Origin of the sequence: Soonwooa buanensis, assembly GCF_900167905.1 — a bacterium.
In the GTDB taxonomy this organism is placed as follows: domain Bacteria; phylum Bacteroidota; class Bacteroidia; order Flavobacteriales; family Weeksellaceae; genus Soonwooa; species Soonwooa buanensis.
The window spans coordinates 1-57,671 of the sequence record NZ_FUYZ01000012.1; the positions used below are offsets into that span (position 1 = coordinate 1).

Here is a 57,671-nt window from a genome sequence, read left to right on the forward strand (position 1 = left end):
TTGCATTTAATCCTTATTTGTACTTTTGTAAAATCTGAATTTAGAATTTCTTTTGTGACTTTTGTGGCCAATTTATTTAAAAGCCAAGCTAAAAGTTAGTTTATTGACAACTTAAAAAAATTATGAAAATACTAAGCTCACCAGCCAAATTGATGAACATCGAAAATCACACCGATTTACTGCGTTCGACAACGCCAAAATTCATCAAAGAAGCCGAAGAAATACAATCTTACCTCAAACATAAAGACCCAAAATATTTGTCCGAACTCATGGAGATTTCTACCAAATTAGCGGACGAAAACTGGGAGCGTAACCAAAACTGGAAAGCCAATCCAAAACCTAAAGAATCTGCACCAGCAATGTTTGCCTTTGTGGGCGAAGTTTACAGAGGTTTGGATGCCAAAACTTTGGACAAATCAGCCATCGATTATTTACAAAAAAATTATAGAATGTTGTCGGGACTTTATGGTTTACTAAAGCCGTCTGACCGCATTATGTTGTATCGACTAGAAATGGGACGTCCTTTTGCGTTTGACAAAAACAAAAACCTTTACGATTTCTGGACAGAGCGTGTGACAGAGCAACTTAACTCCGAGTTGAAAGCCAAAGATTTAATTCTAAACTTAGCCAGCAATGAGTACGTAAAAGTTATCGATCGCAAAAAGATAAAAGCGACAATCATCGATTTCGAATTCCGACAAATACAACCCGACGGAAAACTAAAAACGATTGTTGTATACACCAAACATGCAAGAGGATTGATGATTCGTTTTTGTGCAGAAACCAATGCTAAAACACTTAACGATGTTAAAGCATTCAATTATGAAAATTACTTAATCGATGAGAAACTATCAACCGACACCAATCTAGTTTTCACAAGATAGTTTTAATTAAATCAAAAAATTCATAATTCATAATTCATAATTCGTAATTCGTAATTCGTAATTCGTAAATCAAAAATATCCAATTGACCATTTCAGATCTTAAAAAACGTTTTCAAAATGAACTTTCAGAGCAATATTCAACCTCCGAAAGCATCACGCTATTTTATATTTTTGCGGATAAAATCTTTGGATTTACAAGACATCAACTTCGAAAATTCGAAAACCAAGAAATCTTAAAAGATGATGAAGATACTTTTGAAAACATTCTTAATGATTTAAAATCAGGAAAACCTTACCAACAAATAACGGGCGAAGCGGAGTTCTATGGTAAATTATTTAAGGTTAACGAACATGTTTTAATACCACGACCAGAGACGGAAGAACTTTTGGAATTGGCTTCCCATTACATCAAAGAGTTTCAAAAAGAAAATAAAATTGAGAATTTAAAAATCCTTGACATCGGCACCGGAAGTGGCGTTATTCCTATAATTTTAAAACTAAATTTCCCAAATGCGGAAGTTCACGCATTAGACGTTTCCGAAGAAGCTTTAGAAATAGCTAAGCAAAACGCGGCTTTACATGAAGTTGACATTCAGTTTTATAAAAAAGATATTCTTAACGAAAGCCCAAGTGATATGTATGACATCACCATCAGTAATCCGCCTTACATCGGCATTGACGAGAATATCAATATCGAAGATTCGGTAAAGTCGTTTGAACCCAATTTGGCTTTATTTTCGCCAACAGAAGATGTGTTGATATTTTATAAAAGAATCGCGGAACTCGGGAAATCCCACCTCAAAGAAAAAGGATTAATCTTCCTAGAAATTAATCAAAAATACGGTCCCGAAACTTTGGAATTATACAGAGAATTTGAAGTTTCAAAATTGATAAAAGACCTCTCAGACAACGATAGAATGATCTACGTCAAAAAATAAAGTTCGTATTAAAACAAGTATTTTTGGTTTAATAGTCAAAAATAGTTGGTAGAATTCTTTCTATCGCCTATTATTATTGATGATACGAGAAGTTTATTGAACTTTGTTTCAATAAACTTTTTTTATGCCTGAAAAATCAAAAAAAATCGTTGTTGGAGCTGTAAAAGTCTGAATGTAATTTCGTGGGGAAAACAAAATAATAAGAGACGTTTTAAATGTAAAAATTGTGGTATTTATTTTACCTCCGAGAACAAGTCTGTTGGCTTAAAAAATAAGGAAGTTTGGTTCAAAAAATGGATTGTTGGAAAACAGACTTATGAAGAAATTTCACGAGACTCAGGATACTCAGTTAGTACTCTGCAACGATATTTCAATATAATGCTTGGGAATACACCCAAGCTTAGTTATAGTCAGAACAAAGAGGTTTATTTACTAATTGATGCTACTTATTTTTCTAATGAAATTTGCTTAGTAGTTTTTAGGGATGATGTATTTAAGCAAACTCAGCTTTATAGAATTACTGATGGAGAGCATTATGAAGAACTAAATGAAGACTTGGAAAATATCTTGAGCTTAGGAATACAAATTGGAGGAATAACTTGTGATGGTGATAAATCTTTGCTCAAAGCTATACGAAAAGTCTGCCCAAAAGTTCCTGTACAGAGGTGTCTAGTTCATATCCAGAGAATGTGTAAAATATGGCTTTCTGCTCATCCGAAATCAAATGCGGGATTTGAACTTCGCGAAATTGCTTGTAAACTTCATTTCATTGATAATGAATTGAAAAAGCAATACTGGATAAAAGAAGTACTTGACTGGTATACAAAACACGAAAATTTTGTAAATGAGAAATCATACAACCACGAAACAGGAAGATATTGGTATACGCATAAAATGGTACGACGATGTTTTTCCGTAATCAGAAAGGCTTTGCCTAATATGTTTGTATTTCTTCAGAATTCTAAAATACCAAAAACAACAAATGGTATAGAAATGCAAAGCATTCGTGAATACCATAAAAATAATAAATATTTAATGAACAATCTTTTTTTGGTCACTTAAAAGGCAATCTCAATATTCATAGAGGTCTTACCAAAAGTAGAAGAAAGCAATTTATCCAATGGTATCTTTTTTACAAAAATCAAAAACAATAATACATTAGGTAGTTAAGGTTTTTTTTAGCCATAAAGCTGTTCCAATAATTTACAAAGAAGGATGGCAAAAGCCACCCTTCTAAACTATTGTTTACAGCATTGATTGTATTGCTAATAAGTTGCTCCTCAGCAGAGCTCATTTCCTCTTCCAATCAATCTCAGTATATTACAAAATATTTTGTGAAAAAACACCAACTATTTTTGACCACATTACCAACAAACAAAATCCTGAGTCAATGCTCAGGATTTTTTATTTGTTTCAAAGTGTTTTAAACCTCGAAATTCTTCTTTGCAAGCTCTTTTCGCACACGGCTAAGACTTTCTGGTGTAATCCCGAGATACGAAGCCACCATCCATTGCGGAACACGTAGCATGATGTTCGGATACTTTTTAAGAAAATCTAAGTAACGTTCTTCAGCTGTGGTGCTTATCAAAGCATTAACTCTGTTTTGCAAGTTTTTGATGTGGTTAAACATCAACACTTGATTTCTTTCTGCAACTTGTGGATGCAATTCTGCTAACTTAAACAAAAAATCATCTGCCATAACAACAACTTCAGAATCTTCAATAGCTTCTATATAAAAACGAGATTTCTCACTTAACATTTGACTAGTTGAGTCCGAAATAATCCAACCTTCGGGCGCAAATTGGATCACATGCTCTTTCCCCAACTTATCGATAGAATACATTCTCAAAAGACCTTTCTCGACAAAATAACGATCATTATTCACCTCACCTTCTCGCACCAACACACTTCCTTTTTTAAAGAATTTGACATCATAATGCGTCGAACATTGCGTTATGCTATCCTCAGGAATTTCAAGAATCTGCGAAAGATGTTTATGAAAATTATTTACCATTTCTGTCAATCTGTTTTATTTTTTAAAAATACTAATTCTTATTTAAATTCAATGCATGATTTTAAAATCAAAAACATGACAATTTGTACCATAGGAATAATTGGTATAATTGATGTAATAAGCTTTACAACTAAATTTGTTTAGTGTAAATTTGTATTAAATATTATCTTATGAAAAAAGCCCTTATAGTTGTTGATGTACAAAATGATTTTTGCGAAGGAGGAAGTCTTGCGGTGCCAGGCGCTAGCGAAATTATTCCTTTCATTAATAGGTTGATGGAGAAAGGAAACTATGACGAAATTGTTTTTACCCAAGATTGGCATCCCGCAGAACACAAATCGTTTGCAAGTAACAACGACCGCCAAGTTGGTGAAACTATTATTTTAAATGGCATCCCGCAGTTTATGTGGCCAGATCACTGTGTACAAGGGACTTTTGGTGCAGAATTCCATAAAGATCTTGATGTCTCAAAAGCTACAAAAATTTTCCAGAAAGGTACACATCCTGACATTGACAGTTACAGTGGTTTCCAAGATAACAATCATTTTTTGAAAACAGGTCTAGAAGATTATCTTAAATATCACGATATACAAATTGTGGAAATCGTTGGTTTAGCATTAGATTATTGTGTTAAATATACTTGTCTAGATGCGATGGAAGCAGGATTTGTCCCAATGTTACACTTCCAAGGGACAAGAGCTGTTAACGTAAAGCCTGATAGTGCAAAAAATACAATCTATGACTTATTACAACATCACGTAACCATTGTTGGTTAAGAAGTTCTAGAACATAATAAATTATCAAAACTGCTTTATTCTAAGCAGTTTTTTTTTATTTTTGTAACGAAAACATTTAAAACTATAAAACCATGAAAAAATTAGTGTATATGGCTACATTGTGTAGCGTATCATTTTTTAATGCTCAAAAATTTGAAGTTTCTGCTGGATATGGAACAGGATCTTTATTCGGAGGTGCAGATTCTATTCTAAAAGCTGTTGGTACAACGATTTTCAACGGCGAACCCGAAATGCCAAACAGTAATGGCGTTCTAACAGTTGCGCTTACTACTTATAACGAAAACATGAAGTGGCGTTATGGTCTAGAAGCCAATCTTGAATCTTTTAACGAAACTAAATCAAGCTACAGAAAGCAATCTTATTTCTCTATTCTTCCAAAAGTTGATTATTTCTGGTCAGATGCCGATAATAAATGGCGTTTTTACTCAGGAGTTTCGGTTGGGGTTTTATTCCGAGATTTGGATTATGTGGATCCTTCGAAGAATGTTCAAAAGACAAATGATACTTTTTTAGCTTTTAACATTATGCCGATTGGCGTAAGATATGGCGGAAATTTCGGCGTTTTTATAGAGCCTAGTATTGGCACAAGAGGTTTTGTACAAGGCGGTCTTAATTATATTTTTTAAATTAAATTTTAACAAAATAAAAAGAGAGCTAAATTTTAGCTCTCTTTTGTTTTATAACATTTTCAAATTGTTAACTTCTAGTTCGGTAAGGATTCTCCAATGTCCACGTTTGATGTTTTTCTTGGTAAGTCCAGCAAACATAACACGGTCAAGTGATTCTACTTCATAACCTAACTTTTGGAAAATACGTCTCACAACACGATTCCATCCGATATGGATTTCGATACCGATTTCATTTTTAGGTTTTCCTTCGATGAAAGAAATACTGTCAACTTCCGCAACACCTTCTTCTAGACGAATTCCGTCAGCAATCGATCTTAGATCTTCAATTGACAATTTTCTATCCAAAGTCACATGATAGATTTTCTTCATGTTAAATGATGGATGCGTCAATTTTTTTGTCATGTGACCATCATTTGTCAACAAGATAACACCCGTCGTTTGACGATCTAGACGACCAACTGGGAATAATCTGTACGGTGAAGCGTTGGCTACAAGATCCATAACTGTTTTTCTAGCTTTGTCATCTTTAGTCGTTGAGATATAACCCTTTGGCTTGTTAAGCACAACATAGACAGGTTTTTCTGGCGTGATGCTTTGTCCGTCAAACACCACTCGATCTGTCTTCTGAACTTGGTACCCCATCTCTGTCACCACTTTTCCGTTAACTTCTACAAGTCCTTGTGTGATAAGATCATCCGCCTCTCTTCTACTACAAATCCCTGAATTTGCAATATATTTATTAAGTCGTATCGTTTCTTTTGGCGCTTTCGCTAACTTATCCAATTTTCTTCTTTGGATATAAGATTTTACACGTTCGCCTTCTTCTTCTGTTTTATTAAAAGGTCTTCTTGGTCCGAATTTTCTCTCGCCGCCTTCGTATTTATCTCTAGAATCGAAGTCACGACCACGTGTCGTTTTTGGCTTTCCAAATTTGCCACCTCTTTCGAAAGAACCTCCTTCTCTAGATGTATTTTTTGAATCCCCTCTTGAGCCACGCGAATTTTCAGAAGACTTTCTCCCTCCAAAATTTCCGGTCTTTTTATTTCTGTCTGAAGAATTTCTATCGTTTCTGCTCATGTTTTAAAATTTTTGCAAAGATAGACTTTTTTAAGTCAATATAGAAAAGGCTTTTCGCACTCCTATTATATTGCCCAACTAAATCTAGAATATATACCATCGAACAACATCGCTAAGATTCCAAAAAATATCCATAATTTAAGAACACTTAATGTTGTCACTTTGTCATTTTTATGATTTCTGAATAACCAAAAGATACTTAATATTAATACGAAAAGACCTATTGCAAAATACCAAGCCATGATACTTTGTAGTCCAATACCTTTAATAATGATAAGCGATACAACAAAAGCCATCAAACAAAATACGATAATAATTTGCCTTGCAATTTTAGAACTAAATTGATTTGCAATCGTTTTGTAACCAAAAACTTTATCAGCATTTTTCGTTAAAAGATCTTTAGTCATGTCGATAATCATCAACATTAAAAAAAGAAAAATTGCCATGAAAAAGACTTTCAAAGTGAAGGTTCTGTAATAGACTAACATCCCGAAAAACGGATACATCGTCAAGCCAACAAATGTGAGATTATTTAAAAATAAAACTTTACTAATCTTATGACTGTAAAACCACATCAAAAATTGATATACCAAAAAGAATACAAACACGCGCCAAGACTGTGTAAATGCAATTGTTAAACCTAAGGCATTGAGAAAAATATAGGCGTAAAGAAAATATTTTTGTTTTAAAAAAGATTGTATTCTGCTGCGAAAAGGTTTGGTTACTTGATCTTTTTCTCGATCATAAAACTGATTAATAATTCCACCAGCCAAAATACTTAAAACCGAACACAGAATAATTAAATGTGCGTGATAATCGAAGACAAAAGCACGAAAACTTTCTTCTCTGTTAAATAAGAAAAACGTCGAAACATACAGCGCAAACGTCAACAAAGCCACGAAAAAAAACCGTGCACCCAAAATAAAGCCCATCAATTGATTCAATCGATAGGCAAGATTTTTATGTCGTTTTTGTATGTTTTGACTCATACTTTATTAAAATCTGTAAATCACCTCTTTCTGAAATCCAGAAAGCATTTTTTCAGCTTTTTCGTAATCTTTTGTAAATCCTAAAATGTAGCCTCCGCCACCACTTCCACAAAGTTTAAGGTAATAAGCATTGCTATCAATTCCTTTTTTCCAAATGTTATAGATACTTTCCGGAATCATCGGTTTGAAGTGGTCATACGCCCAAACTGATAGTTTTTTCAAATTCTTGAAAAACGGATTCATATCTTTTTTAAGGAAAGCCTCAATACAAGCGTTGTTATAACGGATAAACTCTTCCTTCATCGTTTTTCTGAAACCTTCAGTTTTCATTTTTTCAAAGAAAATCTGAATCATCGGTCCAGTTTCGCCAGTTATCCCCGAGTCGATCAAAAATACAGCGCCTTTACCTTCTGATGCATGATCAGGAATGGCAACTTTGTCAAGATTTTCTTTATTTTCGATAAGAATCGGAAGATTCATGTAACAAATCAAAGGATCCATCCCAGAACTTTTACCATGGAAATAGCTTTCCATTTCACCAAAAATGGCTTTTAGCTTTTTAAGATTATCTTTAGAAATGGTATCTGGACTAAGTTTTTCTGACGAATATTTTTCAAAAATTGCAGCAACCAAAGCTCCAGAACTTCCAACGCCGTAACCTTGCGGAATGTTAGAATCGAAGAATAATCCTTCTTCAATATCTTTTTTGAAAGCGTCGATATTTAACTTAAAATTACCTGGTAAGTTAAGTGTTGCCAAAAAGTCGGCATACTTTTGTAAATGGTGATTCGATTTCTTTTCGAACTCCGAAGCCAATTCCGAGAACTTCAAAGTTCCTTTATAAAAGCTGTACGGAACGACAAGCCCTTGCGAGTTTTCGATCATTCCATATTCTCCGAAAAGAATAATTTTAGCATAAAATAAAGGGTTGGTCATTGTTTATTTTTTTGTGTTTTGTAATGCAAATTTACAAAATATTTTCTATTGCGTTATCTGCAAATTAAATGCCGAAATTTTAAATATTATTAATATTACAAATTAGCTTTATTATTGTTAGCATTTACTTTTAAAAAACGAATTAAAACTAAACCAATTGCAAAGAAAACCGTCATGGACAATGCCGCATAACGCATATTGTTAAAATGCTCGATCAAAGTTGCAAAAATGAAAGTTCCTAAAATAATCGCCAATTTTTCTAAAACATCATAAAAACTGAAATAGGTTGTATTTTCCATGCCGTCTTGTGGTAACAATTTAGAATATGTTGATCTCGACATTGCTTGTAGACCGCCCATTACTAGACCAACAATTGCAGCAACACCATAGAATTGATATTCTACATTTGGATTTTCTTTATTAAGATAATAGGCTGAAAGACAAGCTACAATCCACAAAACAATACAAATCGAAATGACATTCTTATTACCTATTTTTCTTGATAAACGTGAGAATGCAATCGCACCGATAATTGCTTCAATCTGAATAACCAAAAGCGTCATAATCAATTTGTCTTGAGCTAAATTAATTTCTGATTTACCAAACAAGGTTGCCATCAAGAAAATCGTCTGCATACCAACACTGAAGAAAAAGAAACTCGACAAGAAATACTTTAAGTTAGAATCTCTAAATAAATGATTACCAACCTTAAACAACTCTCTAAAGCTTTCTTTAACAATATCAATATAGAAAGTAATATTCTTTTTTAATACAAAGAAAAAACCGCCATTATTTTTATGACTTTTAAAAAAGTTTTTATGATTTAATAATACCAAATCTTTAGGAAGTTGATCTTTAACATTCCCAAATTGTGGTAAATGTTTAAAAGTATATTGCGAAAAACCAAACCACCAAGCTCCTGTTAATAAGAAACTTATACGTGTATAAAGCTTAGCTTGTTCGGCATCTTTTGCTAAAACTTGGATTAAAACTAAACAAATAATAACCAAGATTACAGACCCGATGTATCCGTAAACATAACCTTTTGCGGACAAAGCATCCTGCTTATCCGGCGTTGCGATATCTGGTAAAAACGAATTATAAAACACCAAACTTCCCCAGAACCCGACACTGGCTGTGACACTAAATAAAAGTCCTAACCAAACGGTATTCATCCCTGTAAACATCGCTAATCCCATGCAAGAAGTTGCGCCTAGATAACAGAAAAATTGCAAGAATGATTTCTTGTTACCGATTGTATCTGCCAACGATGACAAAATTGGTGACAACAAAACAACAATTACAAAAGACAAGGTTAAAGAATAACCATAAACTGCGTCTGGCTGATAATCTCTCCCGAAAATATTGATCATGTGTCTAACGGGCACTTGGATTGTTTTTCCAGTCTCTTCGACATACTCACTTCTTTCGCTAGCGGTTGTTAAAATCGAATAATAAATAGGAAAAATCGTGGATGTAATTACTAAAGAATATACAGAGTTGGCCCAGTCGTATAACGCCCAAGCCTTCATGATTTTTGGATTATTTTTGATACTCACGTTTTAAGATTTCAAATATTAGAACAAATATAAAATTAATGTTGAGAAATTAAACTTCGACGAGAATTAATTTTCTGTCATTTCTGGCGCAAGTGTTGGGTCCTTGCCTTCTTTTCTCTGTTTTTCATAATCTTTGAAAAGGAACATCGCCTTCTTCTGCATCAACAAAATCGCAATAATATTGAGCCAAGCCATTAATCCAACACCGATATCACCAAGCATCCATGCACTTTCTGCAGTTTTGATTGTACCGTAAAATGCAGAAAACATAATCACAACTTGGAAGATTCTGATATAGATTTTTTTGTTAGAATGTTTTTGAAGATAACTAATATTGGTTTCTGCGATATAGTAATACGCCATTATAGTCGTGAATGCAAAGAAGAACAACGAAATAGCGACAAAAGCTTTCCCAATCGACGGAAAATGCTGCGCTACTGCAAACTGCGTAAAATCCGCTCCCATTTTAACATTCGGGATATTTTCAACAACAAAACCACCTGCAGGATTTTCGACATTATACATCCCAGTGAACAAAATCATCAAAGCAGTTGCCGTACAAACAAAAATCGTATCAACATAAACCGAAAAACCTTGTACTAAACCTTGCTTCATCGGGTGCGATACTTCTGCTGCTGCCGCTGCATGTGGTGCAGTCCCCTGTCCTGCTTCGTTACTGTAGATTCCACGTTTTACACCCCAAGCAATTGCCATCCCGATAATACCTCCAAAGGCAGAATCTATACCCAAAGCGGATTCAAAAATTAACTTAAAAACAGCTGGGACTTGGTGAAAATTAAGACCAATTATCACCAAAGACATCAGAATGTAACCTCCTGCCATAAATGGAACAACAAATTCTGCAACCGTACTAATTCGTTTAACACCACCTATTATAATAATACCTAAAATAATTGCAACAACAATACCTGTTATATACATGGGGATATCAAAAGCATTTTTGACCGCAACCGCAATACTATTACTTTGTACACCAGGCAAAAACAAACCACAGCTAAAGACCGTTACCACCGCAAAGGCAATCGCGTACCATTTTAGTTTTAGACCTTTTTCGATGTAGAAAGCTGGTCCACCACGATATTGTCCATCTTTAACAACTTTATAATATTGTCCAAGTGAGGCTTCAACAATCGCAGACGCACTCCCAAGAAACGCTATAACCCACATCCAAAATACTGCGCCAGGTCCGCCCATGCCGATTGCTGTTGCCACACCCGCAATATTTCCTGTGCCTACACGTCCAGAAATAGCTAAAGCAAAAGCTTGAAACGACGAAATCCCTTTCTCAGAAGCATTACCTTTAAATAATAATTTCCACATTTCGCGGATATAACGAATTTGTGGAAAACGCATTCGGATCGAAAAAAAGATGCCCGAAAACAAACATAAAAATATTAAAGTGTTACTCCATACAATTCCATTGATGACTTTTAAGAATTCGTCCATAGCTTTTATTAGATAGTTGAAGCTTCTAAGATAGGTTTTTTATTGATAAATGTTGGATAATTGACTTTCTTTATTGGAGAAAATTTCATTGAAAAGGAATTCAAAATAAGATAAAACAGAGATTTTTTGAAACATATTATCCAGAATTAAGTATTGAAATTAGACTTTCTATTGTTCCAAAAATTCATACATTAGAAATATGAAAAGTAAATTTTCGTTCTTTATTAAAAGAATTTTTAAAAATTAAAAAGCAAATGATTAATAAATTTTCAACAGTTTTGATGACCATCTTTAGCTTAATTTCGATCCAAATTACTGCTCAAAAAAACTACACTCATCTGAAAGAATATGGCTTAAATTCTAAGGTTAAAAAAGTTACAACTTATATTAAAAACATTGAAAATAATCTTATCCCAAAAGACACTTTAGGCCATGATCGGAAAACAATTATGACTTTCGATTCCAAGGGAAATATGCTACAAAACGCGCGTTATTTTATGCCAAATAAAAAAATTGATATTATAAAAGACATCATAACTTTTAATTATAATGACAATGATATAAGTTACACGCAGAAAAGTGTTTTTAGAACACAAAAAGACATCCTTCAAATCTTAAAATATGTTTGGAAAGACGATTATAACTACGATATTATAAATACTGATACTAATTCTGTTACTGATCAAGTTAGTCTAAACCAAAACTTAACACTTAAAAAAGAAATTTTTAAAAATGATGGAAAAGCAATTTATGAATCCGAATTTATCAATGAATATAAAGACGGAAAATTAGTAAAACGTACTCATAAAAATTTTGATTTTGTGGATGAAAAGCAAAGCGAATCTTTTCAAGTTGAAATTATAAAACAATACGACAAAAACGGAAATCCTAGTCTAATATATTTTTATGATGACAAAAACGCAACAAAATTATTAGCGGTCTCTTTTAAGTTTTATGACTATTATTAAATAAAAAACACAATGAAACTCCTGACTATTCCTCTTTTAATTTTTTTAATGAATTCTTGCAACAACAAGTCTTCTACAAAAACTGAAACAGAAACGATTACAAACCAAGCTTCTCAAAAAACCAATGACAGTATCGAAATTGGCTTTTATGACAACTTTGAAAAGCTTCAAAAATTCGAATTAAAAACGGCAACTAAAGATGGTTTTGATCAATTAAAATCAAATACAACTTTTCTACAAACGAAAATTGAAACCGACAAAAAGAATTTCTACTTAGAGATTGCGAACAAAAAAGTGAAATTCAAAAAATATGATGAAGATTCTACCGAAGATCACAATGGCAGTGAATATTTAGGTTATAGCCCGAATTTGGATTTGTTTGCAGTACAAAATAATTCGGTTGCAGATAATTTAGGATTTGCTGATATAGATTTAATCAACAAAACAAATGCTTTTAAATACAAAATCGTTTCGCTTGGCGATTGGAGCGGTTCGATTCCGTTAGCCTCCCCCAACAATCAATTTTTGGTTTATTTTCAAAATCCTGAATATGAATCTCCAACTTTAAGTATCGCGATTCTAACAATTAATAATCAAAATAATCCTAAATCATTTTTAAAAGAATATGCGAGTTGTTTTGTAGATAATGACTTTTCGATTGAAGAAATAAGATGGAAAGACGACCATAATTTTGTGATAAAAGCTTACAAATCAGAAAATGATGACGCTGGCAAAGAAATTAAAAATTATTCTTATTTCTCTGCAAAATTTAATTAAATCTAATTAAAACGCACGCCTTATTAACAATTAAACGAATATTTTTATTGATAAATTAATTTTAATATTGAAAATTTTTAGTATTTTAATCAATATTTAAATAAAACAAAAATGGCAGAAATAGAAAACCTCATTAACGACTATCTGCAACAAGCGCCAAAGACTTCGCAAGAAATCCTTTTTAGCAACTTAGATCAACATCCAGTTTGGGAGGATAATCGAGAAATTATGCAACTTGCGACGCAACAAATATTGCAACCAGTTGGCGTACTCACTAACGAACATGTTTTAGCCTACATCGGCGTACACGCAAAAACAGCAATTACAGGAAAACGTGACAGCATTGGTTTTTTAATCACAAATTTCAGGATTTTAACACAATATGATTTTTCGGTTTTATTAACGCCTCAGCCTGCAAAAGCCACTTATTTCACTTCAAAAACTACAGCCGAGGAAGTTTCTTCTAAAGTTTGGAACGAATTTTTAACACTCAATAAATTAAGCATCCCAAATGAACAACTAGCCGCAATGCACGATGCTTTGGTGGATCTTACAAAGATCATTTTGCCCGCACTACACCAATCTGGTCATCTTCCTGAAGACATAAAAAAATCAACAAGCGTCACGACGCGAATTCCAGAATTAGGTTTACAAAAAGAGCTGAAAACTTATGCTGAAAACGAGAAAAAATTGAAAGCTTTTGCTGAAAAATTTAAAATCGAAAATATAAAATACGGCATGGTAGACAAACCATTATTTGGTGGCGTTTATGGTTTAGCAATCACCGAAAAAGGTATTACCAGTCGCGATCTTATGGAAGATAGTCAAACAAGCACTTGGGACGAAATAAAAACTGATGCGGCTCGAAATGGGAATAAAAATTTTGAAATCTTGGCAGGAAATAAAATCCATATAGTGCCTTCACATAACAACGATCTAGTCCCAGCCTTGATAACCTTAATCAATGAAATTGCAACGAAGGAAATTTCTTTTTAAAACACAAAATAATGAGTTACGACATTGCATTATACCGCATCGAAACCAAATTACAAGAAGAAAAATCACAAGATGAGAACTTTTTTGAGAACGAAGCGAATTTGGTTTCCTTTACAGAAAAACAATTTCAAGATTTAAAAAATAGACTCGAAAATTATGAATATAATGTGGTCGACCAAACGAACAACCAAATAACATTCAGTCATCCAGATGAGGATTTCGGAACTGCACTTTTGACAAAAGAAGCTTTATTTTTCACAGCTAGTTGGAGTGACAATTCGATTTTTGAAGTAGGCATGACGGCCTCCGAATTTACAGATACAGGCGAGTTTGCGAAATATGATTTTCAAAATAGCGAATGGGAAAATTTTGATTAATTTCAGTATCATGAAGAGACTTATTTTCATTTTTTTAATACTTAGTTTTAAATCTTTAGCATTCGCACAAAAGGAACATAAAAGATATTACAGCAACGGAAAACTTGAAGAAAGTGGACAATTTGATGCCAATGAAAAAGCTGTTGGAGAATGGAAATATTATTATGAAGAAGGAAATATTGAACGTATTGAAACTTATGATGGAGACAAAGTTTTTGCGCAATCCTTTTGGAAAAATGGAAAAAAACATCAAATCTCAACTTCACAAAACGGATATTTTTTAGGAACCAGCCTCTCTTATTACGAGAATGGGCAACCTTGGAGTATTAAAAATTTTGTAAATGGAAGTTTTGATGGAATGCAGAAAAGCTTTTACAGTAACGGAAAACTAGAATATATTGGTTTTTACAAAAAGGGAATGCGTGTCGGAAAATGGGAATATTTTCATGAAAACGGAAAACGATCAATAGTTGCAACATACGATAACGATAAAAACTTGAGTACAGATTGGTATCGTGATGATGGCACACCTTGGAAGAAGGAAAAAAATGATTACAGCACAGACGGAAAACTAACTGTCTATTTTGAAGAATATCATCTTAACGGAAAATTGGAGCGGACAGGAAGCTTTTTTGAAGGTGTCGAAGTCGGCATTTGGGAATACTATGACGAGAAAGGGAAATTGATAGAGAGGAAGGAGAAATAATTTCATTTTAAAAGAAAATATTAGTAAAAATGCTAATTCAGGTTTTTTGTTTTGTTATTTGTCGAAAAAGAAATTATTGGTCTTATTGCATTTCATGAGACGTATACTGCCAAAAACTTGGATAGAAACTCAGTAAGTGCAAACTCGCAAAATAGAGCTTGATTTTTCATTTTTAAACCAAAAAAAATCGGACTCCAAAGAATCCGATTTAACATTATTAAAATAAATAATACTTAGATATTTTCGATAACAATAGCTGACGCTCCACCGCCTCCGTTACAGATTGCAGCAGCACCATATTTTGCACCATTTTGTTTTAATACGTTGATAAGTGTTACGATGATTCTAGAACCAGAACTTCCTAGTGGATGTCCAAGCGCTACTGCACCACCGTTAACATTAACTTTAGAAGCATCTAATCCTAAAATTTTGTTGTTTGCTAAACCTACAACTGAGAAGGCTTCGTTAAACTCGAAAAAGTCGATGTCTGAAACTTCTAAACCTGCTTTCTTAAGAGCGATTGGTAAAGCTTTAGCAGGCGCAGTTGTAAAGTTTTCTGGCTCGTGTGCAGCATCTGCGTAAGAAACGATTTTAGCCAAAGGTTTAAGACCAAGTTCTTCCATTTTCTCTTTTGAAACCAAGATTAACGCAGAAGCTCCGTCATTAAGTGTTGACGCATTAGCTGCTGTAACCGTTCCGTTTTCTTTTTTGAAAACTGTAGGAAGCGTCGGTAATCTATCGAAGTTTACAGACTTATATTCTTCATCTTGAGCAAAAATAACTGGCTCTCCTTTTCTTTGCGGAATTTCTACAGGAACAACTTCATCATTGAATTTTCCTGCTTCCCACGCTGCTGCCGATCTTTTGTAAGATTCAATTGCGAAAGCATCTTGTTCTTCCCTTGTGATGTTGTAATCTGTTGCACATTTTTCTGCGCAAACGCCCATGTGTACTTTGTTATAAACGTCTGTAAGACCGTCTAATACCATCCCATCAAGCATTTTAACATCACCAAGTTTAGTAGCAACTCTAGCATTGTAATAATGCGGAACCATCGACATATTTTCCATACCACCAGCAACAATAACATCCATATCGCCAGCTTTGATAGATTGTGCAGCCATCATAACCGCCTTCATCCCAGAAGCACAAACTTTATTAATAGTTGTAGAAGGTGTATGATTTGACAAACCAGCTCCCAAAGCTACTTGACGTGCAGGCGCTTGTCCTTCGCCAGCTTGCAAAACGTTACCCATATAGATTTCCTGAACCGCGTTAGGATCCATCCCGATTTTATCTAAAGCACCTTTAACCGCAGTTGCTCCCAATTTAGTTGCTGGTACTGTTGACAAACTTCCCATAAAACTTCCCATTGGTGTACGCACCGCTGAAACGATAAATACTTCTTTCATTATTTTTAATATTAATTATTTAAATTTTTATTTTTATTAATTCCGAAAAACATTAATGCTGCACCTACAAATTCGAAAAACCATCCCCAAGATAATTTTACGATCCCTGCAAAAGCGCTTTGCCAAGACTTAAACGGCAGAAAAGCAAAAAAATCAAGTGACTTTAGCTTAATGGCAACAATTGTAAAAATGAACAAAAAGATAAGACTTCCTGCAATTATTCTTGTCGCTTTTAGTTTTTCTTTTTGAATAAAATATAATCCTAAAGCCGACAGAGTCCAGATAATACCAGATAGATAAGGATCAATCTTCCAATAATTCCAGTTGCCAACTAACGGAATGCGTAATAATGGGAGAAAACTTCCCACAATAACTAAGATAACGCCTATTAATTGTATATTTCTCATTTTGTAAAATGCTTCGCCAAAATACGAAAAAAAACACATCTATAAAAGTGTGTTTTTAATATTGAATGTCTTTCAGTTTTATATATGGAAGTTATTTGGTTAAAAACATTTATATTTTTCGACAACCAATCAATAATAAATCGTAAGCAATAGTTAAAATATTTTGTAAAGGTTTAATGCTATAAATTTAATTTGTAACTTTGATATAAATGATTTTAAAATGGATATTCAAACTAGAAAATTAGAATTTATTCAAGAATTCTTGAAAATCCAAAGCGAAGAAGTAATTTCTCGTCTTGAAAAGATTTTGAAAAATAATGACGAAGAAGACATTAAGTCATTCTCGATTGAAGAATTTAACTCAAGAATTAATGAGTCATTGGATGATTCCAAACATAATAGAATTACAGAATCTAATGAACTACTTTCTGAAATTAAAGAATGGCAATAAAAATATTTTGGACTGATTTTTCCAAAAAAGAACTACGAAAGATTTTCAAACACTACAAAGACATCGCAAATCTTAATGTTGCAAAAAATTTAGTTGAGGGAATTATTAAAAAGGGAAATACTTTGGATTTTCAAACAAAAATTGGACAACAAGAAGAACTTCTACTGAATCGAAAACAAGAATTTCGATATTTAGTTTATAAAAGCTATAAAATTATTTATTGGTTTAATGAACCAAAACAACGAATAGAAATCGTTGACGTTTTTGATGCGAGACAATATCCAGAGAAAATAAAACGAAATAAATAGTTCGGATCCCCATTAATATGATGTTAGAAAAACCGAACTGACTAGAAGTAGATTATATAATTTAACCTGAGTTCGCGGTAAGAAAATTAACGTCAGTTTGAGTGGTTTTCGTAGAAAACTTTATCGAAAATAAGTGATTTTTTTTGCATTAAAGCTTCTCGATATGCTTTGCTACTCTAAGTAACGTCCCGTTTAAAGAAAAATACTTTATCCCGAACTGATGCTAATTTAAAAATTTCTATTTTTTGCCCTCTTTTAAAAACTTTAAAATTTCCGTATTTAAAATTTTAGGCTGCTCGAACGGAACATAGTGCCCTGACTTTTTAACTATCAAAAGTTCTGATGTTGATAAGGATTTTTGAATAAGTTCGGTATGTTCTTTTTTTATAATATCAGTTTCTCCAGCCACGACCAAGGTTGGTACTTTTATCAAATTAAGATCTTCAGGTTTTAATTTTGGTTGCGTTAACATTAGCTTCAGAAGTCTTTTATCATCGGTATTTTCTTCGTTTTCAAAATCATTTTTAATGTCATTTAACAATGATTCGTCAACACCTTCGGGATAAAGATTGGCACCAATAGTCACTAATTTATCAACCAATTCCGGATGATTTTTAGCAAAGATCAAACCTGTATTGCCGCCATCACTCCAACCAAGTATATTGATTTTCGAAAGATTAAGTTGTTTTACCACCTCAAACAAGTCATCAGCAAAACCTTGGTAAGAATAATTTTGCTTCGAAAGATTCGTGCTTCTACCCTGTCCGCGCGTATCAATCGCAACAACTTTAAAATGTTTTTCAAAAAATGGAATTTGCTTATAAAAATCCGAAATACTGCCACCATTCCCATGAAGTAAAACCAAAACTGGTCCTTCACCATAAGTTTCGTAATAGATTTTAGCATCTTTGACGTCTGAAAATTCTCCCGATTTGTTGCGTCCAAAAATAGAATTCTGAGCTTCAAGTTTATATTTCATGATCGCAAGACTCTCTTTCGCTTTTTCATCATCGAAGTCGTCTGCTGTTTCTGTAGAAGTTGCAATGTCTTTTTCTTGAGGAGTTTTGTTATAAGAGACTTCGATGTTCGCGATATATTGTCCAGTCGCACGTTCCCAATTTCCTTGACTTTGATAACGGTACCAAAGATTCTGTCCCAAACTTTTTTTTGCGGAAACCCCAAACACGAAATCTTCATTCGCTAACTTCTTATAATCAACCAGTTGAAGTGTTATTGCAATTTCTTTTTCATTTTTAAAAAGAAGACGATAATTGGACAAATCAATACGTTGCCAACCCGTTGTTTTAGTTTTATAAATAATATTTTCCGTTAATAAATTTTGATGTGGAAAGCCATTTTTGAGATTGTAAATATTTAGTTTTAAAGTTAATTCTTCAAAACGTGAACTTGGCATAATATAGAAATTGTAGGCTTTAATCTTGGTTGTGCTATAAACTTGGAAAACACTTCCCTGCTCCGCTGTTGGCGTATTTTGATTAAAAAACTTCGTAAACGTCAACATTGGACGCTTTTTCTCACCAATTAATTTATCATTTAATTTTATAGATTTTACAACAATTTCATTAAGATCTGTTTGTTTTTGGTCTAAAATAACATTCGGATTCATCTTTAAATCCTGAAAACTTATTTGCTTATCCACAAATCCAGCTGTAGAAAAAACAATAGAATCATTGGTTTTTGGATCTTTTTCAAAATTTAATTTAAATAAACCATTTTTATCAGTCACAGTTGCAGATTCCGAAGATTTAACACCGATATTGACGTAAGCCAAAGCTTTTTTATCAACGCTAAAAACTTGACCAGAAATCTCCGTCTGCGCTGAAATCATCACCACAGACAGAATAAATCCGAGAATAAATATGAAAAATTTAATAACAGAATTCAGAATCATTTTAAAAATCTAAATTTACTAATTCGATACCGATTTGGATGCCGTTTTTACTTGGCAAAATCGCTTTATCATTGGAAATTGGAGTAAAATCTTTTTTAATAAATAAGTTTTTATATCAAATAAAAATGCTCTTAATTGATTTAAAAGCATTTTGTATTATCTAAAATTTATTCCATCTTAAAATTAATTTCTGCATCTAGCTTTGGAAATTTATAGTCCGAAACAAAGTTTTTCCCAGTGCAATCTATTTCTTTCCAACCTTTTTTACGACCCAAATCTCCGACTTCAACAACATAAGGAACAAGCTTTATATTTTTGATTTCTTCGTCGAAAATTTCTTTATATTGTACCGCAACATCTAACACGCAGTCAAAATTGGTATTAAGCTTTACATTGCGATAGATAATGTCAAAATGACTTTCTTTATTCTCTGGGATGCTAAAATAAGTTTCGTAACCAATAGAATCGCCTCGTAAAACAGCCATCGATTTTAGAGCATAGAACAAAGCATAAGTATAGAATTTTCTTGTTTTTTCGCGACCATAATCGTCTGGATAAAATCCACCTTCAAATAAAATAGTCGGAATGCCTGATTTCATAAGATTATCACCAGCCGATGTTGGATAAAACTCATCATTATAACGTGCTATTTGTTTCGGCAAAAAGTTTTGCATTTGGATAAATATTCCTGCAATAATTGCCATACTTTTTTTACGATTTTCTGTCAAACTTCTATCAATGTCTTCTGATGGCGCCAAAAAAGATAAGGTGGCAGGCATATCATCACTTGCCGAAAATATGGTGCGTTGATCATGAAGATTAAGTGCGTAATCATAATTCTTAGCCTTGATAAAGTCTTTAAGAAGACGAAGCTCTATACTCGATTCTTTCAAAAAATCACGATTGATATCGATATCAAATGCATTGCGACGCGTCCAAACTTCAGAACCATCAGGATTTAGCATGAAGATAAAATCTAAAGTTAAAGCCGAAAACAACTTTTGCTTAACCTCATCATTCTCTTTAAAGAATTCTAAAAGATCTAACATCGCCAATGTCGCCGTTGATTCGTTACCATGCATTTGCGACCAAGCTGCAACCTTTACAGGCCCATTTCCTAAACTCAGTTTATAAATAGGTTTCCCTAAAGATGATTTTCCGATTTCAGAAATGTAATCGCTGAGATTGTCCTGTAGGTAAGAAAATAATTTTTCAGGGGAAACATAGCGTTCTGAGAAATTTTGGTTTTTAACGTATTGAAAGACTCCAGCCATTTATTAACAATTTAAGTTTGTCAAAAGTAATGATTTCAAATGAAAACTTAACGGTTTACAAATGTAATTTCATTAAACATTTACACATGTCATTTTGTCTGTTGATTTTAATGTCTATTACACTTAATATAATACAAAAATGTAATTACATGAAAGTCAGCATTTAATTAAATTTACATAAAGTTAATTTATAAACTTACTTTAAGTGTTTAAATTAAGATTTATCCCCAATTAAGGACGAATTTACCAAACAAAGACAATGTGTATAATGTATTGTTAATTAAAACTATGTACAATTGTAAATTATTGAAATCTAATTGAAAATGTCTTAAGTCGACTTTAAAACTGTCCTAACTTAATGAAAATGAATCATTTAAATTAATATATAATCATTTCTAGATATTATCTAATGTCATTATTTAATAATGTAAACAGTAATTATCATAACCTACAATTCACATAAAAGAACTTACTAACATTATAAATAGTTGATTACCAGCTATATTTACTTTGGTTTACATTTGTATATATACTTTATTTACTTCTGTTAATTTGATTGCTTTTACATTTCTAAAACATTTATTACATTTGTAACATGGAAATAAATGAGAGAATCTCCATCATTATGGAGCATTTTAATATAACGCCTTCAGAATTTGCAGAGAAAGTTGATGTGCAACGTTCAAGTATTTCGCACATCACTTCGGGACGTAACAAACCATCATTGGAATTTATCACTAAAGTCAAAAACGCCTTCCCAGACATAGAATGGGACTGGTTGATCAATAGTAATGGACCTATGATAAAACCAAAAATCGAAATTGTTGAGGAAAAACCCGAAGCCAAGAAGCTTCCCCTACCCGACCTCTTCTCTATTATAGAAGACGAAAGTTTTGGTCAAGAAAATTCTGAAAACAAATTGCCCGAAAAGACTAATCGTCCAGAACCGATTGTTTCTGCTCCTATTAAAGAAGAAAAAAAAATAATCGATTCTCAGCCATTAGAGAATTTTCCAATTCCGCAAGGAAAAACGACAAAAAAAGTAAAGCGCGTTATTCTTTTTTTTGAAGACGGAACTTTTGAAGCTTTTGAAAATTAATTTTTGTTAGGCATAAATTTTGAAAAAGAGAATGTCATGAAAAACTCATTTTATTTTCTCATCATCCTCTTCGCATTAAACTCGTGCGGCGCTATACATAATACTCCAAAATCGCAAACGCCCAATAAAATCGAAAGCTCTAGCATGGCTTATTCTTTCGTGGATCAAAACGGAAATTTCTATCCAGATAATTGGAGTTCGCAATATGGAAAACCTCCTAAAAATGCGAAAAGCAAGGAGTTTTCTTTAAAAAAATTAGCTAGTGAAAAAGGTAAAGAAATAGAACTTTCGGCTTCTGAAAAAACCAAAATCGCACAAGTCGCCAATAGTGGAAAAAACAAGAATCGAATTTTCGTTTTTGTCCATGGTTTTAATGCAAGTTCGGATGAAGTTACGAAAAGTTATAAGGCGATAAAATCGCAACTTAATACAACAAACAAAGATCAAATTATCAATTTCTACTGGGACGGATTGGTGGCACAGTCGATGTTTGGAGCAGGTAAAATTTGGTTTAACGCCACTAATAACAGTCAAATGGCTGGAGAATTTGGACTTAGACGACTTCTTAATTCTTATCAAAACAAAGACATTTATATTATTTCGCACAGTCGTGGTGCATCGGTTGTCCTTAGTTCTTTAAGCAATCCGCCATTTAGCAAACGCGAAATCGAGGATCGAAAAGACGACCACAATGTTGACATTGACAACGATTCTAAAATATTGCAAGAGAAAAATAATAGTATCTACTGTATCATGTTGGCGCCAGCGATTGGGACGAAAGATTTCAAATCGGAAGATCTAAAATCGGGCGATGACAGCTACCGCGAATTCAGTCCGCAACTGAAAAAAGTGCATATTACAATTAATAATACCGATCCGACTTTGAAGAAGTTTTTAGGCTTTTTATCGGACAAACTAAAACCGACTGATTTGGGCTATAAATCTGATGCTTTTGATGCTTTGAAGGAACATTATGATTTCTTAGAGAAAACGGATTTTAGCGGTCAAAAATCACATAATTTTGATGTTTATATTCGGAATCCGAAGTTCAAAACTATTTTAAAAGAATTCAATATTGCGAAATAAAAAAAGCCTTGAGATTTTCAAGGCTTTTTTGTTATTTAAGAATTTCCGCTAAAAACATCAAAGTATGTTTCCAAGCACGTTTTGCCATAATTTCGTTGTAGTCGGGCGATTCAGGATTTGTAAATGTATGACCAGAATTTGCATAAGTAATAATTTGCCAATCCGCTTTTCCTTCGTTCATTTCTTTAATTAAATTATCATAATCGTCTTTAGTCACACTTTTATCATCGGCAGGATTTTCAACCAAAACTTTTGTTTTAATCATAGAATTTGGACGCGATTTATCTTTCGCCAAACCACCATGAATACTAACAACACCTTCAACAGGAAAGCCTGCTCTCGCCACTTCCAAAGCGCCAGTTCCGCCAAAACAATAGCCAATAACTGCAATCTTTTTGGGATCAGCATTTTGTTTGATTAAGGCTTCTAACGCCAAATTGATCCGATGTTGGTAAGCTTTGTAATCAGTCTTATACGACGTTGCGATTTTGGAAGCTTCTTCGTTGGTTTTTGGAATATTCCCTTCTCCATAAATATCAGCAATTAAAGCAATGTAACCTTCTTTTTGAAGATCAAGTGCCGCTTGTTTTGCTTCGTTATCAATACCTTTCCAAGCGGGTAAAATAAGAACCGCTGGACGTTTTTGATTGGTGTTATCCGTAACCAAAGCATTTAACTTTTGTGAGCCATCTTTATAAGCAACATTCTTGAGTGTTTGTGCAGAAATATTTGTCATCATAGCTAAACTTAAAATTGCAATTATCTTTTTCATATTCAAAATTTTAGGTGTTTTTAAAATTAATCATTTTTAAAATATTTAAACAAAAAAAAAACAGTTCCAAATCTGAAACTGTTTTAATAATTTATCTTGTATTTTTTCCGTCAACTTTGATTCGTTCTGGACGATTCGCCAACTCCCAAGCCGTTGTGAAAACCAATTGTGTTCTCTTATGTAACAACGGATAGTCGATTCTGTCAGGCGTATCTGTTGGTTTGTGATAATCCTCGTGGATGCCATCAAAGAAAAATGCAATCGGCACATTGTGTTTCGCAAAATTATAATGGTCGGATCTGTAATACAATCTATCTGGATCGTTAGGATCGTCGTATTTATAATTTAGGATTAAGTTATGTGTGTCTTTGTTAGCTTGTTCGTTAATCTTTTTTAATTCTGTACTTAACATTTCAGAACCGATAACGTACACATATTGTTTACCTCTATTTTCTGCATCATCGCGACCAATCATATCAATATTAAGGTCAGCAACAGTATTTTCTAATGGAAAAACTGGGTTTTTAGAATAATAATCAGAACCCCAAAGTCCGTGCTCCTCACCTGTGACGTGTAAAAACAAAATAGAACGTTTTGGACCGTAGCCCGCTTTTTTAGCTTTTTGAAAAGCCTCTGCAATTTCCATAACCGCTACCGTTCCGCTGCCGTCATCATCCGCACCATTGTAAACAACACCGTTTTTAGTACCGATATGATCGTAATGTGCAGAGATCACGATAAGCTCATCTGGTTTTTCGCTACCTTCAATATAAGCAAGAATATTTTCTGACTCAGGAAGTTGACCATTACGAGTTTTCATAAACTCCGACGGCACTGTTTGATAATAAGAACCTAAAGCTTTTGGAAACGAAACGCCATAACTTTTGTATTGGCTAATCATGTATTCACCGGCTTTCTTTTGACCTTTAGTCCCCGTGTCACGGCCTTCCATCTCGTCCGATGCGATGATGTAAAGATTCTTTTTAAGATCCTCAACCGTGATGCTGTTATAGGCTTTTTTGAATCCATCACCATTCACCGCGTAATTCTTGCCACCAGCGACATTAGAACTCGTGCCACAACTTTGCATAAAAGCTGCAACTGCAACAAGTCCTAAATACTTTAAATTCTTCATATAATTTATTTTTTGCTTTTTTAAAATTTATTAATGCGCTTCTAGCCAATTGTCACCAACACCAACCTCCACTGTCAACGGTACTTTTGTTGAATAAGCCGACTCCATCGCATCTTTTATAATTGTTGAAACCTCATCAACCTCATCCAATGGCGCTTCAAAAATTAGTTCATCATGAACTTGAAGCAACATTTTGGTTTTCAATTGTTTTTCGGTCAAAATGTTATCAATTTTAATCATCGCTAATTTGATAATATCAGCTGCACTTCCTTGGATTGGTGCGTTGACAGCATTACGTTCCGCATGACCTTTCACTACAAAATTACTAGAATTGATGTCTTTAAGATGTCGCTTTCTTCCCAACATTGTTACAACGTAACCGTTTTTTCTTGCATTTTCGACTTGTTCGGACATATATTCTTTAAGTCTTGGATAAGTTTGGAAATACGCATCAATCATCGCTTTAGCTTCTGATCTCGACATTCCTGTTTGATCCGCAAGACCAAATGCACCTTGTCCATAGATAATTCCGAAATTAACACTTTTCGCTTGAGAACGTTGTGTTTTACTAACTTCTTCAATCGGAATTTTAAACAATTTTGCAGCTGTTGCAGCGTGAATATCTTCACCATTTTGGAAAGCTTCAATCATATTAAGCTCATCCGAAATCTCTGCAATAAGACGTAATTCGATTTGTGAATAATCGGCAGAAATAATTTTGTAACCTTTGTCCGCCACAAAAGCACCACGAATCTGCTGTCCACGAAGCGTACGAATCGGGATATTCTGCAAGTTAGGATTAACACTCGCCAAACGTCCAGTCGCCGCAACCGTTTGTGCATACGTTGTATGCACGCGGTTGTCAATTGGATCAATCTGGTTAGGAAGTGCGTCTACATAAGTTGATTTCAGTTTTTGAAGCTGACGATAATCGAGGATTAAAGCAATAATTTCGTGTTTTGAAGCCAATTTTTGCAACACATCTTCGGATGTTGCGTATTGTCCAGTTTTGGTTTTTTTAGCTTTTGGATCAAGTTTTAATTTTTCAAATAAAATCTCTCCCAATTGTTTAGGAGAATTCATATTAAATTCTTCCTCTGACAATTCAAAGATTTTGGTTTCTAAATTTCGAAGATCGTTTTCTAGATCGCCACTTTCTTTTTTAAGCCATTCAGAATCGAGTTTAACACCAATTAATTCCATTTTTGCAAGAACCAACATCAAAGGCATTTCGATAGTTTTGAAAACCTCTTCTAAGTTTTCTTTAATTAATTGAGGTGCAAAAAGTTGATACAATTGGAAAGTAATATCGGCATCTTCTGCGGCATAAGCTGTTTGCTCTTCCAAACTAACACCACGCAAAGTCAACTGATTTTTACCTTTTTTACCAATTAAACTTTCGATCGGAATTGGTGTATAATTAAGGTACATTTCGGACAAATAATCCATCCCATGACGACCATCAGGATTCAGCAAATAATGCGCAATCATCGTGTCGTACATTGGACCTTTGACTTCGATATTGTAATTTTTTAAAACTTTAAAATCATATTTAAGATTATGAGCGATTTTTAAAACCTTTTCATCTTCAAAAAATGGTCGGAAAATTTCAACAATTTCTTGTGCTTTTTCTTGATCTTCAGGAATCGGAATATAATACGCCAAACCAGCTTTATAAGAAAAACTTATCCCAATAAGTTGCGCCTCTAACTCGTTAAGGGACGTTGTTTCTGTATCAAAACAAACCGCAGGCTGCGCTAACAAATTGTTAAGCAACATTCGCATCGCTTTCGGCTGATCTACGAATTGATAAAGATGATCGTTTTCTTTAATATTCGATTTGGAAGAAGTGGCTTCATTTAATTCTTCAAAATTGGCGAAAAGATCAAGTTGCGTCACTTGAGGTTTTGCTGAAGTTGATGTTTTAACATCAGAAACTTCCGCTGGAGCAAGAGTTTCGGTTGAGAAAGTTCTGTAAAGATTCTCGTATAAACGACGGAATTCCAGCTCTTCAAAAATTTCTTTAACTTTATCAAAATCAGGTGTTTCGAGATCGTAATCTTCCTCTTTAAAATCAATCGGCGCATCAAGAAGAATCGTCGCAAGCTTTTTTGACAACAAACCACGCTCGGCACTTGCTTCAACTTTTTCTTTTAATTTACCTTTTAACTCGTTAGTGTGCGCCAAAAGATTCTCCATAGAACCATATTCTTTAATGAATTTCTTAGCCGTTTTTTCGCCAACACCTTCCAAACCTGGAATGTTATCTACGGCATCGCCCATCATCCCAAGATAATCAATAATCTGTTTGGGATCGTCGACTTCATATTTAGTTTTAACTTCTTCAACCCCTAAAATCTCAACATCGCCACCTTTTAATCCAGGTTTATAAATTTTAACCTTATCGGTCACCAACTGAGCAAAATCCTTGTCTGGCGTTACCATAAAGACATTGTAACCTTTGTCCGAAGCTTTACAAGACAAAGTCCCGATAACATCATCCGCTTCATAACCTTCCACTCCCAAAATCGGAATGTGCATCGCTTCAAGAATCTGATGAATATAAGGTTTTGCAAGAATAATCGCTTCTGGTGTTTCGGCTCTGTTGGCTTTGTAATCGCTGTAATCTTCGTGTCGAACATTAGTCCTACCAACGTCAAAAACCACCGCAAGATGGCTAGGACGTTCTCTTTTAATAAGTTCTATCAAAGAGTTGGTAAATCCGAAAATAGCCGAAGTATCTAGCCCTTTTGTAGAGAGCCTAGGATTCTTTATAAATGCATAATAACCACGAAAAATCATCGCATAAGCATCGATTAAGAAAAGTCTTTTGTCTGTTGTCATAGCAACAAAAGTAAGGAAAATTGCAAGATGATTCTAAGTGAATGTTCAGTAATAAAATTAAAACAAATTCAAAAAATAATTATTCGACAACCAGTAATATTATAAAAAAACAAATATTTGTTAAATTTTCTTAAAAAAAAGTCATTTGAGAAAAAATTTGGTAGTATTTTTGCATTGTAATCGCGATGAATAAAAAACTACTTTTTGGTATTGGCATTTTTGCCGTTTCTTTACTTGTAATAAGCTGTTCCACTGCTGGAAAAAGCCAAATGGCTGTTGCACAATTGGCAAAGAAAAATGATATCAAAAGGATTCTTTATTTTATTCCTGAAGTAATTCCTGATATTGAGGAAATAAAACAACCAACCTACGACGTATTTTTTACAGCTGCTAGCGACAAAATGATGTCTCTTGGTACTCGCGATTATCTAAGAATTGATATTCCTGTAGAATATGATAGCGTTAATGTTGATATGCTTCGCGAGTTTTGTAAAAACAATGATGCGGACGTTGCTGTTGTACCTCGTGTTAAATACTTTAAAGTTGGATTAGGAAAATATGTATTTTCTAACCAAGTCGAAGTTAGTCTTAAACTTTTCGACGCAGAAGGTAACCTGATGTTAGAAACAAGTTATGACACCTTTAAAGCTGGTGGTCGTATGCTAGGTTCCGCTGCCAACTCTGTAAAAATCGGTACAAAAGGCGCACTTCAAAACATGAATAAAGAATTACAAAACAATCAAATTTTCTTTATTAAATCTACTTAACATTTTTATAAGAACTCCGTTAGATTTCTTTATTCATAGACTTTTTAATACTTTTGCACTTTAAACAAAAAAGCTTTGGAAAACACGGAACTTATAAAAAACCCTGCTGATATTGCCGAATCTCTAAGTGGACTTCCCGCTAAGGATAGGCTTTTAGCGTTTTTGAAAGTTCCAAAATCCGATAAAGCGGAAGTTTTTGCCCATCTCGATCCCGATTTTCAAGAAGAAACGATACGAAGTATTGGTAGCAACGAAGTGGCGTATATCCTTAACGAAATGACGCCTGATGATCGTACACAGTTGTTTGAGGATTTTCCAGATGAGCTTATTAAATATTCCATCAATCTACTTAATCCGCAAGAACGTCGTGTTGCCCTAAAACTTTTGGGTTATCACTCGGACTCTATTGCGAGATTGATGACGCCTTATTATATCCAAATTCGCAAGGAATGGACTGTTAAACGTTGTTTCCAACAGATTAAAAAAGTTGGTGCCAAAGTAGAAACCATGAATTATCTATTTGTGGTGGACGAAAAAAATCGATTAATCGATGATATTACAATTGGTACTTTATTGTTAGCAGACGAAGATCAATTGGTTTCTGAACTTTGTGACAATCATTTTGTAGCGATTACAACGACAACTTCCAAAGAAGATGCGGTCCCTTATTTTGAAAAATATGACCGTAGTGCAATGCCGATTATCACCGAAGCAGGTGTTTTGGTTGGGATTGTAACGATTGATGATATCCTTGACCAAATTGAACAACAAAACACCGAGGACATTCAGAAATTTGGTGGTTTGGAAGCTTTAGATTTGCCGTATACACAAACGCCTTGGACAGAAATGATTAAGAAAAGAGCGACTTGGCTTATTATTCTTTTCGTGTCCGAAATGTTGACTGCCAGTGCAATGGGTTATTTTGATAAAGAAATAGAAAAAGCTGTTGTATTAGCATTATTTGTTCCGTTAATTATTTCGAGTGGCGGTAATTCAGGTTCTCAGGCAGCAACACTAATTATCCGTGCAATGGCGCTACAAGAGCTTAGTCTTAAAGATTGGTGGTACGTCATGAAAAAGGAAATTATCTCGGGTATAATTCTCGGCTTAATCCTCGGTGCGATTGGATTTTTAAGAATTATGATGTGGCAAGAGTTGGGACTTTTTAACTATGGCGAATATTGGGTTTACGTAGGATTAAGTGTTTCTGTATCCTTAATTGCCATTGTACTTTGGGGAACGCTTTCTGGATCGATGATACCGTTTGTTTTAAAGAGATTAAACCTTGACCCCGCAACATCATCCGCGCCTTTTGTGGCAACTTTAGTGGATGTTACAGGATTAATTATTTATTTTACTGTAGCGGGATTATTCTTAACAGGCAGATTATTGTAAATTATCTATGCTAGAATCACGATATCTTTTTCAAAATAGTCATAAGCTAACACTTGGGATTTTACTAAGTATTTTCTTTAGTATTATTGTCATTCTTTATCGAGATTTAATTATTGATGATGCATTTATTACATTTCAATATGCACGTAATTTTGCTGAACATTTCAAACCTTGGTATAATCTAGATCCTTTTTATCAGGGAAATGGACAAACGAGTATCCTTTGGATGTTATTGTTGTCGCTGTTTAATCTTTTTGGAGTTGCATCTGAGCACATTTTTTACATTATTAATTTATTTCTAGGGTATTTTTTAATCTATCAATTTGTTAATTTTTTATTTAAAGATAAATTAAGTCTTTTTGAGGTTATATACAAAATAGCGTTTTTAGTATTTTTCTCGTTTTGGATGGGACTAAATGCAACCCATGGTTTAGAAACATTATTATCGACGGTAATACTTTTAATGTTTTTAAAAAATTGGAAAAAACCAAACAATTACTGGAGCTTATTAATGCTTTTGGTTCGTCCAGAATTTGCTTTGTATTTAGTATTTTGGGTCCTAGATTCAGATTTTAAAGAGATTAAAACTTTTTTCAGAAAAGTAATCTTGGCTTCCAGTACGTTTATTTTAATTGTAATTTTTTACCTAGTTTTTTTCGATTATTACATTCCGCTTCCCTTAGTTTTAAAATCACAAAGTAGCGAGTTTAGTTTAGTGAGTATCAAAGTGGCTATCGGGTATTTAGTCCTTTATATGCCAATTATTGTTAGTCTTTTTAAGCAAAAACGTTATCTATTTTTAGCTCCGTTAGTTTTCTTTATTTTATATTACACATTCGGGATTAATAGTTACTCGGGTAATATCTATATCCGTTACTTTTTTCCTTTGTTGGCATATTTCTTTTTTATTGATTTTAAACTTAAGATCAATCAATGGTTTTTTACATTAATTTGTACACTATCCATGCTGAGAATGTTGGATTTAGGCTTCAATTTTAATACCGACCGAAAAAATGTCATTATCGACAACGACGGCTTCATGACAAGCTATGGCGAAATGGCAAAACATATAAAACCAACTGATAAAGTCCTAATAATGGACGCTGGCCACGTTGCTTATTTCACAAATGCGATGGTCTACGATGGTCTTGGGTTAAATGACGCAACAATGCTTTTAGCAAGAAAACACAATGACAATGCCACCTACAAAAACTATGTTGAAAGTCGCAAAATGAATATCATAAGTGTTGTTTCTAGCGAGCCAGATCGATTCGTGCCGAGAGAAGATTCTACATTTACATATAATAGTCTTAATCTAAAATCTAAAAAACTCCTATACGTCTTCCCACTCGACAATCACTTTTTTTTATTTGTTTATCAATATTAGGTCGTAGAATTCTGTAATTTTTAGTATTTTTAAACCTCAGAAACAGAATCTCATTATGATTAATAAAACGGTAAAAAACGTTGAAGAAGCTTGCCATGACATCCAAGATGGCGCTAAAATTATGCTAGGCGGTTTTGGTCTTTGCGGAATTCCAGAAAATAGTATTGCCGAATTGGTAAAAAAGAACGTCAAAAATTTAACTTGTATTTCTAATAATGCTGGTGTTGACGACTTTGGACTTGGATTATTACTTCACCAAAAACAAATCAAAAAAATGATTTCGTCTTATGTTGGCGAAAATGCTGAATTTGAACGTCAATTGTTAAGTGGCGAGTTGGAAGTTGACCTAATCCCACAAGGGACTTTGGCGACACGTTGTATGGCTGCTGGTTACGGTATGCCAGCAATCTACACACCTGCAGGTGTTGGGACCGAAGTTGCGGAAGGCAAAGAAACGCGAAATTTCAACGGGAAAAATTATTTGCTAGAATATGCTTTTGATGCAGATTTTGCGATTGTAAAAGCTTGGAAAGGTGATACAGCGGGCAATTTGATTTTCCGTTCGACGTCACGTAACTTTAATCCTTTGATGGCGATGGCTGGTAAAATAACAATTGCTGAAGTTGAAGAATTGGTAGAAGTTGGTGAACTAAATCCTGACGAAATCCACACGCCAGGAATCTACGTGCAACGCATCTTCCAAGGTGAGAAATACGAAAAAAGAATCGAACAAAGAACTGTTCGTCAAGCTAACTAAATATAAGGCTCCAGATTTTTGGAGCTTTTTTTTAAATTAAATTTTATCAAATGAAATTAGGTGCATTTTCTATAAGCTTGAGTGTCAAAAATTTAGAAGTTTCTAAAAACTTTTATGAAACACTTGGATTCGAGGTTTTTGCTGGCGCATTGGCTCAAAAATATTTAATCATGAAAAATGGCGACAGTCTTATTGGTCTTTTTGAAGCGATGTTCGAAGGGAATCTCTTGACCTTCAATCCTGGTTGGGACCAAAATGCACAAGCATTGGAAGATTGGAACGATGTCCGCGAAATTGCTAAACATCTTGAAGAAAAAGGCATTAAAGCCAATATACAAATCGATAACGAATCTGGCCCAGGAAGTTTAACTTTACAAGATCCAGACGGTAATATGGTCTTAATCGATCAACATCGATAATATTAAAAACAAAAAGCTCAGAAAATTCTGAGCTTTTTTATTAAGATTTATCTGTTTCCCTTTCTTTTGTTTCCTTTTTCTTTCGTCCAGCATTGGTAAGACTTTGATGAATGAGAAATTCGATTTGCCCATTGACACTACGGAACTCATCAATTGCCCATTTTTCAATCAATTTATAGGTTTCTTCATCAATCCTTAAAACAAAACTTTTCTTGCTCATTTCGTTTCATTTAAAAGCCCAAAAGCTTCGTTTACATTAATTATAAAGAGTTCCTGTATTCAGGATTGGTTGCGCGGCTTTTTCACCACATAACACTACCATCAGATTGCTTACCATCGCTGCTTTGCGCTCGTCATCCAACTCAACGATATTTTCTTCGGATAGCTTTTTCAATGCTAAATCTACCATCCCGACTGCACCTTCTACAATTTTGGTTCTTGCCGCAACTATTGCCGTCGCTTGTTGTCTTTGTAGCATCGCACCAGCAATTTCGGAAGCGTAAGCCAAGTGCGAAATTCTCGCTTCTTGGACGATAATTCCTGCAGGAGCAAGACGCTCTGTCAATTCTCTTTCCAAAATATGATTAACATCTTCCCCACCACCTCTCAACGTGATTGGTGCATTTTCGTCCTCCAAATTATCATAAGGAAAACTAACTGCTAGGTGACGAACAGCCGCTTCACTTTGGGTTCTAACATATTCCAAATAACGCTCTACATCGAAAGCTGCTTTGTAAGTATCGCCAACTTTCCAAACGATAACTGCTCCGATTTCGATGGGATTTCCCATTTTATCGTTTACTTTAAGGGTTTGACCTTGTAGGTTTTCTGAACGTAAACTCATTCTTTGTGATGAATAAAAAGGATTGATAAAAAATAAACCATTCTCTTTAACAGAACCTACATATTTTCCGAAGAAGTTAAGAACACGCGAGTGATTGGGTTGGATGATCATTAATCCTTTCATAAAAAAGAATGACAATAACACCATCAAAATCGCTACAACTGCCAATCCTACGCTATAATCGATAGAATATATAAACAATCCTACGCCTGCAAAAAACAGGATTATGCTTATTAATAAAGCAAGGTAACCAGACATTGGTTTTAAAACTTTTTCCATGTGTTTGAAATTTTGATATTAATTTGATATCATAAAGATATATATTTTTAAAATACAAAACATAAAAAAAACGCTTAAAAAAGCGTTTTAAATTTTTATTGTTTAATAAAGCTTTGTTTAATGAGCTTATCCTGAAATTTTAAAACAAAAAAAGGCACATCATTAACGATATGCCTTTATTATTTTATTAATTAAAATTAAGGTTGATCTTGCGTACGTTCCTCTTTTTTAATTAAAAGACTTTTGTGTAAACTTTTATATCTGAAGTAAGAAACAATTGACAAGGTCGCCATAAATAACAATCCTAAATATACCCAAAGCGGAACCGGAATTGGATCTCCTTTAGCATAAGAGTGAAGTCCTGTCAGATAGTAATTAACACCGAAATAAGTCATTACCATAGAACAGAATGCAATCATTGTCATTACATGGAAAATGTGTCTTCCACGAAGTCCAGGTACCAATCTCATGTGCAATACAAAGGCATAAACCATAATCGAGATGAAAGCCCAAGTTTCTTTCGGATCCCAGCTCCAATAACGTCCCCAACTTTCGTTAGCCCAAATACCACCCATAAAATTACCAACTGTAAGAGCAACAAGACCAATACTTAAAGACATTTCGCTAACGATAGCTAATTCTTTTAAAGTTGTATCATTATGTTTTTTGAAAACTGTTGGCGATGCAATAATGTAGAAAATCAAAGAGATTACGGCAATCAACATCGATAATGAGAAGAAACCATAACTCGATGCAATAATCGCAACGTGAACAATTAACCAATAAGATTTAAGAACTGGTACAAGTGGTGTAATCTGAGGATCCAAAGCTGCACCACCGTGCGCAAATCCCATCATAACAACCGCAACCAAGAATCCTGCTGCAGGAATTAATGCATTCGAATTTCGGTACAATGCGAAACCAGCCGAGATACCAACCCACGAGATGAAGATAATCGCTTCGTAACCATTACTCCAAGGGGCGTGACCCGAGATATACCATCTTGCAATTAATCCTAAAAAGTGGAATAAATAACCAACTGCTCCTAGGTAAATTAATCCTTTAACGATTTTGTTTAAAACCTTGCTTGGTCTGAATAATTCAATAAAAGCAAAAATCAACAATACACTACCTAAAATTGTATAGAAAATCAACAACTTAAAGTTGATATCTAATTTATTTAAAAGAACTTCTAATTCAATTTTCGCATCTGGCGGAATCACTTGTTTTCCCCATTTGTGTTGATAAGCTTCAACTTTTGCTAACTCTTCATCTGCTTTTTTCCAATTTCCGTTTTGTGTTGCAAGAAGAACACTGGACAGATATGGACCAAGAACATCTTGTGCGTTTTTATCCATTTCGAAGTCCGCTGTCATCACCGAATTCCAAGTGTGGTTAGCGTCATTCTGAACAGGAACTGCACGGAAATATTGATAAGACATTAAGGCATTAAGAACCTGAACTTTATCGTTTAGTTTAATAACCGCTTCATCGAATTTTGTCTTTTCAACTGGCTTTTTACGGAATGCTGCATTATATTCGTCTTCCAAAACGAAACGAAGATTTCCGTTCTTATCAGCTGGGAATAATTTTACTAAACTTGTAAAACTATCATCATTAGCTTTAGTAATTTTTGCTAAATCTCTACCAACTTTTCCTCGAGTTTCGATTTTAATAATATTAACCTGAGCCCAAAACATTGGATCGATTGTCGCTGCCAAAAACCATTGGTTAGCATCCAAATGTTGGAAGTGATCGCGACTAGTCAATTTATGCAAAATGTCGATCGCCTGTGTGTTAGCCGGTTGTATACGACCTTCATAACTTTGCACCAACATATGCCCAAACTTCTCCGCATGTTCCTTATCAATCTGAATATTCTTCACCAAATCATCTGCAGAAATGGTATTCATTTTAGACGTTGGCGCAGGATTATTAGTTTTAGGCGCTGACACATTATCTTTGCTACCATCCGATGTCGAATGGGTTTCAATTTTTTGTGCATTAAGTCCTAAACTTAAAAACAATAATAAAGCACCGGCTACTTTAGCTTTTTTCTTGCTGACATCTTTCAGCATTTTGTTAAGATTCCAGAATCTAGAACCTTTCCAGAACATTGTTACAAACATCCCTACGAACAAAAATCCGTAACCGATATAAGAGATTAACGTCCCCCAATAATCGTGGTTAACAGACAAAATAGTCCCTTTTCTATCTGGGTCAAAACTCGCTTGGAAAAATCTGTAACCTTTATGATTAAGAACGTGGTTCATATAGATTTTATACGGTGTTTGTTTACCTTCGTCAATAATTTGTACATGAGATTCATATGCCGATGGCGACGAACTTCCTGGATAAGTTTCCATCACGAATTTATCAAGTTTTAAAGCAAAAGGTGTGTTATAGACTTTTGGACCGAAGCCAATCATCACATTCATACCATCTAATTGGATTTGCTTATATGCATTAGGGTTTCCTTTTTCAACAGAAAGATCAACCATCATTTTAGACTTTGGACCTTTTACCTCGACAGTTAATTGATCTGGTACATCTTTATCTTTTTGTTTATCACCTTCGTAAGCTTTCAAACTTCCTTTTTTAAGACCTTCTGGCACAACCAATTTTAGATCATTAATAGAGTAAAGACTTCTCAAAACCAAAGGTTGAAATTTATCTTTAGTCGTTGTCCCAGTTGCTTGCGTCGCCATCGTCATAAACTGCGCATCAACTGGCGTTTTAATAAACAATGAATCTTTTTCTTGTCTGAATTCTACAGCACCTTCAATGGCATTTCTGTTAAAACTCACCAAAGTCCCATTAATGTTTTGAACATCGCCTGGCGCCAAGTAGATATTTTGTCTTCCTCCTTTTTCGTTGGTAGAAACAAGGTGTAGATATTCTTTACCATTCGGGTTAACGACCATGCTGTCCATCTTCCGTTGCATGTAGTTAACCGCTTTCACTTCCAGTTGTTTTTCGTGGAAGTTGTATTTTGCGTTCATTTTGTAATGAAGCGGCGACATAAGATACGGAATATCAGGATAATGCAGCTCTTCTCCTTTTTCTTCAACCTTAACTTTTAAAAAGGTTTTATCAGTAACAATCTCGTTATTGGTTTCACCTTCGCGGATGTGCATCACCCCTTCGAAACTGATGTATCGCGTAATAGCACCACCAATAAAAATTAAAATAAATGCCAAGTGAAACATTAGAACAGGCCACTTTTCTCTTCTCAGAAGTCGATATCTACCAATATTCCCAATAAAATTAAGAATCAGTAAAAACATAATCGCTTCAAACCATTTGGCCTCATAGATTAGAGCCTTTGCGGTTGGCGTTCCGTAGTCATTTTCTACAAAAGTAGCGACAGCCATTGCGATAGCGTATAACAATAGCAAAGTCGCCATAGTACGCGTCGAAATCAGAATATCCTGAATTTTTTTCATAGTAATTCTATATAAACGATGATCCTAAATCCAGTAAAAACACACTTAAAAATAGCCTAGATTCAGTCGAATGCAAAAATAGTGATGTTATTTAGATTAAATACATAAAATCAGGCATTAATGACAATTCTCATAATCGATTTTGACTATTATTTGACTAAAATTTGATTAGTTAAACTAATAATTTAGCACTAAAATTCACTTTCCGAATTGTTATTAAATATTTACTCACTTTTTTATGTTATTCAATCTTAAAAATCAGATATAAATTCATTTTCAAAATTTTTATTTTTATTAAATCTAAATAACATTACGATTCAAAATTATTTTTAAATCTAAATACATCATAGCCTCAATTATTTACACCAGAATCGATAAGAAAGCCCTATATTTAACTTCAAAATTCATTTAAAAAAGATTAAATTTGCACGGAATTGACCGTATTTATCAATGGAAAAAAGCAAAACAACGAACACAAACGACCAAACAAAAATCCTTCCCAAATCCCGCATCGTTACAGGTATTTTACTATTTTGTATCGCTGGGATGATGACCATCGCTTTCGTCTCCTACCTTATGAACTGGAAAGCAGACCAGTCGCAAGCTGGCACAATGGGCGATCGACACATCAAATCTTCTAATGTTTTAGGAAAAATAGGCGATTGGCTGGGTAATCTTTTCATCTTCGATAGTATTGGCGTTGCTGCTTTTATTATTCCGTTTTTGTTGATGGTTTTCGGATTTATCATCCTTAAGAAAAACTACTTCAAACCTTGGAAAACCATTTCGCACAGTTTATTTTTCATCTGTTGGTTGCCTATTTTCCTAGGCGCTGTGACCAAAGGCGATGGCGTATGGAGCGGTGTGTACGGATACCAAATCATGGATTATCTTAAAGCCTATGTCGGATCGGTTGGACTGTGGCTTATCATATTAGTAAGCATATTGCTTTATTTTGTTTTAGAATTTAATTTAAGACCAAGTAGCATCAGGAATAAATTCAATGAGATTAATGACAATACCATTGGAAAACTAAAAGAAATGATGCCAAAATCGGAGGAAAATTTCGAAGCAGATGAGGAACTAGAAGATGAACTTGAGAAACATCACGAAGAAGTTGCATCTGAGAAAACCGAAATCCCAACAGAACTTCCAAAAATAAAAGTGACGGAAGATATTCAACCGATTGCAACACCAAACAAAACAACTTTTGAAAGCATTGAAACGCCACCTGTAATGCCTGAGAAAGATTTAGAAGCCGTCTCTATTAAATTGGATAATGATTTCACCGCACCTCCAGTTGTAGAAAAACCAGTTACTACAACTCAAAACATTACTTCAAACACAGAAGATATTGCGTTTAATATCGAAGTTAATCAAGAAGAACAACTTGACCCTACCGAAGTTAAATCTCAAGAATTGGTGAAAGAATATGGTTTGTACGATCATAGATTGGAGTTAGCGAAATTCCAAATGCCAAGTTTTGATTTATTAAAAGATTACGGAAACGAAGAAATTACCATTAACAAAGACGAATTAGAAGAAAATAAAAATAAAATTGTTGGACTTCTTAAGAATTTTAATGTTGGAATTTCTGAAATTAAAGCAACGATTGGTCCAACCGTTACACTTTACGAAATTGTCCCAGAAGCGGGAATTCGTGTAGCACAAATTAAAAAACTACAAGACGATATTGCGCTTAATCTTTCGGCTTTAGGAATCCGTATTATCGCGCCAATGCCAGGAAAAGGAACCATAGGAATCGAAGTTCCGAGAAAAAATCCAACGATGGTATCGATGCGCTCTGTGATTGCATCTAATAAATTCCAAACTTCGGATATGGATCTTCCTGTAGTATTTGGTAAGACCATTTCCAACGAGATTTTCATGGCGGATTTAGCGAAAATGCCGCACTTATTGATGGCTGGTGCTACTGGTCAAGGTAAGTCTGTTGGTATCAACGCCATCTTGACTTCCCTACTCTATAAAAAACATCCAAGCGAACTTAAGTTTGTAATGGTTGACCCGAAAAAAGTAGAATTATCACTTTATTCTAAAATTGAAAGACATTATTTAGCAAAACTTCCAGATGCGGAAGATGCGATTATCACGGACAATAACAAGGTCATTAACACGCTTAATTCACTTTGTATAGAGATGGATAACCGTTACGAATTGCTAAAAAATGCATTTTGTAAAAACTTAAAAGAATACAATAAAAAATTCACAGAACGAAAATTAAACCCTGAAAACGGACATCGTTATTTACCTTATATTGTTTTGGTTGTGGACGAATTCGCGGATTTGATTATGACAGCTGGTAAAGAAGTTGAAGTCCCGATTGCACGTCTTGCACAGCTTGCCAGAGCGATTGGTATCCACTTGATTGTGGCGACGCAACGTCCGTCTGTTAATGTTATTACGGGTATGATTAAAGCCAACTTCCCTGCTCGTGTGGCTTTCCGTGTTATTCAAAATACCGATTCGCGTACGATTTTGGACTCTACTGGTGCAGAACAATTAGTTGGTAAAGGGGATATGTTGTACTTTAATGGTAACGAACTTACTCGTCTACAATGTGCTTTTGTTGATACGCCAGAAGTTGAAAAAATTGCCGACTTCATCGGTGAGCAAAAGGCGTACTCTGATGCTTATATCCTTCCAGAATATAGTGGGGAAGAAACCTCTTCTGCATTCGGCAGTTTTGATCCGAATGAGAAAGATCAATTGTTTGAGGAAGCTGCTAAAATTATTGTGTCGTCACAGCAAGGTTCGACTTCGATGCTACAACGCCATCTAAAGCTAGGCTATAACAGAGCTGGAAGAATCATAGATCAATTGGAAGCTTCGGGTATTATTGGAGGCTTTAATGGTGCAAAAGCACGAGAAGTTATGATCCCTGATTTACAAAGTCTCGAACAGTTTTTAGACAACTTAAAGAAATAAAAAACTCGGCATTCACTGAATGCCGAGTTTTTTTATTTTACACTAAAACTTTTCTCTATTTCGTTTCAAAAAAAGCTCTTAAATTCTCCAAATTCTTTTTGTCGCTACCCGCAAAAATTTCTTTATCAGTGATAAATACTGGACGTTTCAGAAAACTGTAATGATCGAGAATCAAATCTTTGAAATCTTTTTCTCCTAAGGTCTTTACATCAATTTCTCGCGCCTTAATTTGCGTTGACTTTTTACTAAACAAAGCTTCATAAGATTTCGTCAAATTATACATTTCTGCCAATTCTTCTTTTGTAACTGGCGCTGATTTTATTTCACGAAGTTCCCAATCTGACAAATCAAATTCTGCCATTATCTTTTTGCAAGTTCCACAAGTTTTAAGATAAAATACTTTTTTCATAATCAATTATGTTTAATTAAAACTTAAAAGTATTTGCAGGAAATTCTTTATTCACTTCAATCTTAAAAATCGAAAGGACATAATCTCCATCTTTTTTAGGCGAGGAAGATTCGATGCGATGCGCCATCACAAGATTTCCAACTTTCTTGTATTCATCATAAGTTAAGGTCTCATCTTTCTTTATTTCTCTGTATAACATATAAGTTTTAACATCGAAATAATAAATCGTTTTGTTAACGTTTTTGGTCAATTCAACCTTAAAATAACTATTATTTCCGATTTGTTCTTTTCCTAACAAATTGGCTTCAAAACCTTTATTTTCCCAATCGATAAAATCGTTATCAAAACTTTCTGGGACATAACTAGGATATTCCTGAATTTTGTTTTGAGCGTAATTCATCGCATAGCCTTTTTTACCATCATAACCTTCAACCGTCGTTTCCTTTTGATTAATCATAATCACGGTTTTTGTCAAATTAGGACGTTTTTGATAGATTTTAAAAGGATATTCGTCATTAACTCCCAAAGTCACGCGACCTTGTAATAACACAGAATTCAAGAGTTTCCAGTTAGTTAAACCGCCCGAAAGCTCAATATTTTTGTCGATAATTTCTTTTGCTGTTTGTGCTTGAATAAAACACGATAGAACCACACCAAATACTAATAGTAATCTCTTCATTAATTGCAATTAAGCTCCAAATATAAGTTTTTTAAAACGCTTTTTTCTTTTGAAAATTATAAAAGATGTTAATTCTGACCAATAATCAGCTTTGCTTTTTCCAAATCTTCGGGTGTATCGATGCCAACGCCTACGAAATGGGTTTCTATCAATTTAATTTTCATGCCATATTCCAAATAACGTATGCACTCTATTTTCTCGGAAATTTCTAATGGTTTCATTTCTAATTTTGAAAACTGCAACAAAGCTTCTTTTCTAAAAGCATAGACGCCAATATGCTTGTAATATTGAACATCAAAGCTTGTTTCACGATGAAATGGAATAACCGAACGGCTGAAATACAGGGCAAATCCATTGTTATCCGTAATCACTTTTACATTGTTAGGATTTTCGATTTCCGATTTTTCTTTGAGTTCAATTTTTAAAGATGCTAAAGATATTTCTTTATTGTCATCAGTTTTAAAAACGTCTATCAACTGTTGCAAAGGCTCCAATTTAAGGAAAGGTTCATCACCTTGAACATTAATAACAATGTCGCAATCGATATTTTGAACAGCTTCCGCAATTCTATCACTTCCTGTTTCGTGTTCGCCTGTCATAACAGCTTTCCCGCCGTTTTTTTCTATTTCATTGAAAATAATTTCGGAATCTGTTGCCACAAAAACATCATCGAAAAGCCCTGTCGCCAAAACATTTTGATAAGTAGTTGTAATAATGGTTTTGTCACCCAAAATCTCCATTAATTTCGCAGGAAATCTAGTCGAATTATAACGTGCGGGAATAACTGCAATGATTTTCATTTTTAAAAGTTATGAGTTATAAATTATGAGTTATGAGCTAATTTGAACCTATATTCTTTTTTGTTGTTACAATAATGCTTCGAATAATTTTCAACAATTCGGTTGCATCATTTATTAAAGAATCTCCTTCATCAGAACTAATAAAATTGGTTTCTTTTAATAATTGAAACCAATATATTGTTTCGTCACATTCTTTTTGTGCGATTGACAATTTATGAATGAAATCCATTTTACTTTGTGCATTCTGAGCTTCTCTTACATTTGCACCAATTGAAGTTCCAGAGCGTAAAAACTGTTTTGATAAAACATATTCTTTTTTCTCAATTGAAAATATTTTGTAAAAATTTACAATCTTTACAGCAAAATCAAAACTCTTTTTAACAACAATGCTTTCATTCATAACTCATAATTCATCATTATTAATTTAAAAAGTTTAAAGCTTTTTCCAATTTTGGAAGCATTTCTTTGATTTCGTCAACTGAAAGTCCACCAACTGATGCACGGAACCAAGGGTCAGTAACTGCGCATCCAAATGCCGAAAATGGTACAAATGCAACGCCGCCTTCACGAATTAAATAAAACACCAAATCCGAAGTTTTCTCGATAACATCGCCATTTGACATTTTTTTGCCGATATAATCCATCTTGATAGTTAAATACATCGCGCCCATCGGCTGAATGCTGTCAACATTCAATCCTTTTGATTTTAAACCTTGAATTCCGTCATGCAAAACCTTCAAACTGTTTTCTAATTCACCTTTAAAATGATTTACAAAACGATTTAATTCCGCCGTATTTTGATAATAATTTGCTGTTGCTTCCTGCTCTGGTTTTGGTGCCCAAGCTCCGATGTGCGTGTTTAGAGCTTTCATTTTTTCGATAATTTCTGAAGGTCCGAAACTCCAACCTACTCTAACGCCTGTTGCAGCAAGGCTTTTTGAAATTCCATCAACGAAAATCGTGTATTTCTTTAATTCCGGAAACAAAGAAACTGGATTGAAATGCTCCTCACCGAAAGTTAAATTAGAATAAATTTGGTCGTACAACAAATACAAAGGTTTTTGGTCTGCAGAACGTTTTTTATTTTCTTCTAAAATCAATTCACAAATTCCGTACAGTTGGTCTTTTGTAAACATCGTCCCAGTCGGGTTTAGCGGCGAACACAACGAAATAAGAACCGCATCCGACACATGAGGTGCTATTTCTTCGGCCGTCGGTAAAAAGTTGTTTTCTGGCTTAGTTTCCACTTCGATTCCTTGTGCGGAAGTCAAATAAGTGTAATGGTTGTTATTCCACGATGGAACTGGATAAATTACCTTGTCACCTTCATCTACAATGGTTTTGTAAATAGCGTAAATCAAAGGTCTTGCACCCGCTGTAATCAAAATATCTGCAGGCGAATAATCGAGATTCCAACGGCTTTTTAAATCCTCAGAAACGGCCTTTCTTAACGGTAAAATTCCATTTGCTGGTGGATAATTGGTTTGATGATTTTTGTAAGCTTTTTCGATTTCCTCTTCTAATAAAGTAGGAATTGGATACAGTTGAGAATTCAAATCACCAATGGTAAGGTTGGCAATTTGTGCTCCGTTTGCCTTCATATCGTTTACTTCATTTCCGATTTTTACGATTTCGGAACCGATAAGATTGGCTGCTAATTTTGAAACTTTCATTTTCTTTTTTATAGATTTTATTTAGATTTTTTCCTTTTTATTAAACGAAAAACAAAAGGCTTATTATTTCCGTATAAATTTATTTTTAAACAAAAAATTCGGGATGAATAAATCCCGAATTTAGATATTAATTGAGATTAAGACTCTCTTTTACGGCTTCAATTTTCTTTTCTAAAATCGGAAGTTTTACGATAAAATCAGCTTCCGAATTGATACTATCTTTCACAGAAACATAAAATTTAATTTTTGGTTCTGTTCCTGATGGACGCACACAAACTTTCGTTCCATCTTCTGTGTAATAAATCAAAACATTAGATTTTGGAATATCATCCATTACCTTTTTCTCGTTGCTTGCAACCACTAAACAAGTTTGCTCTTTGAAATCTTTAACTTCTGCAACTGGCGAACCAGCGATTTCTTTTGGTAGATTTTCGCGGAAATTCTTCATCATTTCCTGGATTTCTTCCGCACCTTCACGACCTTTTTTAACAACATTTATCAAGCCTTCATAATACATTCCGACTTCTTTATAAATATCAATCATGTATTGGTACATCGTTTTGCCATTGGCTTTGCACCAAGCTGCAATTTCGCACGCCAACAAAATAGATCCGCAAGAATCTTTATCTCTTACGAAATCTCCCGTCATAAATCCAAAACTTTCTTCGCCACCGCAAATGAATTTTTCTTGACCTTCGAAATCGCGAATCATTTTACCAATCCACTTAAATCCCGTTAATCCAACTTTGCAATCAACACCGAATTTCTCAGCCACATCAAAGAAAACATCAGAAGTTACAATCGTAGAACCAATAAATTCTTTACCCGTAATTCTACCTTGTTTTTTCCATTGATCAAGGATATAATAAGTTAAAATTGTGTTGGTTTGGTTACCATTCAACAATTCTATATTTCCATCTAAATTTCGAACGGCAATTCCTAATCTATCGCCATCTGGATCGGTCCCGATAACGATATCACCATTGGTAATTTTCGCTAAATCCATCGCCATTTCCAAAGCTGCAGGCTCTTCAGGATTTGGAGATTCTACCGTTGGGAAATTTCCACTCGGAATCATTTGCTCCGTCACCAAATCAACTTTTGTGAAACCTGCTTTTTTCAAAGCTTTAGGAATCGTTGTGTAAGTTGTACCGTGAATTGAAGTGAAAACGATATTCAAATTATCTCTTCCAACATTTTGATACAAAGAGTTTTCCATACAAGCATCTATGTACACATCATCTTGCTCCTCGCCTATCCACTCGATTAAATCATCATTTCCATCGAATTTTATAGCGTCAAATTTCGTGGCATAAACTTCTTTGATAATATTTTCGTCATCTGGTGGAACAACTTGTGCTCCATCATTCCAATAAACCTTGTAGCCATTATATTCTGGCGGATTGTGTGATGCTGTCAACACAATTCCTGCGTTACATTTTTTATCACGAACCGTAAATGACAATTCAGGAGTTGGACGGTGATTTTTAAACAACAAAACCTTAATTCCGTTTGCTGTTAAAACATCAGCAACCAATTTTCCAAATTCTTTAGAATTATTACGAACGTCGTAAGCAATCGCAACTTTTATCTCTTGATTTGGAAACGATTGATGAAGATAATTCGCCAAACCTTGCGTAGCTTGTCCGAGCGTATATTTATTAAGACGATTGGTACCAACGCCCATTATACCGCGCATTCCGCCAGTCCCGAACTCCAATTCTCTATAAAAAGAATCTTCCAAATCTGGTGAATTGCTATCGATAAGTTGTTGTACTTTTTCTTTAGTTTCAGTATCAAATGTATCCGTAAGCCACAATTGTGCTTTCTCTAATGTTGTCATAAAAAGTTATGTGTGTTTTTAGTTTAAATTCTTTTGTTGCATCGTAGCTTTTTCCTCAACTTTTATCTTCTTCGAAGGATTCCCGTAGTAGACTAATTTGCCTGTATTGGTAATAGTTCCTTTAATTTCTTCATCCACATTAACTTCGGTATAATTTCCGTTTTTAGAATCCAATTCTAGACTGTTGATAAACCAATATGGCGAAATAATACTTGCCGTATCAGCGATTTTAACATAAGCTTGATCGGTTTTTCCGAGAAGATTAGCACGACTTTTCTGCGTCATATTTAACCAAGTTTTACTAGAAATAACGCCTCCAATAAATTTGGATTGATCTTTAAGCGTCAACTTGAAGTCATTGACTTTCATCTGACTAGAGATATTTAATTCTACAGAATCCGCCAATTTAACATCATCAAAAGGGTGTTTTCCGTAAATTGTTAAATTATAAAAACCTGCTTTTTCGGTTGGTCTTTTCTCTTTAATGGTTAAAATTTTATTTTCAACACCGATTTCTAAATTATTAAACAAATTGGGTGTCGTCTCAACCGCCACAAAATTATGCGGACTTTCTACATAAAAAAGTCTAAATTTCCCTTTTGCATCGAGTTTCGAAAACTCTGCAAGTTCCACATCTTTAGCTTCGATATCGCCTTTTGGACTAATATTTCCACAAGAAAATAAAGTCACAGTTAGCAATAAATAAACTAGGTTTTTCATTCTTAAAATTTGAAGTTTCAAGTTAGCTTTTTTCCTAGAAATAAGGGCAAATTTTTTCAAAAAAATATCATTTAGAAATACAAAGAAAAATCATGACGATTTTTACGAAATTTTCAATTTAAAACAGAAAAAAATTAATTTTCTTGAATTTTATTAATTGAAACAACATTCTTAAGTTTAACCTCAGAACCAGAATTCTCTAGATAAACATCAAAAAGATTATCGGTTTTATTTAATTTAAAAACAAAATAAAAATCTTTAGACTTAGATTTTTGCAATAAAGTGTCATAAACCTCCATCAACTGCATCCGATCAGGGAAAAAATCATAGCGAAAACCTGATTCATCCTCATAATATTGCAACTGAAGTTTTTGTGGAAACAAATTAGTTTCTAAGCTTGTTGTATTATTTTTGAAATCTGTAAACTTAAAATCATTTTGAAGAAAATCTGTTGCAAAGACAATCTTAGCATTTAGATTTTTAACATAGTCAACTTTTATTCCCCAATTGACTTGGGTTTTATAGACAAACATATAATCTTCTAAAATTTTTACATCCTCGAATCGATCTCCATCACTCCTTAATAAATTAAGATTTTCGGGTATTTTCTTTCCTTGAAAAGTACCAAGTGAAGTTGTTTCAATTTTATTTTCATCCTCAAAAGGACTGTCAGATTTAAAGCCCGCCAAAGATTTTGTTAAGCCAAATTCTAGCTTTCCGTTTGGAAGAATTTTAGCAACGAAGCAAGGATCTGATTTAAGATTTTCAGTTAATTCTTCAATTTTTTGTGATGGTAATTTAGTTTCAGCTTCATAAAAAGTTTCGTCTTCGTAACAAAACCATTTTAATTTTAAAGAATGAGGATAAGGTTTTGTTGATGATCGAGAATACAAACTTGGACTAAATGCATAACCTAAATTATTGAAATTGGTAGCATTTTTTGGATTAAGAATTTGATATTCTGCTTGCCAAATTCCGTCATATTCGTTGTCATTGTAAATGAGCTGATATTCTATAATTTTGTAATGTTGATGAGCATCTTCTGTTGTCAAATACCAATACCAAACTTTTTTATCAAAGTATTTATCCTTTTTTAATTGAATAAAAAACGCCACACAAAAACCGACTAATATTAGAAATAGCCCTAGATTGATGATATTGACACGATTCTTAAACATTATTCTTATTTATTCCCACTTCCTAAACCAATTAAAAATTGGGTTACTAAAAAGTAAAACACGAAAAATATCGCCGAAAATTTAAAAGCTTTTTTAAAAAATTTGGAGTAAACAGGATCTGACTTCATCGTCAACAACCACAAAATCAAGAAAAAGAACAAGGTCATAATCGGGTTAAAATAAAACACCGATGTACGACCTAGCTCTAAATATTTGAATAAAAATTGGTAACTAACTGCGTTAATAAATACTAGTAAAACAAAAGACAATGCTATTTGTCCGAAAACTTTATCTTCCATTTTTGTATTATTAATCGAGTTAAATTACTTCTTCCACGTTATAATTTTTGTGATCTCTTTTGGAACGGACAATCATCTCGCCCAAAAATCCTGAAACAAACAGCAAAGTTCCCAAAATCATCATTGTCAAAGCAATGTAAAACCAAGGATTTAATGCAATCAAATGACCATAAACGCCTTTGGAAACATCAATTAATTTGGAGATTCCCAACCAAAGTGCTGACAAAAATCCGATGATGAACATCAAAGTTCCAGCAGCGCCAAAAAAATGCATTGGACGTCCGCCAAATCGACTTACAAACCACAATGTCACCAAATCTAGGAAACCACGAATAAATCTTTCGGTCCCGAATTTTGAAGTTCCATATGGACGCGCTTGATGTTGCACTGGTTTTTCTGTTATTCTCTTGAAACCTGCATTAGCAGCCAAAACTGGAATATAACGGTGCATATCGCCGTATACATCAATAGATTTTACAACACGTTTTTTATAGGCTTTCAGTCCACAATTAAAATCGTGAAGATGAACACCAGACAACTTACGAGCCGCACCATTAAAGAGTTTTGATGGAAGATTCTTGGTCATAACGTTGTCAAAACGCTTTTTCTTCCAACCCGATACGATGTCGTAATCTTCTTTGGTAACCATGTCATACAACTCAGGAATTTCTTCTGGAAAATCCTGTAAGTCCGCATCCATCGTTATTACAACATCTCCTTGCGCTTTCTCGAAAGCAGCGTGCAAAGCTTGAGATTTTCCATAGTTTTTGGAAAATTTAATCCCATGTACTTGCGGATGTTGCACTTTTAGATTTTCTATAATGCTCCAAGAAAGATCCGTACTACCATCATCGACAAACCAAACATCATAACTTAACTGATGTTGCTTACATACAACATCAATACGGTTAAAAAGTTCTTCGATGGATTCTTCTTCGTTGAGAAGTGGAATAATTATAGAAAGATTCATTAATTTAATTTAGGTAAAAATAAGATTATTCGTAGCGTTTTTTGTTTTTCAAAAAGGCTGCAATAATAATCGACAAAAGTAAATAAAATAATAAAATGCCGGCAAAGAGTTTTCCTAAAAATTCGAAAGAGAAATAGTTACGCTTTTCCTTTAAAGCTATTTCGCGCGCTTCCTTCGCTTCTTTATAATTCTTTTCTAACTCAACAACGACATTGGCATCTTTATGATTAGCTGCATCAATTTTTTGTTTTTGATAAGCTTCATCAAGATTAGTAAGTTCGGTTTGCACGTATTGATAATTTAGTAAATCACGTGCATTGGTATCCACATAATTTAGGAATCCAAACATGGTTAGCATCGACAAAAACCCACCAACAAAAAGTGTTACAAATGATTGCTTAAAAGCTTGAGGATAAGTAATTTGAGTTCCTTTTCGCAACCAATATGTTGATAAAAAAGCAGCGATACCGTAAAGAAAAGTTAAACCAAACGCATTGATTTTCATACTAATATCCCAATAATTAGGACCAGCAAAAAAATAATAAACACCAAAGAATAACAACATCGTTACTCCGTATAAACCAAGACCAATAACTACTGGATTTTTCGTCATAATTTTCTAAAATGTGGGAAGATTATCTCTTTTGAACTTCATTTTTGTCATTTTAAAAACTGATTTTTCTTTGTTAAATGACAAAATTTTAAAAATTTTCAAGATTTTTTCAAATTAAAAATCAAGCTATTAGGCTAATTAACGCCTATAAATTCTGATTTTCTTGAGAAGACTCTTCCAAATTCATAAATAATTTCTATATTTGCACCGGCAAGTCCTACACAACCAGCTCCTGAGAATCCTCCAGGGTGGGAACGCAGCAAAGGTAATCGGTTGTAGCGGTGTGATGTAGGTAGCTTGCCATTTTTTGTGTCTATATGTTTCGTAATTTTATTTAAAAACTGAAGCATTAAATTCTCCCAAATTCTTGAATATTCTAATTTCAAGTTATTTAAAATCAAACTATTAGCTGCATTTTTCAAAACTTAAAGCTTCAATTTTGTTTTAATTAGAATTCAAATTCTTCACCTAATTCTGGCAAACTGAATTCGATACCTGCATCTGCAAAATGTTTCTTTGCATTATCATGATTAATTTTAATCGGCTCAAACGTATCAAAATGACAACCGATAACTTTTGGCGTCAATAACAATTCTTTCGCTGCAAAAGCCGCTTTACGAGGACACATCGTATAATGACGACCAATCGGAAGAATCGAAACATCTAATTTTCCAAACACTTTTGGGAAAATAGCCATCTCAGCAGAAACACCCGTATCACCCGCTAAATAAAGATTTTTACCAGGCAAACGGAAAATATATCCCGCAGCTTCACCGCCATAAGTTCCGTCCGGAAAAGAGCTTGTATGGCTTGCTGGCACCATTGAGATTTTAAGATCGTCAATTTTTGCAGAACCACCGAAATTGATATCAATATTGTTCGCATGTTTGAAGTAGCCACAAATTTCTGGTTGCCCAATAACGGTCGCATCTGGATGATTTGCCAACACCTCAGCAACGTCAGCTGTATGATCACCGTGTGCATGCGTAATCAATACATAATCAATTTTTTGCGCAGTAATATCGAATCCTGTTTTATCTTTTTGAAAGTTGTAAAAAGGATCACTCAAAATCGTTTTTCCGTTATGAGTGAACAAAAAGCAATTTTGTCCTAAGAATTTTATTTTCATTTTTTAATTTTAAAATTTAATTATACTTATTCAGCTGGGAATTTATCTTCGATAAGATTTAATTTAATCCCATGTTCTAACCAAGCTTTACAACCATCCAAAACTGTTGTAAATCCGCCCGTATTATCATTAACGACTTTAGCTAAGTCATCGCCAGTTTGTGAGTAGCCATAACTTTTGATGATTACTAAAGTTCCGTTTTTCATTTCTTGAAACTCATAATCGACGTTGGTTGCAGGATTTCCCCACAAAGTTTCGATTTTTTGATTTGGAACAATCTTCAAAGTTTGTACTTCTGATGACACATTATACATTTCCCAAGTCCAAGTCGTCATCTTCCCTTCTTCTAACTTTCCACTCGATTTTGTAAACCAAAATTTGGTTGTTATTTCAGGATTTACAAATGCCTCAAAAACCTCAGCAATAGGCTTTCTTATTAACATTTGACATTGTACAAAAATTGGATTTTCCATATATTTTGTTTTAAAAAAGATTAAGTCCAGCAGCGGTTAAAACCGCCATCATAAAGGTTAAAATCCCAACTTGTTTTAGGAAAGGATCTAACTCACGGTTTTCTTTAATTTGCATAATCTTGCGTCGAAGTCCAGCAAATGGAAACAACAAAATCATCACAATAAATGCATAATATCTGCCTTGCGCTTGCAATTGGTTAATCATTAAAAAAGTCAAAACCAACAAAATAGGAAGTTGCAACAACACCATTTCGTAGATCATCGCATTTTTGTAACCAAGTTTCAGAGCCAAAGTTTTTTTGCCAGAAGCTTCGTCGTTTTGCATATCGCGCATATTGTTAAGATTAAGCACCGCCGCACTCAACAAACCAACAGCCGCAGCCGGAAGCAAAACATCCCAACTAAACGTTTTAGTAAACAAAAAATAACTTCCACAAACCGATACCAAACCAAAAAAGACAAACACGAAAATATCGCCCAAGCCCATGTATCCGTAAGGTTTTTTGCCAACTGTATAACCAATCGCCGCCAAAATACAGGCTACGCCCAAACCAATGAAAATATAAAATTCATTCATATAATTTGGGATAAATGCCACATACAACAAAGCAACGGTCGCTACAAATGACAAAATTGAAAGCAAAATAACTGCGTTTTTCATTTGTTTGGCAGTAATCTTCCCCGAAGCCACTGCACGAGCTTCCGCTTCATTGATTCTTAGTTTATCAGTTCCTTTTACGCCATCACCATAATCGTTAGCGTAGTTGGAAAGAATTTGATACAGCAAAGTCACCAAAAGCGCCAATGCAAAAATCTTCCAATCCCAAAAGCCACCATCTTCCTTCAATCGCCATTTGGCAATAAAAGATCCCATGATAATTCCACTCAAAGAAAGTGGTAAAGTTCGCAGACGCGCTGCATGTATCCAGTCAATCATTTTTATTTAGGTAATAGAAAACAGAAATAAGGTTTTAGTTTTAGCATTGATGCTAATTTCTAATTCCTAACTTCTACTTCCTTATTTAAGATATCCATTGGTCGTCGCCAAAGTTTGGTTTTCTCTTTTCTAAGAAAGCATTACGGCCTTCGATGGCTTCGTCTGTCATATATGCCAAACGTGTTGCTTCACCAGCAAAAACCTGTTGTCCTACCATGCCATCGTCTGTTAAATTCATAGCAAACTTCAACATTCTGATTGACATTGGTGATTTTCCAAGAATCTCTTGCGCCCATTCGTAAGCGGTATCTTCTAACTCTGCATGTGGAATAACAGCATTAACCATTCCCATTTCGAAAGCTTCTTGCGCCGAATAATTTCTGCCCAAAAAGAAAATTTCTCGCGCTTTTTTCTGTCCCACCATTTTTGCTAAATAAGCAGAACCATAACCACCATCAAAACTTGTTACATCAGCATCCGTCTGTTTAAAAATCGCGTGCTCTTTACTTGCCAACGTCAAGTCACAAACCACATGAAGTGAATGTCCGCCACCAACAGCCCAACCAGGAACAACTGCAATAACCACTTTCGGCATAAAACGAATCAAACGTTGAACTTCCAAAATATTAAGACGATGTCTTCCGTCTTCTCCAACATAACCTTTTTGGCCACGTGCTTTTTGGTCGCCACCGCTACAAAATGCCCAACCGCCATCTTTAGAACTTGGCCCTTCGCCTGACAACAACACAACGCCTATCGATGGATCTTCCGAAGCATCAAAAAAAGCATCATACAATTCTGAAGTTGTTTTAGGACGAAAAGCATTTCTAACTTCTGGTCTATTAAAGGCGATTCTCGCAACGCCACCACATTTTTTATAAGTGATATCGTCGTATTCTTTAACTGTTTTCCAGTCTATCATTTTAATAAAATTTGGCGTAAAGATAAGGCTATAATGACAATTATTAAAATCTTAAAATTATTAATTCTCGAAAACAATTTTATTCCTATTTTTAGGAGTTATAATCAGGATTATGGAGATATAGATTAACAAAACACCAATCCTGTTTTAGTTCGAAATGAATTTTATGAAAAACAAAAATATTTTGTACGCAGCACCAGTCGTTTTGGTGATTATTGTCGGTTTTATTAATTCATATATTGTAAGCGGAAAAATTAATAAACATCCAAAATATACCACCGCAGTCCTTATTAATGAATATGTAGCAGGCAAACGAACTACTTTTGATTACAATTACAACATCAAAGGAATTAAGTATACCAATGCAATTAGTTCTAACAAAGTAGAAATTGGAGAAAAATACCTCGTTGTTTATGATTCCCTAAATCCTAAAAACTGTGCTTTACTGCTAATCTATCCTATTGAAAAAGATTATAAACCCACAAGTAATGGCTGGAAGTACAATGAAGTTCCTTTTAAAATAGACACTGTATTAATACAAAAATATGTGAAAAATTACAATTAACTATGAAGAAAGAAATACTGAAATGGCTTCCATTAATGATTTGTATTATTGTACTATATGTATGGTCTCATTCAGGTAAAGCAAATTGGAAATTTATAGACGCCACTGTGACTTCTGAGTTTCGATATAAAAGTACATCAAGAGGCGCTGGATATGATTATGTATTTTATTTGAATGGAAAAAAATATTCTAGAGTTGAATCTCAGGGAAACTTTTGGACGGGTTACAAATATTTAGCCGCATATGATTCTTTAGATCCCGAATCTGGAACATTGTTACAAATTAACATTACAGATTTTAAGTTTTCTTCTCCTAGAAATGGTTGGAAGCTAAAAGAAATTCCTTTTCCTGTAGATAGCTTACAAATTAAAAAGATGTTGGAATAAATTTTCACAAAAAAATAAGCGCCTTCAACAGATGTCGAAAGGCGCTTTACAATATAATAATTGTGATTGGTCGGTGTTGATTATTTCACGACTTTAATAGCACTTGCTAAAAAGCGTGTTTCTGTTTTTGGATCTTTGATAGCATCAATCTCCGATTGTGGTTTTTTAGCATCTTCAGCGTAATGTTTCAGCTCGTTAACAGAAGTTGTTTTGCTTTCTGCATTGCCTTCTAGCACAACATTCTTCCCAACTAAAGCCATCGGTACGAAGAAACCGTAATCTTTCATTTTAACAAAGAAATCTTTACCATCATCAGTTTTTAGTTTTACCCAACATCCTTTTTTAGGACAAACTTCGGTAACTGTACCTTTAACAGCAACGTTTTCAACTTTTGCTTCTTTCGTTAATTTTTTATTTAAATCTTTAACTGTAATTGCATTTTTCGCAACAGTCATTTCTACGTCTTTACCGTAAAACTCGCCAACTTTTGCGTCGCCAGCTGGTGGACCAGATTGTGCGAAAGTGATAACACCAATCCCTAATCCTAATAAAAATAACAAGTTTTTCATGCTAATGTTAAATTTTTGTAAATGTAATAAAAATTATTTTGAAACAGACTTATCCAGCTTTTTATTTTTCAACCAATAAGACGTCGCCTCGTATGTAGCCACAGTTTCGTTCTTTAATCGCTCGTCAATTGTCGTTCTCGGAACTTCATCAAAATATGGATTATAGATTGCTGGGATGTTATTTTTTTGAGGTTTTAGATCATATTGTTTCACTTTTTTGGTTGGTGAAATAATCGTCAAAATATTATCTTTTATTAAACCTAAATCTTGATAAGTCGCAATATAAGCACGCGGTTGATAATTTGATTTAAAAATATCTTGACCTAAAAACTGACTTTCATAATTGAAATTCATTAGACCAAACAAAGTTGGCATCACATCAATCTGCGACATCAAAGTGCTAACTTCTTTCGGTTGAATAAGACCTTCGGAGAAAATCATAGCTGGGATTCTGTATTTATCCATTGGCAATTCGGTTTTACCAGCAGACGACGCACAATGATCGGACACGATTACAAAAATTGTATTCTTATACCAATCTTGTTTTTTCGCCATTTCGAAAAACTTCTTAATTGAATAATCGGTGTATTTAACACCACCTTCACGCGATTTTGCATTTCCTGGAATGTCGATTCGTCCATCTGGATACGTGAAAGGTCGATGATTACTAACTGTCATCCAATGGTTAAAGAAAGGTTTTCCAGTTTTAGCTTCGGCATTCATCGTTTGGATCGCTTTTTTCGCCATATCTTCATCACTAACACCCCAAATATTTGCAAATGTAATTTCTTCTGGTTTAAAGGCCGCTCTATCAACAATATCATAGCCATTTCCGCCAAAGAAATCTTTCATATTATCAAAATAAGAATCGCCGCCGTACAAATATTTAACTTGATAACCTTTCGATTTGAAAACCGATCCAGTCGTAAATTTATTCTTATTATCTTCACGTTTAACAACACTTTCTCCAGCAGTTGGCGGAATACAAAGCGTTAAAGCTTCCAAACCGCGAACAGTACGATTTCCTGTCGCATAAAGATTGGTAAACATCATACTTTTGGTTGCTAAACTATCCAAAAATGGCGTGATATTTTGCTCGTTTCCGTAATGTTTTAAGAAATCTGCAGAAAGACTTTCAATGGAAATTAGAACCACATTTTTACGAATTTCCGCCGAATCACCAACAACTGGACGACGCAATTCTAATGGTTGATATTGACGTAAAAATTGTTTTTCCGCTTGTTCGATACCTAAACTTGGGTAGAATTTAACAAAATCCAATTCTTTAGTATTAAAAGCCGTATAGAATTTCTCCAAACCATTGCTTTTAATTTCTTCCGAAAAGGTATTTTGATAATGTATTTTTTTAAGCTGACCAATTGCGAATAGACTCACTCCAAACAATACAACATAAGCTACAACAAAGACTATTTTTTGTACAAAATTTGGAAGAGTTAATAGCTCAGATTTTGTTTTTTTATAAATGAAAATCGTAACGCCAATTGCAATTGCAATAATCACCGAAAACAACGGAACCACGGGATAAGATTCCATTATATTACCGATAACTTCGTTGGTATAGATTAAATAATCAACCGCGATAAAGTTGTAACGAACCCCAAATTCATTCCAGAAAAAATATTCGCTCACCGCATTTTGAATGATTAAAAACACATACAAAAACAGCGTAATGAAGTATAAAATATTTCTAAATCTTTGTCTTTGATTTGGGACAAATAAGAGTAATCCGAACAGAATCGTTTTTAAACCAACAAAAATTAATGCAATCTCTGCGACAGAACCGCCATATTGTTTAAAAATATTATTTGGGACAAAGGCGATGTACAATGCAAAAGCCAATAACAATCCGAAAATAATGTAACCCCAAGGTTTGTTGTATTTAGAATTGGATAAAAACAAAAAGTAAATCACCAAAAACACCGACGCAATACTAAAAATAAAAATATCGCTGATTGCGCCAACTAACAAAATCCCCAAGCTTTCGAAAAAGCCAAAACTACTGGTTGTTATTGGATGAAAAAAGAAAACCAATCTCAACAAAAATGAAATTAGCAAGTAAAAGCCGCCTAAATAAAAATAGGCTTTTAGTTTTTTGAAGTCCATAATTCGGTTTATAGTTGCTGTTTTTTGCGCCCGCAAGTTAAGATTTTATAAATTATTAAAAATATTTAAACTAAAATGTAACAAACTTGCCGTTTTGATTGTCTAACTATTATAACATTACAAATTATATCACTATGAAAACAAATAAAATCTGTGCTATCTTATTAGGTTTAAGCCTTACATTAAGCGCTTGCAGTTACTCAAAATCTAATGGCGAAACCGAATTTACAATCGGAGGTTTTAACATGGGAAGCAACGAAGGCAAAGGCGCTTTGACCGACAAAACTTACACTTTTGATTTTGATGAAATAAAATCTTCTAATGCTTTGGACGTTGAAGTTGTAAAATCTAGCACCGAAAAAATTGTTGTTAACGCACCATCGGATATTATCGACCAAATCGAAGTTGTACAAGAAGGCTCAGCTGCAGTTATTCGTATTGCGAGAGGCGTTAGAAATGTTTCTACTAATCGAGTTAAGGTTAAAGTCTATGCTAAAGATTTTAACAAATTATCAGCTTCGTCAAGTTCGACAATTACCGTAGCAGACGACTTTAAATCGAATGGTTTTCTCCTAAATGCATCTAGCTCGTCAACTATTAAAGGGACTTTCGATGCACCTTCTATCAATATCCAAGCAAATAGCAGCGCAGACGTTGTGGCAAATATTATGTCTAAAGATGTTATTGCACAAGTTTCTTCCTCGGGAACTATTAGCCTAAAAGGTCGTTCAGAAAGTATTAATGCTCAGGCTTCATCATCAGGAGATGTGGAAGGTGCAGAATTTACAGCAGACTCTGCCATGTTACAAGCCTCATCATCAGGTGGAATAAAAATAGGCGTTAGAAATTCGGTATCGGGAAGTGCATCTTCTAGCGCTGATATTGTTGTCCTAAAACGAGGGAATCTAGAAAGTAAAAATATAAAAGAAAGCAGCTCGGGTTCTGTCACTATTAAATAAAACTAATTTTTTGTCCTATTTGTGCGGTTTGGCATACAATTGTATGTTTAGACTTTAACTTCTAAAAACTAGAAGCATCTAAACTATACGAACTAGAAAAGAATAAAAATGAAAAAATTATTAGAAAAGACAACTTTGGTGGGGCTTTCATTATTCACATTTGGATTGTCTTTTGCGCAAAAAATTGACCAAAAATCACAAAGCATTTTGGATGCTGTAACATCTAATTATAAGAGCAAAAAAAATACTTATTTCAAATTCACTTATGGTTCAGGTTCTGGAAAAGTAACCAAAGCCGAAACTGGGATTTTCTATTCTAGCAATGATAAATACAAGTTAAAAATCATGGGAATAGAACAGATTTTTGAT

The 57,671-nt window shown here is 34.0% G+C and carries 57 protein-coding genes and 1 other RNA gene (1 of these 58 running past the window's edge); 25 read left to right on the top strand and 33 right to left on the bottom strand.

Annotation, left to right across the window (positions count from 1 at the left end; all coding sequences use genetic code 11):
• Positions 1-122: 122 nt before the first annotated feature.
• The 3 genes from B5X62_RS13525 to B5X62_RS13535 all read left to right on the top strand — a co-directional run bounded on the left by B5X62_RS13525 (position 123) and on the right by B5X62_RS13535 (position 2,884).
• Entirely contained in the window at positions 123-884 is a 762-nt protein-coding gene (locus B5X62_RS13525) for a YaaA family protein (RefSeq protein ID WP_079667976.1), read from the top strand.
• A gap of 83 nt (positions 885-967) precedes the next feature.
• The gene (gene prmC / locus B5X62_RS13530; RefSeq protein ID WP_079667977.1) at positions 968-1,822 is read left to right on the top strand and encodes a peptide chain release factor N(5)-glutamine methyltransferase; all 855 of its coding nucleotides are present in this window, start codon (positions 968-970) and stop codon (positions 1,820-1,822) included.
• A gap of 135 nt (positions 1,823-1,957) precedes the next feature.
• On the top strand, positions 1,958-2,884 hold the full coding sequence (locus tag B5X62_RS13535; RefSeq protein WP_449441361.1) for an IS256 family transposase, variant Zn-binding type: 927 nt from the start codon (positions 1,958-1,960) through the stop codon (positions 2,882-2,884).
• 361 nt (positions 2,885-3,245) lie between these two features.
• On the opposite strand, the gene B5X62_RS13540 is transcribed toward B5X62_RS13535, so the two are convergent.
• The gene (locus B5X62_RS13540) at positions 3,246-3,836 is read right to left on the bottom strand and encodes a Crp/Fnr family transcriptional regulator (protein ID WP_079667978.1); all 591 of its coding nucleotides are present in this window, start codon (positions 3,834-3,836) and stop codon (positions 3,246-3,248) included.
• 170 nt (positions 3,837-4,006) lie between these two features.
• Between B5X62_RS13540 and pncA the strand changes: the two genes are divergently transcribed.
• Positions 4,007-4,612: a bifunctional nicotinamidase/pyrazinamidase gene (pncA, locus tag B5X62_RS13545; RefSeq protein WP_079667979.1), complete on the top strand. Its 606-nt coding sequence runs from the start codon at positions 4,007-4,009 to the stop codon at positions 4,610-4,612.
• Positions 4,613-4,704: 92 nt separating this feature from the next.
• Positions 4,705-5,259 (top strand): hypothetical protein, encoded by a 555-nt coding sequence (locus tag B5X62_RS13550; protein WP_079667980.1) that lies wholly within the window; start codon positions 4,705-4,707, stop codon positions 5,257-5,259.
• Between the two features lie 51 nt (positions 5,260-5,310).
• On the opposite strand, the gene B5X62_RS13555 is transcribed toward B5X62_RS13550, so the two are convergent.
• The 5 genes from B5X62_RS13555 to B5X62_RS13575 all read right to left on the bottom strand — a co-directional run bounded on the left by B5X62_RS13555 (position 5,311) and on the right by B5X62_RS13575 (position 11,290).
• Positions 5,311-6,339 (bottom strand): pseudouridine synthase, encoded by a 1,029-nt coding sequence (locus B5X62_RS13555; protein WP_079667981.1) that lies wholly within the window; start codon positions 6,337-6,339, stop codon positions 5,311-5,313.
• Between the two features lie 65 nt (positions 6,340-6,404).
• Positions 6,405-7,328, bottom strand: a complete 924-nt coding sequence (locus B5X62_RS13560) for a UbiA family prenyltransferase (protein WP_079667982.1) — start codon at positions 7,326-7,328, stop codon at positions 6,405-6,407.
• A gap of 6 nt (positions 7,329-7,334) precedes the next feature.
• Entirely contained in the window at positions 7,335-8,264 is a 930-nt protein-coding gene (locus B5X62_RS13565) for a mevalonate kinase family protein (protein ID WP_079667983.1), read from the bottom strand.
• Between the two features lie 95 nt (positions 8,265-8,359).
• Complete coding sequence (locus tag B5X62_RS13570; protein WP_079668124.1) at positions 8,360-9,796, bottom strand: MFS transporter; 1,437 nt, start codon at positions 9,794-9,796, stop codon at positions 8,360-8,362.
• A gap of 93 nt (positions 9,797-9,889) precedes the next feature.
• Positions 9,890-11,290, bottom strand: a complete 1,401-nt coding sequence (locus B5X62_RS13575; protein ID WP_079667984.1) for an alanine/glycine:cation symporter family protein — start codon at positions 11,288-11,290, stop codon at positions 9,890-9,892.
• A gap of 254 nt (positions 11,291-11,544) precedes the next feature.
• Here B5X62_RS13575 and B5X62_RS13580 point away from each other — a divergent pair, with 254 nt between their 5' ends.
• The 5 genes from B5X62_RS13580 (at position 11,545) to B5X62_RS13600 (ending at position 15,114) form a co-directional block, all read left to right on the top strand.
• On the top strand, positions 11,545-12,258 hold the full coding sequence (locus tag B5X62_RS13580) for a hypothetical protein (RefSeq protein ID WP_079667985.1): 714 nt from the start codon (positions 11,545-11,547) through the stop codon (positions 12,256-12,258).
• Positions 12,259-12,306: 48 nt separating this feature from the next.
• Positions 12,307-13,035, top strand: coding sequence for a hypothetical protein (locus B5X62_RS13585; RefSeq protein ID WP_079667986.1), 729 nt, complete (start codon positions 12,307-12,309; stop codon positions 13,033-13,035).
• 111 nt (positions 13,036-13,146) lie between these two features.
• Complete coding sequence (locus B5X62_RS13590; RefSeq protein ID WP_079667987.1) at positions 13,147-14,031, top strand: hypothetical protein; 885 nt, start codon at positions 13,147-13,149, stop codon at positions 14,029-14,031.
• An 11-nt stretch (positions 14,032-14,042) separates the two neighbouring features.
• Positions 14,043-14,408 carry a hypothetical protein gene (locus B5X62_RS13595; protein ID WP_079667988.1) on the top strand — a complete coding sequence of 122 codons (366 nt, stop codon included), beginning with the start codon at positions 14,043-14,045 and terminating at the stop codon, positions 14,406-14,408.
• A gap of 10 nt (positions 14,409-14,418) precedes the next feature.
• Entirely contained in the window at positions 14,419-15,114 is a 696-nt protein-coding gene (locus tag B5X62_RS13600) for a toxin-antitoxin system YwqK family antitoxin (RefSeq protein WP_159447656.1), read from the top strand.
• A 233-nt stretch (positions 15,115-15,347) separates the two neighbouring features.
• Here B5X62_RS13600 and B5X62_RS13605 read toward each other — a convergent pair whose 3' ends face one another.
• Both B5X62_RS13605 and B5X62_RS13610 read right to left on the bottom strand, forming a co-directional pair.
• Positions 15,348-16,526, bottom strand: coding sequence for an acetyl-CoA C-acyltransferase (locus B5X62_RS13605; protein WP_079667990.1), 1,179 nt, complete (start codon positions 16,524-16,526; stop codon positions 15,348-15,350).
• An 11-nt stretch (positions 16,527-16,537) separates the two neighbouring features.
• Positions 16,538-16,933, bottom strand: coding sequence for a hypothetical protein (locus tag B5X62_RS13610; RefSeq protein WP_079668125.1), 396 nt, complete (start codon positions 16,931-16,933; stop codon positions 16,538-16,540).
• A 220-nt stretch (positions 16,934-17,153) separates the two neighbouring features.
• On the opposite strand from B5X62_RS13610, the gene B5X62_RS13615 reads away from it, so the two are divergent.
• Together B5X62_RS13615 and B5X62_RS13620 are read left to right on the top strand one after the other, a co-directional pair.
• Positions 17,154-17,384 (top strand): hypothetical protein, encoded by a 231-nt coding sequence (locus tag B5X62_RS13615; RefSeq protein ID WP_079667992.1) that lies wholly within the window; start codon positions 17,154-17,156, stop codon positions 17,382-17,384.
• Positions 17,375-17,692 carry a type II toxin-antitoxin system RelE/ParE family toxin gene (locus B5X62_RS13620; RefSeq protein WP_079667994.1) on the top strand — a complete coding sequence of 106 codons (318 nt, stop codon included), beginning with the start codon at positions 17,375-17,377 and terminating at the stop codon, positions 17,690-17,692. Before B5X62_RS13615 ends, B5X62_RS13620 begins: the two co-directional genes overlap by 10 nt.
• A gap of 238 nt (positions 17,693-17,930) precedes the next feature.
• Here the strand turns inward: B5X62_RS13620 and B5X62_RS13625 are convergent, their stop codons facing one another.
• Both B5X62_RS13625 and B5X62_RS13630 read right to left on the bottom strand, forming a co-directional pair.
• Positions 17,931-19,604 carry an alpha/beta fold hydrolase gene (locus tag B5X62_RS13625; protein ID WP_079667996.1) on the bottom strand — a complete coding sequence of 558 codons (1,674 nt, stop codon included), beginning with the start codon at positions 19,602-19,604 and terminating at the stop codon, positions 17,931-17,933.
• 167 nt (positions 19,605-19,771) lie between these two features.
• Complete coding sequence (locus B5X62_RS13630) at positions 19,772-20,878, bottom strand: M14 family zinc carboxypeptidase (protein WP_079667998.1); 1,107 nt, start codon at positions 20,876-20,878, stop codon at positions 19,772-19,774.
• Between the two features lie 595 nt (positions 20,879-21,473).
• Between B5X62_RS13630 and B5X62_RS13635 the strand changes: the two genes are divergently transcribed.
• Positions 21,474-21,977 carry a helix-turn-helix domain-containing protein gene (locus B5X62_RS13635; RefSeq protein WP_079667999.1) on the top strand — a complete coding sequence of 168 codons (504 nt, stop codon included), beginning with the start codon at positions 21,474-21,476 and terminating at the stop codon, positions 21,975-21,977.
• Positions 21,978-22,013: 36 nt separating this feature from the next.
• Positions 22,014-23,063 carry an alpha/beta hydrolase gene (locus tag B5X62_RS13640; RefSeq protein ID WP_079668000.1) on the top strand — a complete coding sequence of 350 codons (1,050 nt, stop codon included), beginning with the start codon at positions 22,014-22,016 and terminating at the stop codon, positions 23,061-23,063.
• A gap of 31 nt (positions 23,064-23,094) precedes the next feature.
• Here the strand turns inward: B5X62_RS13640 and B5X62_RS13645 are convergent, their stop codons facing one another.
• From B5X62_RS13645 to polA, 3 genes are all read right to left on the bottom strand, one after another.
• On the bottom strand, positions 23,095-23,835 hold the full coding sequence (locus tag B5X62_RS13645; protein ID WP_079668001.1) for a dienelactone hydrolase family protein: 741 nt from the start codon (positions 23,833-23,835) through the stop codon (positions 23,095-23,097).
• 91 nt (positions 23,836-23,926) lie between these two features.
• Positions 23,927-24,970: a M28 family metallopeptidase gene (locus B5X62_RS13650; RefSeq protein WP_079668002.1), complete on the bottom strand. Its 1,044-nt coding sequence runs from the start codon at positions 24,968-24,970 to the stop codon at positions 23,927-23,929.
• A gap of 30 nt (positions 24,971-25,000) precedes the next feature.
• Entirely contained in the window at positions 25,001-27,814 is a 2,814-nt protein-coding gene (polA, locus tag B5X62_RS13655; protein WP_079668003.1) for a DNA polymerase I, read from the bottom strand.
• A gap of 269 nt (positions 27,815-28,083) precedes the next feature.
• Here polA and B5X62_RS13660 point away from each other — a divergent pair, with 269 nt between their 5' ends.
• From B5X62_RS13660 to B5X62_RS13680, 5 genes are all read left to right on the top strand, one after another.
• Positions 28,084-28,581, top strand: a complete 498-nt coding sequence (locus tag B5X62_RS13660; RefSeq protein WP_245797203.1) for a pyruvate decarboxylase — start codon at positions 28,084-28,086, stop codon at positions 28,579-28,581.
• Between the two features lie 75 nt (positions 28,582-28,656).
• The gene (gene mgtE, locus B5X62_RS13665) at positions 28,657-29,976 is read left to right on the top strand and encodes a magnesium transporter (RefSeq protein ID WP_079668006.1); all 1,320 of its coding nucleotides are present in this window, start codon (positions 28,657-28,659) and stop codon (positions 29,974-29,976) included.
• Positions 29,977-29,983: 7 nt separating this feature from the next.
• Positions 29,984-31,363: a hypothetical protein gene (locus tag B5X62_RS13670; RefSeq protein WP_079668008.1), complete on the top strand. Its 1,380-nt coding sequence runs from the start codon at positions 29,984-29,986 to the stop codon at positions 31,361-31,363.
• A gap of 55 nt (positions 31,364-31,418) precedes the next feature.
• A complete protein-coding gene (locus tag B5X62_RS13675) occupies positions 31,419-32,120 on the top strand; it encodes a CoA transferase subunit A (protein WP_079668010.1) in 702 nt (233 codons plus the stop codon).
• 50 nt (positions 32,121-32,170) lie between these two features.
• Positions 32,171-32,539, top strand: coding sequence for a VOC family protein (locus B5X62_RS13680; protein ID WP_079668011.1), 369 nt, complete (start codon positions 32,171-32,173; stop codon positions 32,537-32,539).
• Positions 32,540-32,579: 40 nt separating this feature from the next.
• On the opposite strand, the gene B5X62_RS13685 is transcribed toward B5X62_RS13680, so the two are convergent.
• From B5X62_RS13685 to ccsA, 3 genes are all read right to left on the bottom strand, one after another.
• Entirely contained in the window at positions 32,580-32,759 is a 180-nt protein-coding gene (locus tag B5X62_RS13685) for a type II toxin-antitoxin system antitoxin (RefSeq protein ID WP_079668012.1), read from the bottom strand.
• Between the two features lie 36 nt (positions 32,760-32,795).
• A complete protein-coding gene (locus B5X62_RS13690) occupies positions 32,796-33,662 on the bottom strand; it encodes an SPFH domain-containing protein (protein WP_079668013.1) in 867 nt (288 codons plus the stop codon).
• Positions 33,663-33,859: 197 nt separating this feature from the next.
• Positions 33,860-37,108, bottom strand: coding sequence for a cytochrome c biogenesis protein CcsA (gene ccsA / locus B5X62_RS13695; RefSeq protein WP_079668014.1), 3,249 nt, complete (start codon positions 37,106-37,108; stop codon positions 33,860-33,862).
• A gap of 450 nt (positions 37,109-37,558) precedes the next feature.
• Between ccsA and B5X62_RS13700 the strand changes: the two genes are divergently transcribed.
• The gene (locus B5X62_RS13700; protein ID WP_079668015.1) at positions 37,559-40,054 is read left to right on the top strand and encodes an FtsK/SpoIIIE family DNA translocase; all 2,496 of its coding nucleotides are present in this window, start codon (positions 37,559-37,561) and stop codon (positions 40,052-40,054) included.
• Between the two features lie 55 nt (positions 40,055-40,109).
• Here the strand turns inward: B5X62_RS13700 and B5X62_RS13705 are convergent, their stop codons facing one another.
• The 11 genes from B5X62_RS13705 to B5X62_RS13755 all read right to left on the bottom strand — a co-directional run bounded on the left by B5X62_RS13705 (position 40,110) and on the right by B5X62_RS13755 (position 49,238).
• The gene (locus B5X62_RS13705; protein WP_079668016.1) at positions 40,110-40,463 is read right to left on the bottom strand and encodes an arsenate reductase family protein; all 354 of its coding nucleotides are present in this window, start codon (positions 40,461-40,463) and stop codon (positions 40,110-40,112) included.
• A gap of 16 nt (positions 40,464-40,479) precedes the next feature.
• The gene (locus B5X62_RS13710; protein ID WP_079668017.1) at positions 40,480-41,142 is read right to left on the bottom strand and encodes a histidine kinase; all 663 of its coding nucleotides are present in this window, start codon (positions 41,140-41,142) and stop codon (positions 40,480-40,482) included.
• 68 nt (positions 41,143-41,210) lie between these two features.
• Positions 41,211-41,942, bottom strand: a complete 732-nt coding sequence (gene kdsB / locus B5X62_RS13715; protein WP_079668018.1) for a 3-deoxy-manno-octulosonate cytidylyltransferase — start codon at positions 41,940-41,942, stop codon at positions 41,211-41,213.
• A 37-nt stretch (positions 41,943-41,979) separates the two neighbouring features.
• Complete coding sequence (locus tag B5X62_RS13720) at positions 41,980-42,342, bottom strand: four helix bundle protein (RefSeq protein ID WP_079668019.1); 363 nt, start codon at positions 42,340-42,342, stop codon at positions 41,980-41,982.
• Positions 42,343-42,361: 19 nt separating this feature from the next.
• A complete protein-coding gene (locus B5X62_RS13725) occupies positions 42,362-43,615 on the bottom strand; it encodes a pyridoxal phosphate-dependent aminotransferase (RefSeq protein ID WP_079668021.1) in 1,254 nt (417 codons plus the stop codon).
• A gap of 127 nt (positions 43,616-43,742) precedes the next feature.
• Positions 43,743-45,458 (bottom strand): phospho-sugar mutase, encoded by a 1,716-nt coding sequence (locus B5X62_RS13730; RefSeq protein ID WP_079668022.1) that lies wholly within the window; start codon positions 45,456-45,458, stop codon positions 43,743-43,745.
• 18 nt (positions 45,459-45,476) lie between these two features.
• A complete protein-coding gene (locus B5X62_RS13735; RefSeq protein WP_079668126.1) occupies positions 45,477-46,178 on the bottom strand; it encodes a GIN domain-containing protein in 702 nt (233 codons plus the stop codon).
• Between the two features lie 134 nt (positions 46,179-46,312).
• Positions 46,313-47,356: a DUF2931 family protein gene (locus tag B5X62_RS13740; protein WP_079668023.1), complete on the bottom strand. Its 1,044-nt coding sequence runs from the start codon at positions 47,354-47,356 to the stop codon at positions 46,313-46,315.
• Positions 47,357-47,361: 5 nt separating this feature from the next.
• Complete coding sequence (locus B5X62_RS13745; protein ID WP_079668024.1) at positions 47,362-47,655, bottom strand: hypothetical protein; 294 nt, start codon at positions 47,653-47,655, stop codon at positions 47,362-47,364.
• Positions 47,656-47,674: 19 nt separating this feature from the next.
• Positions 47,675-48,625, bottom strand: a complete 951-nt coding sequence (locus tag B5X62_RS13750; protein ID WP_079668025.1) for a glycosyltransferase family 2 protein — start codon at positions 48,623-48,625, stop codon at positions 47,675-47,677.
• Positions 48,626-48,650: 25 nt separating this feature from the next.
• A complete protein-coding gene (locus B5X62_RS13755) occupies positions 48,651-49,238 on the bottom strand; it encodes a DUF4199 domain-containing protein (protein ID WP_079668026.1) in 588 nt (195 codons plus the stop codon).
• Positions 49,239-49,446: 208 nt separating this feature from the next.
• On the opposite strand from B5X62_RS13755, the gene ffs reads away from it, so the two are divergent.
• An RNA gene (gene ffs, locus B5X62_RS13760) (signal recognition particle sRNA small type) lies at positions 49,447-49,544 on the top strand.
• Positions 49,545-49,686: 142 nt separating this feature from the next.
• Here ffs and B5X62_RS13765 read toward each other — a convergent pair.
• The 4 genes from B5X62_RS13765 to B5X62_RS13780 form a co-directional block, all read right to left on the bottom strand.
• On the bottom strand, positions 49,687-50,367 hold the full coding sequence (locus tag B5X62_RS13765; RefSeq protein WP_079668028.1) for a metal-dependent hydrolase: 681 nt from the start codon (positions 50,365-50,367) through the stop codon (positions 49,687-49,689).
• 26 nt (positions 50,368-50,393) lie between these two features.
• Complete coding sequence (locus B5X62_RS13770; protein ID WP_079668030.1) at positions 50,394-50,840, bottom strand: SRPBCC family protein; 447 nt, start codon at positions 50,838-50,840, stop codon at positions 50,394-50,396.
• Between the two features lie 10 nt (positions 50,841-50,850).
• A complete protein-coding gene (gene menA / locus B5X62_RS13775; RefSeq protein ID WP_079668031.1) occupies positions 50,851-51,777 on the bottom strand; it encodes a 1,4-dihydroxy-2-naphthoate octaprenyltransferase in 927 nt (308 codons plus the stop codon).
• 85 nt (positions 51,778-51,862) lie between these two features.
• Positions 51,863-52,699, bottom strand: a complete 837-nt coding sequence (locus tag B5X62_RS13780; RefSeq protein ID WP_079668032.1) for a 1,4-dihydroxy-2-naphthoyl-CoA synthase — start codon at positions 52,697-52,699, stop codon at positions 51,863-51,865.
• A gap of 166 nt (positions 52,700-52,865) precedes the next feature.
• Between B5X62_RS13780 and B5X62_RS13785 the strand changes: the two genes are divergently transcribed.
• Both B5X62_RS13785 and B5X62_RS13790 read left to right on the top strand, forming a co-directional pair.
• A complete protein-coding gene (locus B5X62_RS13785; protein ID WP_079668033.1) occupies positions 52,866-53,264 on the top strand; it encodes a hypothetical protein in 399 nt (132 codons plus the stop codon).
• Between the two features lie 2 nt (positions 53,265-53,266).
• Positions 53,267-53,650 (top strand): hypothetical protein, encoded by a 384-nt coding sequence (locus B5X62_RS13790; RefSeq protein ID WP_079668035.1) that lies wholly within the window; start codon positions 53,267-53,269, stop codon positions 53,648-53,650.
• 80 nt (positions 53,651-53,730) lie between these two features.
• On the opposite strand, the gene B5X62_RS13795 is transcribed toward B5X62_RS13790, so the two are convergent.
• The gene (locus tag B5X62_RS13795) at positions 53,731-54,219 is read right to left on the bottom strand and encodes a DUF4920 domain-containing protein (protein WP_079668037.1); all 489 of its coding nucleotides are present in this window, start codon (positions 54,217-54,219) and stop codon (positions 53,731-53,733) included.
• 33 nt (positions 54,220-54,252) lie between these two features.
• Positions 54,253-56,343 carry an LTA synthase family protein gene (locus B5X62_RS13800; protein ID WP_079668127.1) on the bottom strand — a complete coding sequence of 697 codons (2,091 nt, stop codon included), beginning with the start codon at positions 56,341-56,343 and terminating at the stop codon, positions 54,253-54,255.
• 134 nt (positions 56,344-56,477) lie between these two features.
• Between B5X62_RS13800 and B5X62_RS13805 the strand changes: the two genes are divergently transcribed.
• Both B5X62_RS13805 and B5X62_RS13810 read left to right on the top strand, forming a co-directional pair.
• The gene (locus tag B5X62_RS13805; RefSeq protein ID WP_079668039.1) at positions 56,478-57,302 is read left to right on the top strand and encodes a GIN domain-containing protein; all 825 of its coding nucleotides are present in this window, start codon (positions 56,478-56,480) and stop codon (positions 57,300-57,302) included.
• Positions 57,303-57,410: 108 nt separating this feature from the next.
• A protein-coding gene (locus B5X62_RS13810) for an outer membrane lipoprotein periplasmic chaperone LolA1 (RefSeq protein ID WP_079668041.1) crosses the window boundary here: on the top strand, positions 57,411-57,671 show its start. 384 nt of this gene lie beyond the right edge of the window; only the first 261 of its 645 coding nucleotides appear in the window; its start codon is at positions 57,411-57,413; its stop codon lies beyond the right edge, outside the window.

Coding starts and splice junctions, on each gene's coding strand:
- polA (WP_079668003.1), bottom strand. CDS start 27,814: ATGACAACAGACAAAAGACTTTTCTTAATCGATGCTTATGCGATGATT.
- B5X62_RS13765 (WP_079668028.1), bottom strand. CDS start 50,367: ATGAAAATAAAATTCTTAGGACAAAATTGCTTTTTGTTCACTCATAAC.
- B5X62_RS13620 (WP_079667994.1), top strand. CDS start 17,375: ATGGCAATAAAAATATTTTGGACTGATTTTTCCAAAAAAGAACTACGA.
- B5X62_RS13780 (WP_079668032.1), bottom strand. CDS start 52,699: ATGATAGACTGGAAAACAGTTAAAGAATACGACGATATCACTTATAAA.
- B5X62_RS13660 (WP_245797203.1), top strand. CDS start 28,084: ATGGCTGTTGCACAATTGGCAAAGAAAAATGATATCAAAAGGATTCTT.
- B5X62_RS13565 (WP_079667983.1), bottom strand. CDS start 8,264: ATGACCAACCCTTTATTTTATGCTAAAATTATTCTTTTCGGAGAATAT.
- B5X62_RS13595 (WP_079667988.1), top strand. CDS start 14,043: ATGAGTTACGACATTGCATTATACCGCATCGAAACCAAATTACAAGAA.
- B5X62_RS13540 (WP_079667978.1), bottom strand. CDS start 3,836: ATGGTAAATAATTTTCATAAACATCTTTCGCAGATTCTTGAAATTCCT.
- B5X62_RS13590 (WP_079667987.1), top strand. CDS start 13,147: ATGGCAGAAATAGAAAACCTCATTAACGACTATCTGCAACAAGCGCCA.
- B5X62_RS13645 (WP_079668001.1), bottom strand. CDS start 23,835: ATGAAAAAGATAATTGCAATTTTAAGTTTAGCTATGATGACAAATATT.
- B5X62_RS13525 (WP_079667976.1), top strand. CDS start 123: ATGAAAATACTAAGCTCACCAGCCAAATTGATGAACATCGAAAATCAC.
- B5X62_RS13600 (WP_159447656.1), top strand. CDS start 14,419: ATGAAGAGACTTATTTTCATTTTTTTAATACTTAGTTTTAAATCTTTA.
- B5X62_RS13680 (WP_079668011.1), top strand. CDS start 32,171: ATGAAATTAGGTGCATTTTCTATAAGCTTGAGTGTCAAAAATTTAGAA.
- B5X62_RS13725 (WP_079668021.1), bottom strand. CDS start 43,615: ATGAAAGTTTCAAAATTAGCAGCCAATCTTATCGGTTCCGAAATCGTA.
- B5X62_RS13555 (WP_079667981.1), bottom strand. CDS start 6,339: ATGAGCAGAAACGATAGAAATTCTTCAGACAGAAATAAAAAGACCGGA.
- B5X62_RS13625 (WP_079667996.1), bottom strand. CDS start 19,604: ATGATTCTGAATTCTGTTATTAAATTTTTCATATTTATTCTCGGATTT.
- B5X62_RS13705 (WP_079668016.1), bottom strand. CDS start 40,463: ATGAAAAAAGTATTTTATCTTAAAACTTGTGGAACTTGCAAAAAGATA.
- B5X62_RS13605 (WP_079667990.1), bottom strand. CDS start 16,526: ATGAAAGAAGTATTTATCGTTTCAGCGGTGCGTACACCAATGGGAAGT.
- B5X62_RS13630 (WP_079667998.1), bottom strand. CDS start 20,878: ATGGCTGGAGTCTTTCAATACGTTAAAAACCAAAATTTCTCAGAACGC.
- B5X62_RS13805 (WP_079668039.1), top strand. CDS start 56,478: ATGAAAACAAATAAAATCTGTGCTATCTTATTAGGTTTAAGCCTTACA.
- B5X62_RS13745 (WP_079668024.1), bottom strand. CDS start 47,655: ATGGAAGATAAAGTTTTCGGACAAATAGCATTGTCTTTTGTTTTACTA.
- B5X62_RS13550 (WP_079667980.1), top strand. CDS start 4,705: ATGAAAAAATTAGTGTATATGGCTACATTGTGTAGCGTATCATTTTTT.
- B5X62_RS13690 (WP_079668013.1), bottom strand. CDS start 33,662: ATGGAAAAAGTTTTAAAACCAATGTCTGGTTACCTTGCTTTATTAATA.
- B5X62_RS13770 (WP_079668030.1), bottom strand. CDS start 50,840: ATGGAAAATCCAATTTTTGTACAATGTCAAATGTTAATAAGAAAGCCT.
- B5X62_RS13670 (WP_079668008.1), top strand. CDS start 29,984: ATGCTAGAATCACGATATCTTTTTCAAAATAGTCATAAGCTAACACTT.
- B5X62_RS13720 (WP_079668019.1), bottom strand. CDS start 42,342: ATGAATGAAAGCATTGTTGTTAAAAAGAGTTTTGATTTTGCTGTAAAG.
- B5X62_RS13750 (WP_079668025.1), bottom strand. CDS start 48,625: ATGAATCTTTCTATAATTATTCCACTTCTCAACGAAGAAGAATCCATC.
- B5X62_RS13730 (WP_079668022.1), bottom strand. CDS start 45,458: ATGACAACATTAGAGAAAGCACAATTGTGGCTTACGGATACATTTGAT.
- B5X62_RS13580 (WP_079667985.1), top strand. CDS start 11,545: ATGATTAATAAATTTTCAACAGTTTTGATGACCATCTTTAGCTTAATT.
- B5X62_RS13570 (WP_079668124.1), bottom strand. CDS start 9,796: ATGAAGGCTTGGGCGTTATACGACTGGGCCAACTCTGTATATTCTTTA.
- B5X62_RS13575 (WP_079667984.1), bottom strand. CDS start 11,290: ATGGACGAATTCTTAAAAGTCATCAATGGAATTGTATGGAGTAACACT.
- B5X62_RS13785 (WP_079668033.1), top strand. CDS start 52,866: ATGAAAAACAAAAATATTTTGTACGCAGCACCAGTCGTTTTGGTGATT.
- B5X62_RS13755 (WP_079668026.1), bottom strand. CDS start 49,238: ATGACGAAAAATCCAGTAGTTATTGGTCTTGGTTTATACGGAGTAACG.
- B5X62_RS13675 (WP_079668010.1), top strand. CDS start 31,419: ATGATTAATAAAACGGTAAAAAACGTTGAAGAAGCTTGCCATGACATC.
- B5X62_RS13585 (WP_079667986.1), top strand. CDS start 12,307: ATGAATTCTTGCAACAACAAGTCTTCTACAAAAACTGAAACAGAAACG.
- B5X62_RS13700 (WP_079668015.1), top strand. CDS start 37,559: ATGGAAAAAAGCAAAACAACGAACACAAACGACCAAACAAAAATCCTT.
- B5X62_RS13650 (WP_079668002.1), bottom strand. CDS start 24,970: ATGAAGAATTTAAAGTATTTAGGACTTGTTGCAGTTGCAGCTTTTATG.
- B5X62_RS13560 (WP_079667982.1), bottom strand. CDS start 7,328: ATGAGTCAAAACATACAAAAACGACATAAAAATCTTGCCTATCGATTG.
- B5X62_RS13735 (WP_079668126.1), bottom strand. CDS start 46,178: ATGAAAAACCTAGTTTATTTATTGCTAACTGTGACTTTATTTTCTTGT.
- ccsA (WP_079668014.1), bottom strand. CDS start 37,108: ATGAAAAAAATTCAGGATATTCTGATTTCGACGCGTACTATGGCGACT.
- B5X62_RS13685 (WP_079668012.1), bottom strand. CDS start 32,759: ATGAGCAAGAAAAGTTTTGTTTTAAGGATTGATGAAGAAACCTATAAA.
- pncA (WP_079667979.1), top strand. CDS start 4,007: ATGAAAAAAGCCCTTATAGTTGTTGATGTACAAAATGATTTTTGCGAA.
- B5X62_RS13790 (WP_079668035.1), top strand. CDS start 53,267: ATGAAGAAAGAAATACTGAAATGGCTTCCATTAATGATTTGTATTATT.
- B5X62_RS13635 (WP_079667999.1), top strand. CDS start 21,474: ATGGAAATAAATGAGAGAATCTCCATCATTATGGAGCATTTTAATATA.
- kdsB (WP_079668018.1), bottom strand. CDS start 41,942: ATGAAAATCATTGCAGTTATTCCCGCACGTTATAATTCGACTAGATTT.
- B5X62_RS13640 (WP_079668000.1), top strand. CDS start 22,014: ATGAAAAACTCATTTTATTTTCTCATCATCCTCTTCGCATTAAACTCG.
- B5X62_RS13740 (WP_079668023.1), bottom strand. CDS start 47,356: ATGTTTAAGAATCGTGTCAATATCATCAATCTAGGGCTATTTCTAATA.
- B5X62_RS13800 (WP_079668127.1), bottom strand. CDS start 56,343: ATGGACTTCAAAAAACTAAAAGCCTATTTTTATTTAGGCGGCTTTTAC.
- B5X62_RS13610 (WP_079668125.1), bottom strand. CDS start 16,933: ATGAGAAATATACAATTAATAGGCGTTATCTTAGTTATTGTGGGAAGT.
- menA (WP_079668031.1), bottom strand. CDS start 51,777: ATGATTGACTGGATACATGCAGCGCGTCTGCGAACTTTACCACTTTCT.
- B5X62_RS13615 (WP_079667992.1), top strand. CDS start 17,154: ATGGATATTCAAACTAGAAAATTAGAATTTATTCAAGAATTCTTGAAA.
- B5X62_RS13710 (WP_079668017.1), bottom strand. CDS start 41,142: ATGAAGAGATTACTATTAGTATTTGGTGTGGTTCTATCGTGTTTTATT.
- B5X62_RS13795 (WP_079668037.1), bottom strand. CDS start 54,219: ATGAAAAACTTGTTATTTTTATTAGGATTAGGGATTGGTGTTATCACT.